Source organism: Enterobacter sp. BIDMC 29 (genome assembly GCF_019378755.1).
Lineage (GTDB): Bacteria > Pseudomonadota > Gammaproteobacteria > Enterobacterales > Enterobacteriaceae > Enterobacter > Enterobacter ludwigii.
The window spans coordinates 2,662,845-2,719,678 of record NZ_CP080000.1 but is presented as its reverse complement, the minus strand read 5'-3'; the positions used below and the strand labels follow the sequence as shown (position 1 = coordinate 2,719,678).

Below are 56,834 nucleotides of genomic sequence, written 5' to 3'. Positions count from 1 at the left end.
CTGCACTTCGTGCGTATCAAGCGAGGTTGCTCCCTCTTCGATAGCCTGCTGTAAAAGCCGATGAACATCGGCGGTGTTCGCCGTCAGGTTACCCGGTAAAGCCGGGGTTTCACGGAGCTGCTTCTGGTTGCGGCGATACTCCACCATATGCATAAACGCCGTAATCGTGCCTTCCGGAGTGCGGTAGGTGGGCAGACCGGCTTCACTGAACAGGCGTCGTGCCTCCTGGGAAGAGAACTCACCGCACCAGTTGGTCAGCAGAGTGACATATTTACCACGAGGATGGTTCCGGATGGCGTCAATCAGTGCGCGCGCGCTTTCACTCCCGGGAGCGACCGCGCTGGGGGAGTGAATAATCATCAGCGCGTCGAAATCCTGGCTATCCAGTAAAAGGGAGATCGCCCTGATGTAGTGATCGCTACTGGCGTCATCGCGCAAATCGAGGGGATTGCCTGGGCTAACGCTTGCCGGCAGCGCCTCTTTCAGGCGTTGAAGCGTCTCCTCACCCAGGGTGGCCAGCTTGCCATTGCGCAGCCACAGTTCATCCAGTGCAAGTGCGGCAGGAGCCGCGCCATTACTGACAATCATTAACTTCTCACCGCGTAATGGACGCATATGGCTTAACGTCTCGACGGCGGAAAAAAGCTCGTGTGTATCCTGAACCCGTAGCAAACCCGCGCGTTGAATCGCGGCATCCCAGGCGGGATCCATGCCGGAATGCGACTGCAGCAGACGCTGGGCGGCGGGGCTACGCCCGCTTTTGATCACCAGAATCGGCTTGTTACGGGACGCGCTACGGGAAGCCGACACAAAACGACGGGCGTCGCTCAGGTGCTCAAGATAAAGAAGAATGGCGCTGGTTTTGCTGTCGCGAGCCAGAAAATCGAGCAGTTCATCAACGTCGATGTCCAGGCTGTCACCCAGAGCAATGAAGTAGGAAAACCCCATCTCACGCTGTTGCGCCCAGTCGAGGATCGTGTTCGATACCGCAGCCGATTGCGAAATAAATGCGAGTTTGCCTTTGCGGATAGGGACCGGGGAGAAGCTGGCATTCAGCCCTTGCCACGGGGCGAGCAGGCCCAGACTGTTTGGCCCAAGAATGCGCATCTGGTAGCGACTGGCGCATGCCAGAAGCTCCGGCTGCTGTTCGGGCTGAGACGAGAGAATAATGCAGGTTTTACATCCTTTCCTGCCGAGCGACTCCAGCAGGGCTGGATTACGTTTCGCATTTGTACACAGGATGGCAAGGTCCGGTATGAAAGGCAGGCTCTGCACGTCCGGCCATGCCAGCACCCCCTGAACAGCCTTATAGGCAGGCGTAACGGGCATGACGGGGCCATTAAATCCGCCGGCCAGCAGGTTACGCATCATCAGATAGCCTGCGCGATCTGGTTTCATTGATGCGCCGATAACGGCAATGGATTTAGGACGAAGTAGCGCTTCTAACCCTCGCTGGCTCATGCAGGCCTCCTGTGAATGCAAGCGACCTGATGATTTTAAACGTTTTCTGTCTCAGTTGCTGTGACGCTGCCCTTATGAACGGTTTTTCCTGCCAGGTAACGTTCACGAAAGCGGGAGAAATGGCTCCCCAGCGCACCTGCCGCGACGGTATCTCCCGCTAAATCCAGAAGGGCAATCGCCACTTCAGCGGTACAGTATTGCCCGTCAGCATGCGCTTCTCGCAGGCGGTAGGCCGAGACGCGGGAAAGGTCGACCGAAATCACCGGCAATGAATCGAGATAAGGACTTTTACGGAACATTTTTCGCGCTTCGGTCCAGGTTCCGTCCAGCATAATAAACAGCGGCGGTTTACCAGATGGAGGTGCCGAAAGCACCTGGCGATCTTCGCCAGCATACGATGCCGGAAATACGACCATTGGCTGATAGTCCGGGTTTGCCACTAAGTCGAGCAGGGCCTGCGGAGGTTCCGTGCGTGACCACTGAAATGCCGCGGTATCCGGCAGAATGTCGGCAATAAGGCGTCCGGTATTGCTGGGTTTCATTGGTTCGGTATCGAACATGACCAGGCAAAAACGACTCTTCGCCGTGCTCGGCGCAAGGGTCTCGCACAGACAAACTTTTAGCGGCAGCAGACAACGCTGACAGCGGCGAATACGATTGCCGCGGGCAAGAAAAGGGCGAGTCGCGCGGGCCAGGCGTGCGGCGCGCAGTTGAAGAACAGCGTTATCAGTCATGGGCGAAGTGCAGGAAAAACCCTATTTTCGCAGAGGAAGGAACGGGGCACAAGATGCGCCCCGTTAATGTTACAGCGATTCGTTTAACCAGCTATCAAACGGTGCTTTAGGAACGGCACCGTTAAGCATGTCGATCACTTCACCATTTTTGAAAATCATGATGGTTGGGATGCTGCGAATGCGAAAGCGTGCGCTCAGCTCACGTTCTGCTTCGGTATTGACCTTAACAAAACGCATTTTGCCGCTGCGTTCTTCGGCAACATCTTCGAAGACTGGCGCGAAGCTACGGCACGGACCACACCACGGTGCCCAAAAATCGACAACCACCGGAAGATCGTCCTTGAGGAGTTTGTCCAGCGTAGCACCCGTAGCGTTGATAACATCGCCATCAAACAGTTCATGGCCACAACGCCCGCATTTCGCACCATCTTCAATCCGATCGTCCGGAATGCGATTAAGAGCCTGACAGTTGGCACATACGGTATTCATAACTAACCTCTGATAGAGCCGTGGGACAGCGGCAGAATGCCGATAATGTTTCTAATATGTTACATATTATCATTCAGCCTGTTTGAAACGACAATGCGTTTTATTCAATGAGAACAATAGTCACAGGCTTTTGTACGAATTTATGGCTATGAGCTTGCACATCGGGTAATCTGCGCGCTTCGCGCAGCGCTGGTGGAGAAAAGCATGAACGACGAAATGAAAAACAAAAGCGGCAAGGTCAAAGTGATGTATGTCCGCAGTGATGATGACTCTGATAAACGCACCCAAAATCCGCGTACCGGAAAAGGTGGCGGGCGTCCGGCGTCTTCTCGTGCAGACGGTGGCCGTCGCCCCGCCCGCGATGACAGAAATAACCGCGGTGATGACCGCAAGCGTGAYGAYCGCAAGCGTGACGATCGCAAACGCGATGATTTCTCGCGCGAGGGTTCATCCCCCTGGCGTACTGTTTCTCGCGCCCCTGGTGATGAGGCGCCTGAAAAAGCCGATCACGGCGGCATCAGCGGGAAAAGCTTTATTGACCCGGAAGTGCTGCGCCGTCAGCGTGCAGAAGAGACCCGAGTCTATGGCGAGAACGCCTGCCAGGCGCTGTTCCAGAGCCGTCCTGAGTGCATCGTTCGCGCATGGTTTATCCAGAGCGTAACCCCGCGCTTTAAAGAAGCGCTGCGCTGGATGGCGGCAAACCGTAAAGCCTACCATGTGGTGGATGATGCTGAGCTGACGAAAGCATCAGGCACTGAACACCACGGTGGCGTGTGCTTCCTGATCAAAAAACGTAACGGGACTACCGTACAGCAGTGGGTTAGCCAGGCGGAAGCCGATGACTGCGTGCTGGCACTTGAAGATGTGGGCAACCCGCATAATCTGGGTGCAATGATGCGTAGCTGCGCGCACTTTGGCGTGAAAGGCGTGCTGTTACAGGATGCCGCGCTGCTGGAATCGGGTGCCGCGATCCGTACCGCAGAGGGCGGGGCAGAGCATGTTCAGCCGATCACCGGCGACAGCGTTCTGGATGCCATTGAGCAGTTCCGTAATGCGGGATATGCCATCGTCACAACCTCCAGCCATGCCGCTACGCCGCTGTTTAAAGCGACACTGCCGCGTAAAATGGTGCTGGTGCTGGGTCAGGAGCGTGATGGCCTGTCGGATGCTGCGCTTTCCAGCGCGGATCTGAGCGTCTCTATCGACGGTACAGGCAATGTTGAAAGTCTGAACGTTTCCGTTGCGACTGGCGTACTGCTGGCGGAATGGTGGCGTCAGAATAAAGCATAAGACTGTGCGTCGGATGTGCCCGCTAAAACGGGCACATCCGATGCGTTACTCACTCTCAGCCGGTAACACTGGCATCCAGTCAATTGGCGTTTCGCCACGTTTTTCCAGCCACTCGTTCGCCAGAACAAAATGATTACAACCAAAGAAACCACGATGCGCTGACAGCGGTGACGGATGCGGTGCCTTCAGGACATGATGACGCTGCCTGTCGATAATCGCCCCTTTCTTCTGCGCGTGGGAACCCCACAGTAAAAACACCACCCCTTCACGATGCGCGTTGATAAGGCTAATGACTTTATCGGTAAAGGTTTCCCAGCCCAGGCTGGCGTGAGAATGTGCCTGACCGGCACGTACGGTGAGTACCGTATTCAGTAACAGCACGCCCTGGCGCGCCCAGCTTTCCAGATAACCATGAGTGGGCCGGGTAAACCCGGGCACGGTCTTTTCGAGTTCTTTGTACATGTTCAGAAGCGAAGGGGGGATAGCAACCCCAGGACGTACAGAGAAAGCAAGCCCGTGAGCCTGTCCCGGTCCGTGGTAAGGATCCTGGCCGAGGATAACAACTTTCACATCGCTGAGTTCGGTATAGCGAAACGCGTTGAAAACATCCTTTTGTGGCGGATAAATCGTCTGGCCAGACTGCCGCTCTGCCGCAACGGTGCTGAGGGTGTTAATAAAATAGGGCTGCTGTTTCTCTTCTGCCAGCACATCGTGCCAGGTCAACGGTGTCGTCATCTCGCTCTCCTGCGAATCACATTCTGCGCCTAGCTTAACCGCTAAAACCTGGGGTGCAAAATCCCAGGCATAAAATCACCGTAAGTCATTCAATTTATTTTGAATAGATGCGAAAGGAGTTGAGCTGGCAAAGCAATGAAATTGATCTGGAACAATAAAATCAAACCACACTCTTTGTGTGGTTGGTGTTTTTGTTGATTTAAATCAATAAATGACCGGGGTGCGAGTGATATATATACACACAAGAAACAATGGTTTTACCAATTGGCCGCGCGAGGCCGACACCAGTTAATGTAGCCTAAGGGAGGCAACACATGATTACAGGTATCCAGATTACTAAAGCTGCAAATGACGACCTGCTCAACTCTTTCTGGCTGCTGGACAGCGAGAAAAATGAAGCGCGCTGTGTAGTAGCGAAAGCGGGTTTTGCTGAAGATGAAATCGTTCCGGTGAACAAACTGGGCGAAATCGAATACCGTGAAATCCCAATGGAAGTAAAACCGGAAGTGCGTGTTGAAGGTGGTCAGCACCTGAACGTGAACGTGCTGCGTCGTGAAACGCTGGAAGATGCGGTTAAGCACCCGGAAAAATACCCACAGCTGACCATTCGTGTATCAGGTTATGCAGTACGTTTTAACTCTCTGACCCCGGAACAGCAGCGCGACGTTATTGCGCGTACCTTTACTGAAAGCCTGTAAGGTTTCAGTCTCGGGGGTGGAATAAAAAAGCCGGGGTTTTCCCCGGCTTTTTTTTACTCTTCAGTTTTCGTCTCTGGTGCGGCAGAGCTTGGTTTACGGCGCTTACCAATATTCTTGGTATCGCGGTGGCGCTGCTTCACGCGCGGCTTCTCTTTTTCTTTCTCTTTTTTCTCAGCACGTTTTGCGAGCGCTTTTTTAGACGGTTTGCCCGTCATTTTTTCACTCGGTGCACGTGTGGTCGGGCGAAGCTCATCAATAACGCGTGCTTTCAGTGGCTCATCGACGTAGCGGCCAATTTTCTGCAGCAGCAGGTAGTCATGCGCTTCGACCAGAGAGATCGCGATACCTTTGCGTCCGGCACGGCCGGTACGGCCAATGCGGTGCAGATAGGTGTCGCCGCTGCGTGGCATATCGAAGTTAATGACGTGACTGACGTCCGGAATGTCGATCCCGCGTGCAGCAACGTCTGTTGCGACCAGCACGTTCACGCGACCATCAGTCAGACGTTTAATCCCTTCGGTACGCTTAACCTGCGCCATCTCGCCTTCGAGATAGCAGTTATTGATCCCGGCATTACGCAGCATTTCAGCCAGTTCATGCACACGCTCGCGCTTACGCACAAAGACGATGGTACGGGTGGCATCGTCCTGCTTCAGCAGGTGCTTAAGTAACTCAACCTTATGTTCAAGGTTATCTGCACGGTAATACCACTGGTGGATCTTCTTGCGTTCGCGCGTGGACGGTGTCGCGGAAACTTCCACCGGATCTTCCAGCAGGCGCTCTGCGAAGTCTTTGATCGCGTCACCTTCAAGGGTGGCAGAGAACAGCATCGTCTGGTTACGCCAGCGTGTCTCACCCGCGATATGTTCGATATCCTGCGCGAAGCCCATGTCCAGCATGCGGTCAGCTTCATCCAGAATCAGTGTTTCTACCGCGCGGCAGTCGAAGTTCTCTTCTTTAATGTACTGCAGCAGGCGACCGGTCGTCGCAACGACGATGTCCTGATTTTCGCTGAACACTTCGGCGTGGTTCATATACGCAACGCCGCCAGTGATCGTGGCGATATCCAGATGGGTATTGGCCGCCAGCTCGCGGGCGTGATCGGCAACCTGCATCGCCAGCTCGCGCGTCGGCGTCAGGATCAAAATACGCGGCGGGCCTGATTTTTTACGTGGAAAATCGAGCAGATGCTGCAACACAGGCAGCAAGTAAGCTGCTGTCTTCCCCGTGCCGGTTGGCGCAGAACCGAGCACATCGCGGCCCTCAAGCGCAGGCGGAATGGCCGCTGCCTGAATGGCGGTCGGGCGTGTAAAGCCTTTGCTCTCAAGTGCATTGAGCAGGCTTTCATCGAGTTCAAGTTCGGAAAAAGTCGTTACAGTCATGTTCTACCTCTGTGTGGGGCGCTGATTATAGACGTTACGGCTGTAATCTTCATCTGTTTGTATGGATATCGCTTTGCGGCCACTTCGCTTTCCCCTATGCTACTCCAGTTTCACTTAGAAGGTTGCCCTGACATGTCTCAACTCAAAGCGCAGTTGCGCCGCGATGGTTTTACGTTTAAACAATTTTTTGTCGCTCACGATCGCTGTGCCATGAAAGTCGGTACAGACGGTATTTTACTGGGTGCCTGGGCACCTGTCGCAGGTGTAAAGCGTATTCTGGATATTGGGACGGGCAGCGGGCTGTTGGCGCTGATGCTGGCGCAACGTACCGAAGCGCATGTCACCATAGATGCGGTGGAGCTGGATGCGCAGGCGGCAGAGCAGGCGAGTGAAAATGCGGCTGAATCTCCGTGGGCCGCCCGGATTAACGTTGAATGTGCAGATGTGCTCGACTGGACGCCGGAGCAAACCGCGCGTTACGACCTGATTGTCAGCAATCCTCCCTACTACGCGCCCGGAGTTGAGTGCGGAACGCCTGAGCGTGAACAGGCCCGTTATACCGGCTCCCTCGACCATAAGGCGCTGCTGATCAGTGCCGCAGAACTTATTTCAGAAGAGGGTTTTTTCTGCGTGGTTCTGCCAGAAAGCACCGGCAATGCGTTTATTGGCATAGCGCAAGAGATTGGCTGGAAATTACGTTTACGCACCGATATTGCAGATACCGAAGGGCGATTGCCGCACCGTGTGCTGCTGGCGCTCTCACCCAAAGAAGGTGAATGCTTTAACGACCGAATGGTGATCCGTGGGCCAGACCAGCGTTATTCCGAAGATTACACCGCTCTGACCCAGGCGTTTTATCTGTTTATGTGAACCTGCGGGGAGAGGATCGACGGGCCGGACTCGGCCAGCTGCTCGGGGTAGTCGAGGGTATAGTGCAAACCGCGGCTCTCTTTGCGCATCATCGCGCAGCGAACAATCAATTCGGCAACCTGAACCAGATTGCGCAGCTCCAGCAGATTATTGGATACGCGGAAATTGGCATAATATTCATCGATTTCCTGCTGCAGCATCGTGATACGGCGTAATGCGCGTTCAAGACGTTTCGTGGTCCGCACAATCCCGACGTAGTCCCACATAAACAGCCGCAGTTCGTGCCAGTTATGCTGAATAACGACCAGCTCATCCGGGTTCTCCACGCGGCTTTCATCCCAGGCAGGCAGATTTTCTGTCTGACGGGCGTAAGGCATGCGCTTCGTGATATCTTCCGCGGCAGACCAGCCGTAAACCAGACACTCCAGCAGTGAGTTCGACGCCAACCGGTTCGCGCCATGAAGCCCGGTATAACTTACTTCACCGATAGCATACAGGCCATCCACGTCGGTGCGACCGTGATCGTCAACCATTACGCCCCCGCAGGTATAGTGGGCGGCAGGCACGATGGGCACCGAATCGCGGGTTAAATCAATCCCCAGACCCAGCAGCTTTTCGTAGATCATCGGGAAATGCTGGCGGATAAACTCTGCCGGCTTATGGCTGATGTCCAGATACATGCAGTCCACGCCAAGACGCTTCATTTCATGGTCGATGGCGCGGGCAACGATATCGCGCGGTGCCAGCTCGCCCCTGGGGTCAAAGTCCGGCATAAAGCGGGAGCCGTCAGGACGTTTCAGGTATGCGCCTTCACCGCGCAGGGCTTCCGTCAGCAGGAAATTACGCGCCTGAGGATGGAACAGGGCGGTCGGGTGAAACTGGTTGAATTCAAGGTTTGCCACGCGACAACCGGCGCGCCAGGCCATGGCGATGCCGTCTCCGGAGGCAATATCGGGGTTGGTGGTATACTGATACACTTTGGATGCACCGCCAGTCGCCAGCACCACGGCCTTCGCCTGACAGGTCTCAACCTTCTCTTTATTGCGATTCCAGACCCAGGCACCCACGACACGACGTGTACCCGGAAGGCCAATCTTGTCGGAAATAATCAGGTCAACGGCATTGCTGCGCTCAAGGACCCGAATGTTAGGATGGCTGAGGGCTTTGCTGACCAGCGTGGTTTCGACTTCTTTACCGGTAGCGTCTGCGGCATGCAGGATACGGCGGTGGCTATGCCCGCCTTCGCGGGTCAGGTGGTAGCTCTCTTCACCGTTTGGCTGCACCTGTGTATCAAATAATACGCCCTGATCGATCAACCACTGCACGCAATGACGGGCATTACTGGCCACAAACTCTGCGGCATGTGCATCCACGATCCCGGCCCCGGCAATCAGCGTATCGTCGACATGCGACGCAATGCTGTCTGTCTCATCAAACACGGCGGCAATACCGCCCTGGGCATAAAACGTAGAACCTTCACTTATCGGCCCTTTGCTCAGAACGATAACGCTCTGATGTTCGGCCAGACGCAGTGCCAGGGAGAGACCGGCAGCGCCGCTACCGATGATCAGTACATCACAATGCAGTTCAGGTGTTGTGTTCATGATTTTTGTTTAATTTACTAAACAGTGTTTGGTCAGAATAGCATCCGAATGCGAGATATCGCACGTTTTTTTTGATGTGAGTTGTAACCGCTAAACTCGAGGCGGAGGATTAAAACCACGTAAAAGAAAGAAAATATTTTGCGAAGCAGATCGTTAGCGTCAGATTTTGTGGTGAAATAAAGACTGGGTTGCGTTACTCTTCTGGCGGGAAAAGAGATGTTTCTTGTCATAAAGTGGTGCGTATCGTGAACAGACTTATAATGAGAGAAAATGAACAGTCTGCGGCGCGATGAACAAAAACAAAGGCGTTACGGAACTTATTGAAGATCAGACACTCTAATTCGGTGCTTGCTCAAAGTGCGGTTTTTTAAGAGTGGCGTTTCGATAACGCGTGGAATTTAGGTTTGGGGAGACATTACCTCGGATGAGCGAGCAGTTAACGGACCAGGTCCTGGTTGAACGGGTCCAGAAGGGAGATCAGAAAGCCTTTAACTTACTGGTGGTGCGCTACCAGCATAAGGTGGCGAGCCTGGTTTCCCGCTATGTACCGTCAGGCGATGTGCCTGATGTAGTACAAGAGTCTTTTATTAAGGCCTATCGCGCGCTGGATTCATTCCGGGGAGATAGTGCTTTTTATACCTGGCTGTACCGTATTGCGGTCAATACGGCAAAGAATTATCTGGTCGCTCAGGGCCGCCGTCCGCCTTCAAGTGATGTGGACGCAATCGACGCCGAAAACTTCGAAAGTGGCGGTGCGCTGAAAGAAATTTCGAACCCTGAGAACTTAATGTTGTCAGAAGAACTGAGACAAATCGTTTTTCGCACGATCGAGTCGCTCCCGGAAGATTTACGCATGGCAATTACGTTACGGGAGTTGGATGGTCTGAGCTATGAAGAGATAGCCGCCATCATGGATTGTCCGGTCGGCACGGTACGTTCACGTATTTTCCGTGCGCGAGAAGCAATTGATAATAAAGTTCAACCGCTTATCAGGCGTTGACGATAGCGGGATACTGGAAAAGGTATTAGGCATGCAGAAAGAAAAACTTTCCGCTTTAATGGATGGTGAAACGCTGGATAGTGAGCTGCTCAACGAGCTGTCTCATTCTCCCGAAATGCAAGAGACCTGGGAGAGTTACCATCTCATCCGTGACACCCTTCGCGGTGACACCGGCGAGGTTCTCCATTTCGATATCTCAGCTCGCGTGATGGCGGCCATTGAAAATGAGCCTGTCCGTCAGACCACTCCGCTGATTCCTGAAGCTCAACCTGCGCCTCACCAGTGGCAGAAAATGCCGTTCTGGCACAAGGTGCGTCCGTGGGCCAGCCAGCTCACCCAAATGGGTGTGGCTGCATGCGTATCGCTTGCAGTTATCGTTGGCGTCCAGCACTATAATACTCAGTCTGAAACTAATCAGCAGCCAGAAGCGCCAGTGTTCAACACACTGCCGATGATGGGCAAAGCCAGCCCGGTAAGTTTGGGTGTTCCGGCTGATGCATCCGCCAGCGGCGGCCAGCAACAGCAGGTTCAGGAGCAACGCCGTCGCATTAATGCGATGTTGCAGGATTACGAGTTGCAGCGTCGTCTGCACTCTGAACAGCTTCAGTTTGAGCAGGCACAAACCCAGCAAGCGGCTGTGCAGGTGCCCGGAAACCAAACTTTAGGAACGCAATCGCAGTAATGAAGCAACTTTGGTTCGCCATGTCTCTGATGGCGGGTAGCCTGTTCTTCTCTGCCAACGCCTCGGCTGATGTTTCATCCGGGGCGTTGTTGCAGCAAATGAATCTGGCCAGCCAGTCACTCAATTACGAGTTGGCATTTATCAGTATCAATAAGCAGGGCGTCGAGTCGTTACGATACCGCCATGCCCGTCTTGATAACCAGCCGCTCGCCCAGCTTTTACAGATGGATGGCCCGCGTCGGGAAGTTGTCCAGCGTGGTAACGAAATCAGTTATTTCGAACCCGGTCTGGAGCCTTTCACGCTGAATGGCGATTATATCGTCGATTCTCTGCCATCGCTTATCTACACCGACTTCAAACGTCTTGCGCCTTACTATGATTTCATTTCGGTAGGGCGTACGCGCATTGCGGACAGACTGTGTGAGGTGATCCGCGTTGTTGCCCGTGACGGAACGCGCTACAGCTATATCGTCTGGATTGACGCCGAAACCAAGCTGCCAATGCGTGTAGACCTGCTTGACCGTGATGGTGAAACGCTGGAACAGTTCCGCGTTATCTCCTTTAGCGTGAACAATCAGGTGGGTAATAGCATGCAGAATCTGGCGAAAACCAGCCTGCCGCCGCTGCTTTCGGTACCGGCGGGTGATTCCGTCAACTTCAACTGGGTTCCTTCCTGGATCCCGCAAGGGTTTAGCGAAGTCTCCAGCAGCCGTCGACAACTGCCAACCATTGAAACACCGGTTGAATCGCGTCTTTATTCCGATGGTTTGTTCAGTTTCTCGGTGAACATTAACCGCGCATCGGCAAACAGTTCTGAACAAATGCTTCGTACCGGACGCAGGACGGTCAGCACCACGGTTCGCGATAACGCAGAGATCACCATTGTGGGTGAATTACCGCCACAAACGGCGAAGCGTATTTCCGACAGCATTAAATTCAGGGCAGCACAATGATTAAAGAGTGGGCTACGGTCGTATCGTGGCAGAATGGCATTGCGCTGGTGAGCTGTGATGTTAAGGCCTCATGCAATAGCTGTGCTTCCAGAGCCGGTTGCGGTAGCCGCGTGCTGAACAAGCTCGGGCCGCAAACCTCGCATACCATTTCCGTGCCAAGCGATCGGCCGCTGATGGTGGGGCAAAAGGTGGAGCTGGGAATTGCAGAAGGTAGCCTGCTCACGTCCGCCATGCTGGTTTATCTCTCTCCACTGGTGGGGCTGTTTGTTATGGGCGGCGTATTCCAGATGCTGTTTGGTACCGATGTGGCCGCCATGTGTGGTGCGGCATTGGGCGGCGTAGGGGGATTCTGGCTGGCCAAAGCTCTCTCCCCGAAGCTTGCCGCACGCGAAGAGTGGCAGCCTGTTATTCTCAGCGTTGGGCTGGCACCCGACCAGCTTCGTGTTGAGACGCTCTCTTCTGAGGCCCGGTGATCCATCGGGCTTTGTCCTTTTTTACGTCCTAAAACAGAAAACGTCATTTCTTCACGCTATACCTGGCGCTAAGTACATTTCCAGGTAACGGGGATGTAGTGTAGAATGCGGCGTTTTCGCACTGAAAAACGTCAGGCTAAGAACAGCGGCCTCCAGGAATTCGTAAGGCATAATTATTTAACTATATGAAGAACATACGTAACTTTTCGATCATTGCTCACATTGACCACGGTAAGTCGACGCTGTCTGACCGTATTATCCAGATTTGCGGTGGCCTGTCTGATCGTGAAATGGAAGCCCAGGTTCTGGACTCCATGGACCTGGAACGCGAACGCGGTATCACCATCAAAGCGCAGAGCGTTACGCTTGATTACAAAGCGGCTGATGGCGAAATCTACCAGCTGAACTTTATCGACACCCCAGGCCACGTTGACTTCTCCTATGAAGTTTCACGCTCGCTGGCGGCCTGTGAAGGCGCGCTGCTGGTTGTGGATGCCGGGCAGGGCGTTGAAGCCCAGACCCTGGCAAACTGCTACACCGCGATGGAAATGGATCTCGAGGTTGTGCCGGTTCTGAACAAAATTGACCTGCCAGCTGCCGACCCTGAGCGCGTAGCGGAAGAGATTGAAGATATTGTCGGCATCGACGCGACCGATGCGGTGCGCTGCTCCGCTAAAACGGGCGTGGGCGTGACCGACGTGCTGGAACGCCTGGTGCGTGATATCCCGGCACCAGAAGGTGACCCGGATGCCCCGCTGCAGGCGCTGATCATCGACTCCTGGTTTGATAACTACCTGGGCGTTGTCTCGCTGGTGCGTATTAAAAACGGCACCATGCGTAAAGGCGACAAAATCAAGGTAATGAGTACTGGCCAGGTTTACAACGCTGACCGTCTGGGTATCTTCACGCCAAAACAGGTTGACCGTACCGAGCTGAAATGTGGCGAAGTAGGCTGGCTGGTCTGCGCCATTAAAGACATCCTCGGCGCGCCAGTGGGCGATACCCTGACCGGTGCACGTAACCCGGCAGACAAAGCGCTGCCAGGCTTTAAAAAGGTTAAACCGCAGGTTTACGCGGGTCTGTTCCCGGTCAGCTCTGACGACTATGAAAACTTCCGTGATGCGCTCGGCAAGCTGAGCCTCAACGATGCTTCCCTGTTCTATGAACCAGAAAGCTCCACGGCGCTGGGCTTCGGCTTCCGCTGCGGCTTCCTTGGTCTGCTGCACATGGAGATCATCCAGGAGCGTCTGGAGCGTGAATACGATCTGGATCTGATCACCACGGCACCGACCGTTGTGTACGAAGTGCAGACCACCAACAAAGAGATCGTCTACGTCGATAGCCCGTCCAAGCTGCCGCCGCTGAACAATATCGAAGAACTGCGCGAGCCCATTGCAGAGTGTCATATGCTGCTGCCGCAGGAGTTCCTGGGTAACGTTATTACGCTGTGTATTGAGAAGCGTGGCGTACAGACCAACATGGTTTACCACGGTAATCAGGTTGCGCTGACGTACGAAATCCCTATGGCGGAAGTGGTCCTCGACTTCTTCGATCGTCTGAAGTCTACCTCTCGTGGCTATGCGTCACTGGATTACAACTTCAAACGCTTCCAGGCGTCTAATATGGTGCGTGTGGACGTGCTGATCAACGGCGAGCGTGTGGATGCGCTGGCACTCATCACTCACAACGACAATGCGCCATACCGTGGCCGTGAGCTGGTTGAGAAGATGAAAGAGCTGATCCCGCGTCAGCAGTTTGATATCGCGATTCAGGCCGCCATCGGTAACCACATTATTGCCCGTTCTACTGTGAAACAGCTGCGTAAAAACGTTCTGGCTAAATGCTACGGCGGTGACGTCAGCCGTAAGAAAAAGCTGCTGCAGAAACAGAAAGAAGGTAAGAAGCGTATGAAGCAGGTCGGTAACGTCGAACTGCCGCAGGAAGCATTCCTTGCCATCCTTCATGTTGGCAAAGACGGCAAATAACCCTAAGGAGTTGGCATGGCGAACATGTTTGCCCTGATTCTGGTCATTGCTACCCTGGTGACAGGTTTGTTGTGGTGTCTGGATAAGTTTATTTTCGCCCCAAAACGCCATGAACGTCAGGCTGCCGCACAGGCAGCCACTGGCGATGGGCTGGACGCGAAAACCCTGAAGAAAGTCGGCCCAAAACCGGGCTGGCTGGAAACCGGGGCATCGGTATTTCCGGTGCTGGCGATTGTGCTGGTTGTCCGCTCGTTTATTTACGAGCCGTTCCAGATCCCGTCTGGTTCAATGATGCCAACACTGCTGATTGGCGATTTTATTCTGGTTGAGAAGTTTGCCTACGGGATTAAAGATCCGATCTACCAGAAAACGCTGATCGAAACCGGTCATCCAAAACGTGGCGACATCGTGGTGTTTAAATACCCGGAAGATCCGCGTCTGGATTACATCAAGCGTGCAGTGGGTCTGCCGGGTGACAAAGTCACCTACGATCCGGTGGCGAAAGAAGTTACCGTTCAGCCTGGCTGCAGCTCCGGTACCGCGTGTGAAAACGCGCTGCCAATCACTTACTCAAACGTTGAGCCAAGTGATTTTGTGCAGACCTTTGCTCGCCGTAACGGCGGTGAAGCGACCAGCGGTTTCTTCCAGGTGCCCAAAGGCGAGACCAAAGAGGACGGTATTCGCCTGGTAGAACGTAAAGAGACGCTGGGTGATGTGACCCACCGTATCCTCACCGTGCCAATCGCGCAGGATCAAGTGGGGATGTACTACCGGCAGCCAGGCCAACAGCTGGCCAGCTGGATCGTACCACCGGGACACTACTTCATGATGGGTGATAACCGCGATAATTCCGCGGACAGCCGTTACTGGGGCTTTGTGCCGGAAGCGAATCTGGTAGGTAAAGCGACCGCTATCTGGATGAGTTTTGAGAAGCAGGAAGGCGAATGGCCGACCGGCGTTCGCCTGAATCGTATCGGCGGGATCCATTAATTCTCATTAAATGAACGCGTAGCCGCGTTAATTAGCGGCTACGTGAATTATTTCAGCGATAAATCTCTTTGGACTAACGACATCCCCTGTCGTTGTGTATAGAATATTCCCCCGAAGTTTAAGGTTGGCCCTGCAAGGGTGCCACGGCACACGAAACCGCGTTGGTCTTCTCAGGTCGGTTTCGTGTGCTGCATTTTTGACGCATTCATTTACTGGTATCGCATGAACCCCATCGTAATTAATCGGCTTCAACGGAAGCTGGGCTACACTTTTCATCATCAGGAGTTGTTGCAACAGGCATTAACCCACCGCAGTGCCAGCAGCAAGCATAATGAGCGCCTCGAGTTCCTGGGTGACTCTATTTTAAGTTTCGTGATCGCGAATGCGCTTTATCATCGTTTCCCACGTGTGGACGAAGGTGATATGAGCCGCATGCGCGCGACGCTGGTTCGGGGTAATACCCTGGCGGAAATCGCTCGTGAATTTGAACTGGGCGAATGTCTGCGACTTGGGCCGGGTGAACTGAAAAGCGGCGGCTTCCGTCGTGAATCTATTCTTGCCGACACGGTCGAAGCATTAATTGGTGGTGTGTTCCTGGACAGCGATATTCAGACCGTAGAAAAGCTGATCCTTAACTGGTATCAAACCCGTCTGGACGAAATCAGTCCGGGCGATAAACAAAAAGATCCGAAAACGCGTCTGCAGGAATATTTGCAGGGTCGCCACCTCCCGCTGCCATCCTATCTGGTGGTACAGGTGCGGGGCGAAGCGCACGATCAGGAATTTACCATCCATTGCCAGGTCAGTGGCCTGAGTGAACCGGTGGTCGGCACAGGTTCTAGCCGTCGTAAGGCTGAACAGGCTGCCGCCGAACAGGCGTTAAAAATGCTGGAGCTGGAATGAGCGAAGAAAAAACGTATTGCGGGTTTATTGCCATCGTCGGACGTCCGAACGTTGGCAAATCTACCCTGTTGAATAATCTGCTTGGGCAGAAAATTTCCATTACTTCCCGTAAGGCGCAGACCACGCGTCACCGCATCGTCGGTATCCACACGGAAGGCGCCTATCAGGCGATCTACGTTGATACCCCGGGCCTGCACATGGAAGAGAAGCGCGCCATCAACCGCCTGATGAACAAGGCGGCGAGCAGCTCTATTGGCGACGTAGAGCTGGTGATTTTCGTGGTGGAAGGCACCCGCTGGACGCCTGACGACGAAATGGTGCTCAACAAACTGCGCGACGGTAAAACGCCGGTGATCCTTGCGGTCAACAAAGTGGACAACGTGCAGGAAAAAGCCGATCTGCTGCCGCACCTGCAGTGGCTGGGAAGCCAGATGAACTTCCTTGATATCGTCCCGCTGTCTGCCGAGACCGGTCTGAACGTCGATACCATCGCAGGCATCGTGCGCAAACATCTGCCGGAAGCGATTCATCACTTCCCGGAAGATTACATCACCGATCGTTCTCAGCGCTTTATGGCCTCTGAGATCATCCGTGAAAAACTGATGCGTTTCCTTGGCGCGGAACTGCCGTACTCCGTAACGGTTGAGATTGAACGTTTTCAGACCAACGAACGCGGCGGCTATGACATCAACGGCCTGATCCTCGTTGAGCGTGAAGGGCAGAAGAAGATGGTGATCGGCAACAAAGGTGCCAAGATCAAAACCATCGGCATTGAAGCGCGCAGAGACATGCAGGACATGTTTGAAGCCCCGGTTCACCTTGAACTGTGGGTGAAGGTGAAATCAGGCTGGGCCGATGATGAGCGTGCATTGCGCAGCCTCGGTTACGGCGACGACGTCTAAGACTGAACATCGTGGATGGATGGCAGCGTGCCTTTGTCCTCCATAGCCGTCCGTGGAGCGAGACCAGCCTTATGCTGGACGTTTTCACGGAAGAGTCGGGCCGTGTGCGCCTTGTTGCTAAAGGCGCACGTTCCAAACGCTCCGGCCTGAAGGGCGCCTTACAGCCTTTCACTCCGCTGCTGGTACGCTTCGGCGGGCGTGGGGAAGTCAAAACCCTGCGCAGTGCCGAAGCCGTCTCTCTGGCGCTCCCCCTTTCGGGTATCACGCTGTACAGCGGTCTCTATGTCAACGAACTCATCTCACGTGTTCTGGAGCATGAGACTCGCTTCTCTGAACTTTTCTTTGATTACCTGCACTGTATCCAGGCGCTGGCCGGCGCTACCGGTACGCCCGAACCTGCCCTGCGTCGTTTTGAACTGGCGCTGCTTGGACACCTGGGCTACGGGGTCGATTTTTTGCATTGTGCAGGGAGCGGAGACGAGGTAGAGGATGCGATGACCTATCGCTACCGTGAAGAAAAAGGCTTTATCGCCAGCGTCGTGATAGATAACAGCACCTTTACCGGGCGACAGCTTAGAGCGCTGTATGCGCGTGAGTTTCCCGATCAGGATACCCTTCGCGCAGCAAAACGCTTTACCCGGATTGCGCTCAAGCCGTATCTTGGCGGCAAGCCCTTAAAGAGCCGCGAATTGTTCAGGCAGTTTATGCCGAAACGTTAACGTATCAGACCCTCGCTCCAGCCCTCTCACTGAGGGAGAGGGAGGCAGGGACACGAACTAAAATACCGAGGATTGTCATGGCTGAATTACTGTTAGGCGTCAACATTGATCACATCGCCACGCTGCGTAATGCACGCGGCACGGCTTATCCCGATCCGGTTCAGGCGGCGTTCATCGCTGAGCAGGCTGGCGCCGATGGCATTACCGTTCACCTGCGTGAAGACCGCCGTCATATTACCGACCGCGATGTGCGCATTCTGCGTCAGACGCTGGACACCCGCATGAACCTGGAGATGGCGGTCACGGAAGAGATGCTGACGATTGCCTGCGAGACGAAGCCGCATTTCTGCTGCCTGGTACCGGAAAAACGTCAGGAAGTGACCACCGAAGGGGGCCTGGACGTGGCGGGTCAACGCGACAAAATGCGTGATGCCTGCAAGCGTCTGGCTGAGGCAGGTATCCTGGTCTCTCTGTTCATCGACGCCGATGTAGCACAGATCAAAGCGGCTGCCGAAGTGGGTGCGCCCTATATTGAAATTCATACCGGCTGTTACGCTGATGCGAAAGACGAAACTACGCAGGCCAAAGAGCTGGAGCGTATCGCCAATGCGGCCACCTATGCCGCGAGCCTGGGGCTGAAAGTTAACGCCGGGCATGGCCTGACCTACCATAACGTCAAGGCCATTGCAGCCCTGCCAGAAATGCATGAGCTGAATATCGGCCACGCTATTATTGGCCGTGCGGTAATGAGTGGCCTGAAAGAGGCGGTCTCAGAAATGAAACGCCTGATGCTGGAAGCGCGTCAGTAATGGCTATTCTGGGCTTAGGCACCGATATCGTTGAAATAGCCCGCATTGAAGCGGTGATCGCCCGTAGCGGCGATCGCCTGGCACGACGCGTGTTGAGCGATAACGAATGGGCCATCTGGGAGACGCATCAGCAGCCGGTACGTTTTCTGGCCAAGCGCTTTGCCGTCAAAGAGGCGGCAGCCAAAGCCTTCGGCACCGGTATTCGTAACGGTCTGGCGTTTAATCAGTTTGAAGTGTTTAACGATGAGCTGGGTAAACCGCGCCTGCGTTTATGGGGTGAGGCGCAAACGCTGGCAGAGAAACTCGGCGTAAATCACATGCATGTGACGCTCGCCGATGAACGCCACTACGCCTGCGCGACGGTGATTATCGAAAGTTAAAGTTTGTCCGCGTGATGCAGCAGGACAAACTTATCCCAAAGCTGCTCTTCGCTCTCGACGTGTGCCGGATCCTTCAGGATGGTATTGGGGATTGGGCACACTTTCTGACAGGTCGGCGTTTCGTAGTGGCCGATGCATTCGGTGCAGCGGTCGCTGTTAATCTCATAAATGCTCTCGCCCATCGAAATCGCCTGGTTCGGGCATTCCGGTTCGCACATATCGCAATTGATGCATTTTTTGGTGATTAACAGCGCCATCAGGAAATTCTCAGAAACAACACAAACAGGGCGGGCATTATACGCTCATTACCTGTTCAAACCAGTTTTTTTACCAGCTCTTCACTGTGCCGGATACGCTCTGGCGCGTGCTCCAGATCCTGTTGCACCAGGGCCATAAACAGCAGGTCGGTCAACATCATTTGCGCACTTGTCGAGGAGATCGCCGCGCTGCGCGTAGCCTGCTCTTCCGCGATAGTATATAAACAGCGCGTAGCCCGCTGCTGCAGCGCGTTGGGAGTAAACCCGGTGATGGCCAGAACCTTACCGCCTACGCGTAAGGCTTCATCGGTAGCCATATTGATCTCGCGGCGTTCGCCGGAATAGGAGATCGCCAGCAGCAGATCGTTAGCATCCATCGCCTGCACGGTCGCCAGCAGGGCGTGCATATCCTGCTCGACAATGGCGTTGTAACCTATTTTTGTCAGCTTCCAGCCAAAGTTACGTGCCACCAGTCCGGACGCGCCTATCCCGGTCAAAATAATACGTCGCGCTGCACGCAGCATCGCCACGCTTTCCAGTAATTTTTCTTCGGTATTCACATCAAGGGTGGCATGCATGGCCGCGACATTCTCTTTGATGAGCTTCTCTCCCACCAGACGCATCGGGTCATCGCCACGAATCTGATTATGCACCGGCATCGACTGCGGATTGGGGTTACTCACCAGCGCTTCGCTAATTGCCAGCTTGAGAGCCGGGAAGCCTTTAAAGCCAATCTTCTGGGCAAATTTCACCACGCTCGACTGACTCACTCCGGCCTCACTCGCCAGCTGCTGCGAGCTGAGATGGCGGGCATGGTCGGGCTGAGAGAGCAGAAAATCCGCCAGCTTTTTGTCGCTTTGAGCAAAGCCTGCATAACGCTGACGAATGCGAATTAAACAGTTCATAGGTTCTCCTGGCGAAATTGTGATTGTCTGCGCAAATACGAATTTTGCTCGCCTGAATGAATTTTATATTCCATTATAGTGAGATTATTATGAATTAAAAATTCTTGAGGTACAAAAGATGAATCTTGGCTCACTTGTTTCTGAAACGCGTAACCCACAAACCATGGATCTGGATGCGCTCAGCACCCTGGAGCTGGTTAACCGTTTTAATCAACAGGATACGCTGGTCGCGCAGGCAGTGAAAGAGACATTACCGGAGGTGGCGAAAGCCGTCGATGCGGCGGCGGAAGCACTGAAGGCCGGTGGTCGCATTATCTACATGGGCGCCGGAACCAGCGGGCGTCTTGGTGTGCTGGATGCCTCTGAATGCCCGCCAACGTTTGGTGTGCCGCACGGTCTGGTGGTCGGGTTGATTGCTGGCGGCCCTGGCGCGCTGCTGAAAGCCGTGGAAGGAGCGGAAGACAACAAACAGCTCGGCGAGGATGACCTGAAGGGGATAAATCTGACCGCTCAGGATCTGGTTGTTGGGCTGGCGGCTTCCGGGCGTACACCGTACGTTATCGGCGGTCTGGAGTATGCCAACAAGACGGGCTGCACCACGGTGGCGATTTCCTGTAATCCTGGCTCGCCGATTGCGCAGGTCGCTGCTATCGCTATCTCTCCGGTTGTCGGCCCGGAAGCGTTAACCGGCTCTACGCGCCTGAAATCCGGCACCGCGCAAAAGCTGGTGCTCAACATGATCTCCACTGGCGCGATGGTGAAGTTTGGCAAGGTTTATCAGAACCTGATGGTGGATATGCAAGCGACCAACGTCAAGCTGGTGGACAGAGCCTGCCGTATGGTTATGGAGGCGACGGGAGCAAGCCGCGAAGAGGCGGAAGCGGTACTGAAACAAACCGATCACGATGTTAAACCGGCCATTCTGATGATCCTGAGCGGACTGGACGCTGCGGCCGCCAGAGCAAGGCTCAATGCCCATAACGGGTTCTTACGGGCGGCATTAGAAAACTAACAGAGGCGTGTATGGACAAAACAGCAGCGCTCGCCAGCGATATCCTGCAGGGGATCGGTGGGGAAAAAAATATTCAGCGTCTGGAAAATTGCATGACGCGCGTGCGCGTCGAGGTGCATAACGACGAGCAGCTTGATGTGCCGCGTCTGAAGCAGCTTTCCGGCGTGAGTGGTTACGTTAAACAGGGGCAACAGCACCAGCTGATTGTCGGGCCGGGAAAGGCGGCGCAGGTTGTGGATGCCATGCGTGCGCTGATGGTCGGCGGCGAAAGCGTGGCGATCAATGACGTCGAACGTACGAAGGCGCAGGCAAAGGCCCGATACAAAGCCCCCATGAGCGATGCGCTGCGACAACTGGCCAACGTCTTTATTCCGCTGATCCCGGCGTTTATTGCCTCTGGCTTAATCACCGGGATCATCAATATTCTTAAGCGTCCGGATATCGTAGGGGACTTCGCGACCCAGTATCCTAATTTATTAGGCATTCTCGGTATTTTCGGCAGCGCCGTGTTTGCCATCATGAACATTCTGGTGGGGGTCAACACCGCGAAGGTCTTTGGCGGCTCGCTGGCCATGGGCGGGGTGATGGCAGGTATTCTGTCCAGCCCACAACTGGCGCAGATAACCCTGTTTGGTGAGGCGCTCCAGCCTGGCCGCGGCGGGGTGATTGCCGTGCTGCTGGTGGTCATTCTGATGTGCTGGATCGAGAAGAAACTGCGCACCCTCCTGCCTGGATCAATTGAGCTGATCCTCAATCCACTGTTAACGACGTTAATCACCGGCAGCGTGGCTATTGTGGCGTTGCAACCGCTGGGGGGCTGGATCTCTGAGGCCATCGCCCATGGCGCATCGCTGGCTATCGATCGCGGCGGTCTGTTAGTGGGTGCCGTGCTGTCAGGCACCTTCTTGCCGCTGGTACTGACCGGTCTGCATCAGGGGCTGGTGCCGATCCACGTCGAGCTGGTACAGGCGCACGGTTACAACGCGCTGCTGCCCATCCTGTCGATGGCTGGCGTGGGGCAGGTCGGGGCGGCGATTGCCGTACTGATGAAAACCCGCAACGCGCGGCTGAAAAAAGTGATCAAAGGTGCGCTGCCGGTCGGATTACTCGGAATTGGCGAGCCGCTGATTTTCGGCGTCACGCTGCCGCTGGGGAAACCGTTCCTCGGTGCCTGCCTGGGAGGGGCGGTAGGCGGAGCGCTGATCAGCTACTGGAAAGTGGCAACGGTGATCACCTTCGGGATCTCCGGGCTGCCGCTGGCGCTCACCATCGTGACCGGAAAAGTTATGCTCTATCTGTTAGGCTATCTGGTAGCGGTGATCGCCGGGTTCCTGTTTACCTGGCTGTTAGGATTCAACGATCCAGAGGAGTAAGGTTTGGCAAATCACGAGCGTCGCGTTGTTTTTTTCGACCTGGACGGTACGCTGCATCAGCAGGATATGTTTGGTACGTTTATGCGCTACCTGCTGCGGCGTCAGCCTTTGAATGCGCTGCTCGTATTACCTCTCTTACCCGTAATTGGCATTGCGCTGCTGCTAAAAGGTCGGGCAGCGCGCTGGCCAATGAGCCTGTTGCTCTGGGGCTGTACCTTTGGACGCAGCGAAGCGCGGCTTAAACAGCTTCAGCAGGACTTTGTGCACTGGTTTCGCGGGCATGTGACCGCGTTTCCGGTTGTTCAGGCAAGGCTCACCAGCTATCTCGACGCGAACGATGCCGACATCTGGTTGATTACCGGATCCCCGCAAGCGCTGGTGGAACAGGTCTATTATGATACCCCGTGGCTGCCGCGGGTGAATCTTATCGCCACGCAAATTACCCGCGGGTACGGCGGATGGGTACTGACCATGCGCTGCCTGGGGCATGAAAAGGTGGTGCAACTGGAGAAGCGAATCGGTACGCCACTGCGTCTTTACAGCGGCTACAGCGACAGCAAGCAGGACAACCCGCTGCTCTATTTTTGCCAGCATCGCTGGCGCGTCACGCCCGCAGGCGAACTTCAGCAACTCGAATAGTCTTATCTATAGCGGGTGTGTATAATGCCGCCCGCTTTTAGACTGGAGTATCAACCGTTGTGCAACCCTGAACGCGATCATGAATACTGGATGCGCCATGCGCTTACGCTTGCCCAGCGCGCCTGGGACGAGGGGGAAGTGCCCGTGGGTGCTGTGCTTGTCCACAATAACCAGGTGATAGGGGAAGGGTGGAACCGCCCGATTGGCCGTCACGATCCGACTGCGCACGCTGAAATCATGGCCCTTCGTCAGGGCGGAATGGTGCTGCAAAACTATCGTCTGCTTGATACCACACTGTATGTCACGCTTGAGCCGTGCGTTATGTGTTCCGGCGCGATGGTGCATAGCCGTATCGGCACGCTGGTCTTTGGCGCGCGGGATGAAAAAACCGGAGCGGCCGGTTCGCTGATGGACGTACTGGGACACCCGGGAATGAACCACCAGGTGCAGACTATCGGTGGGGTACTTGCACCAGAGTGTGCGGGGCTATTAAGTGATTTCTTTCGAATGCGCCGTCAGCAGAAAAAGCAACAAAAGGCAGAATTGAAGTTGTCGGGCGAGTAAGTTCGTCCGGTGCCACCACCGGATAACTCTGGGCCAGCTGATTTGCTTCTGCCGCCTCTTTTTCCTTCTCCAGCAGATAACCCACCAGGCTAATCTGATATTTACGGATATTTTCCACGTAGGCGTAGGCTTCATGCCCGCGCGCGTAACCGTAGGTCAGCTTGTTGTACCACGGCTTCTGGCTCAGCAACGGCAGGCGCTGTTTTACGTCTGACCAGCTGTCCGGGTTACCTTTCGTTTTCGCCGTCAGCGCGCGCGCGTCAAGCATGTGCGCGTAACCCATGTTGTAGGCTGCCAGCGCAAACCAGATCCGTTCCTCTTCAGGCACCGTCTCCGGCACTTTGCCCATCATGTCCTGCAGATACCGTGCGCCGCCGCTGATGCTCTGTTCTGCATCGGTGCGGTCGGTCAGCCCAAGGCTCTGAGCGGTATTTTTAGTGAGCATCATTAAGCCGCGAACGCCAGTGGGCGAGGTGGCCTGAGTATCCCAGTGGGATTCCTGATAAGAGATCGCTGCCAGTAATCGCCAGTCGATCTCCTGGGCATACTTCTCAAATAACGGCTGCAGGTCTGGCAGCACGCTATCGACCGCGCGCAAGAAGCTTCGGGTGTCGACGTAATCAAAATCGTCACCGTGGCCGAGGTATTTCTCTTCCAGACGCGCCAGCGTACCGTCTTCATTGATGGTGTTGAAGAAATCGAGCATCGCCGCAGAGAGGGTCTGATCGTCATCAAGCTGGCTAAACCAGGTCACCGGCTGTTCGTCTGTCACGTCCAGCGCCACCGCGATTTCGGGGTGCACGCGCTGGAAAAGGCTGATCGCGACCGAATCAGCGATGGTGTAGGGCAGTTTTTTATCTTTTACCTGGTCCAGCAGCTCTGTCGTGCCGAGCTTAGGATCAACCGTCCAGCTCAGGTCCGGGAATTTCTTCTCCTTGAGCTCACGCAGATCGTCAATCACGACGTGACCCGGGGCGATGGTCAACTGTTGTGCATTAATCGCCGCCAGCGTTCGCGGGCGCAGGCTCCCGACCCGGTAGACCAGCTGTTGCGAAACGGAGTAGTAGGTTGGGCCTGGCTGATAATTCTTGCTGCGCTCGCTGTTGTACACCAGCCCGGCCGCAAGGATATCGGCATCGTTGTTATCCAGGTCATCAAACAGCTGGCTGATATTCTGACGGACGGTAATTTTGAGCTTCACGCCAAGATAGTCGGCAAACTGCTGCGCCAGTTCATAATCCAGGCCAATCGTTTTGCCGTTAATGTCGCTGTAAATCAGCGGCGAGTTGAGGGTACTGACGCGCAATTCCCCCCGCTCCTGTATGGCGGCGATACGGTTTTCGGCTTTACCGAACCAGGGGATGGAAGGCCAGAGGGCCACTGCCAGCAGCAACGTTACAATGCCGATGAGCAGATAATTAATCTTTAATTTTTTCAATTAGTTAATTCTCTGCGACGCCGGATGCCTCAGTATGCTGTAGCCATGTTAAGAATAAGGTTTGCCATTGAATGAGCGGCATTTTGCGTAAAGTTACGCCACTTGGCAACAAATTAGAGAGAGAGGTCACATCTATTGTTAAACGTAAACGTTGATTTTATTTCGACGCAAACGGTTTCGTCGACGCTCAGGATTCTCTATAATGACGCCCGTTTTCCCCCCTTGCGCACACTGTAAGCGCCCCGGCGCTTCGAAGACGAGAGACTTATGATGGAAATTCTGCGTGGTTCGCCTGCACTGTCTGCCTTCCGTATCAATAAACTGCTGGCACGTTTTCAGGCAGCCGACCTTCCGGTAAGCAATATTTACGCTGAGTATGTCCATTTTGCTGACCTGAATGCACCCCTGAATGCAGAGGAGCGAGTACAGCTGGAACGCCTGCTCAAATATGGTCCAAGCCTGAGCAGCCATACGCCAACCGGCAAACTGATCCTTGCGACGCCTCGTCCAGGCACCATCTCCCCCTGGTCTTCCAAAGCCACCGACATCGCCCACAACTGTGGTCTGAACCAGATTAACCGTCTGGAGCGCGGCGTGGCGTACTACGTTGAAGCGTCTACCCTGACCGATGCGCAGTGGCAAACCGTTGCCGCTGAGCTGCACGACCGCATGATGGAGAGTGTCTTTGCCTCTCTGGACGATGCGCAGAAACTCTTCTCCCACCATCAGCCTGCGCCGGTACAGAGCGTCGATTTGCTGGGGCAGGGCCGTCAGGCGCTGATTGACGCCAACCTGCGTCTCGGTCTGGCACTGGCAGAAGACGAAATTGACTACCTGCAGGATGCGTTTGTTAAGCTGAACCGCAACCCGAACGACATCGAACTTTACATGTTCGCTCAGGCAAACTCTGAGCACTGCCGTCACAAGATTTTCAACGCCGACTGGATTATCGACGGTGAAGAGCAGCCGAAGTCGCTGTTCAAAATGATCAAAAACACCATGGAAAAAACGCCTGACCACGTGCTGTCTGCCTACAAAGACAACGCCGCGGTGATGGAAGGTTCTGACGTGGGCCGCTTCTTCGCCGATCGCGAAGCAGGGCGCTATGATTTCCATCAGGAGCCGGCGCATATCCTGATGAAAGTCGAAACGCATAACCACCCGACGGCGATCTCGCCGTGGCCGGGTGCGGCGACCGGGTCTGGCGGGGAAATCCGCGACGAAGGCGCAACCGGACGGGGTGCTAAACCAAAAGCCGGTCTGGTCGGTTTCTCCGTCTCCAACCTGCGCATCCCGGGCTTTGAACAGCCGTGGGAAGAAGATTTCGGCAAGCCGGAACGTATTGTGACCGCGCTGGATATCATGACCGAAGGCCCACTGGGCGGGGCGGCGTTCAACAATGAATTTGGACGTCCTGCGCTGAACGGTTACTTCCGTACCTACGAAGAGAAAGTAGAGAGCCACAACGGCGAAGAGCTGCGCGGCTATCACAAACCGATCATGCTGGCTGGGGGGATCGGTAACATTCGCGCCGATCACGTGCAAAAAGGCGAGATCGTAGTTGGTGCGAAGCTGATCGTTCTGGGTGGCCCGGCAATGAACATCGGCCTGGGCGGCGGGGCTGCCTCCTCTATGACCTCCGGTCAGTCTGATGCGGATCTCGATTTTGCATCCGTACAGCGTGATAACCCGGAGATGGAACGCCGTTGCCAGGAGGTCATTGACCGCTGCTGGCAGCTGGGTGATGCCAACCCCATCCTCTTTATTCACGACGTAGGCGCGGGCGGTCTGTCCAACGCCATGCCGGAGCTGGTCAGTGACGGTGGTCGTGGCGGTCGTTTCAACCTGCGCGACATCCTGAGTGATGAGCCAGGCATGAGCCCGCTGGAAATCTGGTGTAACGAATCCCAGGAACGTTATGTTCTGGCCGTCGCTGCCGATCAGCTGCCGCTGTTTGACGAGCTGTGCCGCCGCGAGCGTGCCCCGTATGCCGTCATCGGTGAAGCGACCGAAGCGCTGCACCTGTCCCTGAGCGACACCCATTTCGACAACCAGCCGATCGATCTGCCGCTGGACGTGCTGCTCGGTAAAACGCCGAAGATGACCCGCGACGTTGAGACCCGTAAAGCAGCTGGCAAAGCGCTGGATCGTCAGGGCATTACCGTGGCTGAGGCGGTCAATCGCGTTCTGCACCTGCCGGCCGTGGCGGAGAAAACCTTCCTGGTCACCATCGGCGACCGTACCGTGACCGGTATGGTGTCGCGCGATCAGATGGTTGGCCCGTGGCAGATCCCGGTGGCTAACTGTGCCGTCACCACCGCGAGTCTCGACAGCTTCTACGGTGAAGCGATGGCGCTGGGCGAACGTACCCCGGTCGCTCTGCTGGACTTCGCCGCGTCTGCTCGTCTGGCCGTTGGTGAAGCACTGACCAACATTGCCGCAACGCAGATTGGCGACATTAAACGTATCAAACTTTCCGCGAACTGGATGGCCGCAGCGGGCCACCCGGGCGAAGATGCGGGCCTGTATGAAGCCGTGAAGGCGGTGGGTGAAGAGCTCTGCCCGGCACTTGGCCTGACCATTCCGGTGGGTAAAGACTCCATGTCGATGAAGACCCGCTGGCAGGAGGGTAACGAGCAGCGCGAGATGACCTCTCCGCTGTCGCTGATCATCTCCGCGTTTGCCCGCGTAGAAGACGTGCGCCATACCGTGACGCCACAGCTGGTGACTGAAGATAACGCCCTGCTGCTGATTGACCTGGGTAAAGGCCATAACGCGCTGGGAGCGACCGCGCTGGCGCAGGTTTATCGTCAGCTGGGTGATAAGCCGGCAGATGTGCGTGATGTGGCGCAGTTAAAAGGTTTCTACGACGCCATCCAGGCCCTGGTGGCACAGCGTAAACTGCTGGCCTACCACGACCGTTCCGACGGTGGCCTGCTGGTTACTCTGGCTGAGATGGCCTTCACCGGCCACTGCGGCGTCGAAGCGAACATCGCGACGCTGGGTGAGGATCGTCTGGCGGCGCTGTTTAACGAAGAACTGGGCGCGGTGATTCAGGTGCGTGCCGCAGATCGTGACGCGGTTGAAAGCGTACTGGCTCAACACGGCCTGGCAGATTGCGTGCATTATCTGGGTAAAGCCGTGCAGGGCGACCGCTTTGTCATTGAAGCGGATGGCCACGCGGTGTTCAGCGAGAGCCGTTCTACCCTGCGTATGTGGTGGGCTGAAACCACCTGGCAGATGCAGCGCCTGCGTGACAACCCGGAGTGTGCCGATCAGGAACACAACGCGAAGGCTAACGACAACGATCCTGGCCTGAACGTGAAGCTCTCCTTCGACATCAACGAAGATATCGCCGCGCCGTACATTGCGACCGGCGCGCGTCCGAAAGTGGCCGTACTGCGTGAGCAGGGCGTCAACTCCCACGTTGAGATGGCTGCTGCCTTCTACCGTGCGGGCTTTGATGCCATCGACGTTCACATGAGCGACCTGCTGGCCGGGCGTACCGGTCTGGAAGATTTCCAGGCGCTGGTCGCCTGCGGTGGTTTCTCTTACGGTGACGTGCTGGGTGCAGGTGAGGGTTGGGCGAAGTCCATCCTCTTCAACAGCCGTGTCCGCGACGAGTTTGAAACCTTCTTCCACCGTCCGCAAACGCTGGCGCTGGGCGTATGTAATGGCTGTCAGATGATGTCCAACCTGCGCGAGCTGATCCCCGGTAGCGAAGCCTGGCCGCGCTTTGTGCGTAACCAGTCCGACCGCTTTGAAGCGCGTTTCAGCCTCGTGGAAGTGACCCAAAGCCCGTCTCTGCTGCTGCAGGGCATGGTAGGGTCGCAGATGCCAATCGCCGTTTCCCATGGCGAAGGCCAGGTTGAAGTGCGCGATGCAGCTCATCTGGCTCAGCTTGAAAGCAAAGGTCTGGTGGCGCTGCGCTTTGTCGATAACTTCGGCAAGGTGACAGAATCCTACCCGGCTAACCCGAACGGTTCGGTGAACGGTATCACTGCGGTGACCAGCGAAAGCGGTCGTGCGACCATTATGATGCCGCACCCGGAACGAGTGTTCCGTACCGTGAGCAACTCCTGGCACCCGGAAAACTGGGGCGAGGACAGCCCGTGGATGCGTATCTTCCGTAATGCGCGTAAACAGCTAGGTTAAGCGTACCGCTACTCCCACAGCAGGCCCGGTAAGCGAAAACGCCACCGGGCTTTTTTGTGCCTGTCGCAAAACCGCGACAATCCGCTATTCGTGGTGTCTCCAAAAGGAGACATTTAACTCATTGAATTCTATAGGGTGTGGTGGGTTGTCGTTAAGGTGTTGCTTTTTAGCGACACTTAGCCTGGAAATCATTCAGCGGGCAATTAACGGCCTAATTGCATAAAATACATAAATATCAACAAGATAATTTATTGTTTTGCATTATGGCACGAGTGTTGCATAATATTAATCAGTGGCTCATTCACCTTCTTATGTCAGCCCCTTCGGGACGTGCTACATAAACTTCGAATGACGCACAAAAAGGTGCCTGCCGTCCAACTACTGATCATAGCGTTGCTTTATCAGGCCAGGGCGAAACGTCGAGTTAGGCACCGCCTCATTCCATGACAAAGCCGGGTTTTTACCCGGCTTTGTTGTATCTGAAGGGCAGACTCAGTTACGCTCTCCTTAAACCCCGATAAAGAGAGTAATGCGTTGAAACGCTGGCCCGTTTTTCCTCGTTCCCTGCGACAGCTTGTCATGATGGCCTTTCTGCTGATCCTGCTGCCTTTGCTGATCCTGGCATGGCAGGCGTGGCAGAGTCTCAACGCGTTGAGTGCGCAGGCGGCACTGACTAACCGCACGACGCTGATCGACGCCCGACGCAGTGAAGCGATGACTAACGCCGCGCTGGAGATGGAACGCAGCTATCGCCAGTACTGCGTGCTTGACGATCCTACTCTGGAAAAGGTCTATCAGAATCAACGTAAACGCTACAGTGAAATGCTGGACGCCCATGCAGGGGTGCTGCCGGACGATAAGCTTTATCAGGCGTTACGTCAGGATTTGAACGATCTGGCGCAACTGCAGTGTAAGAACAGTGGCCCGGATGCTGCAGCGGCTGCCCGTCTGGAAGCCTTTGCGAATGCCAATACCGAGATGGTGCAGTCTACCCGCACGGTTATCTTCTCGCGCGGGCAACAGCTGCAGCAGGAGATTGCGGAACGTGGCCAGTTCTTTGGCTGGCAGGCGCTGGTGCTGTTCCTCGTCAGCCTCGGTCTGGTTCTGCTCTTTACCCGCATGATCATCGGCCCGGTGAAGGGTATCCAGCGCATGATTAACCGCCTGGGCGAGGGGAAGTCTCTCGGGGATACGGTCGCCTTTAAAGGTCCGCGCGAGTTGCGCTCCGTTGGCCAGCGCATTATCTGGCTTTCTGAACGTCTGGCATGGCTGGAATCCCAGCGCCATCAGTTCTTGCGCCATATTTCCCATGAGCTTAAAACGCCGCTTGCCAGCATGCGCGAAGGAACGGAACTGCTGGCAGATGAAGTGGCGGGGCCGCTTACGCCCGAACAGAAAGAGATTGTCGACATCCTGGATGCCAGCAGCCGCAATCTGCAAAAGCTGATTGAGCAACTGCTCGACTACAACCGCAAACTGGCGGATGGCGCGGTGGTGCTGGAAAACGTCGATATTGCGCCGCTGGTGGATATGGTGATCTCCGCCCATAGCTTGCCAGCAAGAGCTAAAATGATGCATACCGGGGTGGAGCTCAGTGAGCCAACCTGCCTCGCGGAACCGATGCTGTTGATGAGCGTTCTGGATAATCTTTACTCCAATGCGGTGCACTATGGTACTGAATCCGGTAACATTTATATCCGAAGTTATACGAATGGTTCACGGGTGTTTATTGACGTCGCTAACACCGGCATTCCAATCCCTGATGACGAAAAAACCATGATCTTTGAACCCTTTTTCCAGGGAAGTCATCAGCGGAAAGGGGCGGTAAAAGGAAGTGGGCTGGGCCTGAGTATTGCCCGGGACTGCATACGACGCATGCAGGGTGAGCTGAAAATTGCCACGGACGAACGGTCAGATGTTTGCTTCCGTATTGAACTGCCCCTGAGCCGGAAAAATCAATGAAATGAATCTATGCCTGGTGAGTATGTCACACGTCTTTTCCCGCGCCGTGCGCGCGGTGTTTTCCAGCAATATGTTTCGCCTGAGCCTGCCCTGTTTATTTCTGGCGGGCTGTGTTTCCCATGTGCCGCAAAGTGCGATTAGCGATAAACAAAAAGATAAATGGCCAGATAATCAGCTGGCAGATTTTCTGTCGACCCGCTGTGACGACATCTGGAACCTGTCGGGGCATGACGTCGAGAGCAATCCGCTGTTCTGGCTACGTGGAATAGATTGCGCCCAGCGTCTGGCGCCGGTTGAGGCGCGCTCGCAAGCGGCGATGCTCAGTGACGATACCTGGCAGGACGCGTTCAAGCGTGGAATTTTACTCGCGGATGCGAAAATCACCCCCGTTGAGCGTCGCACCAACGTCACGCGGCTGGACACGTTTGTCGGAAATCTTCCGGCGCAGGTGCGCCCGGTGTATCAGCTCTGGCGTGATGGTCAGGCGTTACAACTGCAGTTGTCTGAAGAGCGTTTTCGCTACAGCAAATTACAGCAATCCACCGACAGCGAGCTTGATACGCTGCGCCAGCAGGAGCAGCACTTGCGTGCTCAACTGGATACCACGACGCGCAAGCTTGAAAACCTGACCGACATCGAAAGGCAGCTCTCGACGCGTAAACCGGCAGGAAATTATCTGCCTGACGCGCCAAAAGGGTCAGCCGCGACGCCAGACGGTGATGCGCAGAAACAAGAGGATGTGAAGCCATGACAAGCCGAAAACCTGCCCATCTCTTACTGGTGGATGACGATCCGGGGCTGTTAAAGCTGCTGGGGATGCGTCTGGTCAGTGAAGGCTACAGTGTGGTGACGGCGGAAAGCGGGCAGGAGGGGCTGAAAGTCCTGAGCCGCGAGAAGGTTGATCTGGTGATTAGCGACCTGCGAATGGATGAAATGGATGGCCTGCAGCTGTTCGCGGAGATCCAGAAGCAGCAGCCTGGCATGCCGGTGATCATCCTGACGGCGCACGGATCGATTCCGGATGCCGTTGCCGCGACGCAGCAGGGGGTATTCAGCTTCCTCACCAAGCCGGTAGATAAAGATGCCCTCTATAAGGCTATCGACAGCGCGCTTGAGCACGCGGCTCCGTCGAATGATGAAGCGTGGCGGGAGTCTATCGTCACCCGCAGCCCGATTATGCTGCGTCTGCTCGAACAGGCCCGGATGGTGGCGCAGTCAGACGTTAGCGTGCTGATTAATGGCCAGAGCGGTACCGGGAAAGAGATCCTTGCCCAGGCTATCCATAACGCCAGCCCGCGCAGCAAAAACGCCTTTATCGCGATTAACTGTGGTGCGCTTCCTGAACAACTGCTTGAGTCTGAACTGTTTGGTCATGCCCGCGGGGCGTTCACCGGGGCGGTGAGCAGCCGGGAAGGGCTTTTCCAGGCGGCAGAAGGCGGCACACTTTTTCTGGACGAGATTGGCGATATGCCGGCACCGTTGCAGGTCAAATTGCTGCGTGTTTTGCAGGAGCGAAAAGTGCGCCCCCTCGGCAGTAACCGCGATATCGATATTAACGTGCGTATCATTTCGGCCACGCACCGCGATTTACCAAAAGTCATGGCGCGCAACGAGTTTCGTGAAGATCTCTACTACCGTCTGAACGTGGTGAACCTGAAAATTCCGGCATTGGCCGAGCGGGCGGAAGATATTCCGCTGCTGGCAAACCATCTTTTGCGCCAGGCGGCCGATCGGCATAAGCCTTTTGTCCGGGCGTTTTCCACCGATGCGATGAAACGGCTGATGGCTGCAAGCTGGCCGGGCAACGTGCGCCAGTTGGTGAACGTTATTGAACAGTGCGTGGCGCTGACCTCGTCACCCGTCATTAGCGACGCGCTGGTGGAGCAGGCGCTGGAAGGGGAAAACACCGCGCTGCCGACGTTTGCAGAAGCGCGTAATCAGTTCGAACTGAACTATCTGCGCAAGCTCCTGCAGATAACCAAAGGCAATGTAACCCATGCGGCGCGTATGGCCGGGCGCAACCGTACCGAGTTCTACAAGCTGCTCTCCCGCCATGAGCTGGAAGCAAACGATTTTAAAGAGTAGTACCGCAAAATCTGAATGAGTATGATACTGTGAGCAACCGATTACGAAGCAGCTTACAGGCAAGAGTTTAAGGACCCACCATGAAAAAGATTGATGCGATTATTAAACCTTTCAAACTGGATGATGTGCGTGAAGCGCTGGCGGAAGTGGGCATCACCGGGATGACAGTGACGGAAGTGAAAGGTTTTGGTCGCCAGAAGGGCCACACCGAACTTTACCGTGGCGCAGAGTACATGGTGGACTTTCTGCCAAAAGTGAAAATTGAAATCGTGGTGAGCGACGATATCGTGGATACCTGTGTGGATACCATTATCCGTACGGCGCAGACCGGCAAAATTGGTGACGGTAAAATCTTCGTCTTTGATGTGGCACGCGTGATCCGTATCCGTACCGGTGAAGAAGACGACGCCGCGATTTAATCGTCAGTACCTGATTCCTGATTCAGCCGGGTGGCGCTATGCTTACCCGGTCTGCAAAACTCACCGGCCGGGAAAGTGTAGCGCCATCGGGCGATTACAGTACTTTATGCGGCCCGAAACATTCGTAATGAATGTTGTCTTTATTCACACCCAACTCCACCAGCTGCTTCGCGGCATACTGCATAAACGCGACCGGTCCGCAGACGTAAAACTGCATCTCCGGCGCGCTGAATGCCCCCTCGTGCTGACTCAAATTCATCAGACCTTCGCTGTCAAAGCGTGCGGCTGCACGGTCGGCATCCGTCGGCAGACGATACCAGGTATGGGCGGTAAAGCGTGGCAGACCGGAAGCCAGCGTATTCACTTCATCGGCAAACGCGTGCACTTCACCGTTCTCGGCGGCGTGGAACCAGTTTATCTGCGCGCTGTGGTTTGATTTAGCGAGGGTGTCGAGCATCGCCAGCATTGGCGTCTGGCCCACCCCGGCTGAGATCAGGGTGACCGGCGTATTCGCCTCAACCGCCATAAAGAAATCGCCCGCAGGCGCGGCCAGATGAACCACATCACCCACGTTAGCCTCGTTATGCAGCCAGTTTGATACCTGGCCGCCATCTTCGCGTTTTACGGCAATGCGATAACGTTTTCCGTCTGGTTTGCGGGTCAGGGAGTACTGGCGAATCTCCTGGTGCGGGAAACCTTCAGGCTTCAGCCACACGCCCAGATACTGCCCCGGCTGATAATCAGCGACCGGCTTGCCATCCACCGGCTCGAACTCAAAACTGGTGATGAGCTGGCTGCGCGGCGTTTTCTCGACGATGCGGAAAGCGCGGGTACCTTCCCAGCCGCCTGTCTTACTGGCGTTTTCGCTGTAGATCTGTGCTTCACGATTAATGAACACATTTGCCAGCACGCCGTAGGCTTTCCCCCACGCATCCAGCACCTCCTGGCCCGGGCTAAACATCTCATCCAGTGTGGCCAGCAGATGGCCGCCGACGATATTGTACTGCTCCGGTTTGATCTGGAAGCTGGTGTGCTTCTGCGCAATTTTTTCCACGGCAGGCAGCAACGCCGCCAGGTTTTCGATATTACTGGCGTAGGCTGCGATGGCGTTGAACAGGGCTTCGCGCTGATCGCCGTTACGCTGGTTGCTCATGTTGAAAATCTCTTTCAACTCCGGGTTATGCGTAAACATACGATCGTAGAAATGGGCGGTGAGTTTCGGGCCGGTTTCGACCAGCAGGGGAATAGTGGCTTTAACTGTGGCGATGGTTTGAGCGTCGAGCATAGCAGCGTCCTTCAGTGGTGTTTTTAATGATGCATTTTAAATGCATCTTATAAAAAATACCCCTGCGTTGTAAATGGTTCTTTGCAACGTGAAAAATATGCATCACAAACCTGAAAAGAAATCCGTTGAAAATGATGAGGGCTTTATTCCTCAAACCCTTGCGTGGCGGGTAGGAAAACGTTTGCGTAAAATCGTTTGTCAAGACCTGTTATCACAGAACTAATCAGTTATACTGTTGCCCGTCGTCCAACAGGACTGCCTTTTCAGGCCAAAATTTTATTGTTAGCTGAGTCAGGAGATGCGGATGTTAAAGCGTGAAATGAACATTGCCGATTATGATGCCGAACTGTGGCAGGCTATGGAGCAGGAAAAAGTACGTCAGGAAGAGCACATCGAACTGATCGCCTCCGAAAACTACACCAGCCCGCGCGTAATGCAGGCGCAGGGTTCTCAGCTGACCAACAAATACGCTGAAGGTTACCCGGGCAAACGCTACTACGGCGGTTGCGAGTACGTTGATATCGTTGAGCAACTGGCCATCGATCGCGCTAAAGAACTGTTTGGCGCCGACTACGCTAACGTACAGCCGCACTCTGGCTCTCAGGCTAACTTCGCGGTCTACACCGCGCTGCTGCAACCGGGCGATACCGTTCTGGGTATGAACCTGGCGCAAGGCGGCCACCTGACTCACGGCTCTCCGGTTAACTTCTCAGGCAAACTGTACAACATCATTCCTTACGGCATTGATGAGTCCGGTAAAATTGACTACGAAGACATGGCGAAGCAGGCGCAGACCCACAAACCGAAGATGATTATCGGCGGTTTCTCTGCTTACTCCGGTATCGTTGACTGGGCAAAAATGCGTGAAATCGCAGACAGCATCGGTGCTTACCTGTTCGTTGACATGGCGCACGTTGCCGGCCTGATTGCTGCAGGCGTTTATCCGAACCCGGTTCCGCATGCTCACGTTGTGACCACCACCACGCACAAAACCCTGGCGGGCCCACGCGGTGGCTTGATCCTGGCGAAAGGTGGCGACGAAGAGCTGTACAAAAAGCTGAACTCTGCCGTATTCCCAAGCGCGCAGGGCGGCCCACTGATGCACGTTATCGCGGCGAAAGCGGTGGCGCTGAAAGAAGCGATGGAGCCAGAGTTTAAAGTTTACCAGCAGCAGGTTGCTAAAAACGCCAAAGCGATGGTGGACGTCTTCCTGAACCGCGGTTACAAAGTGGTTTCCGGTGGTACTGAGAACCACCTGTTCCTGCTGGACCTGGTTGATAAAAACCTGACCGGTAAAGAAGCTGACGCTGCCCTTGGCCGTGCCAACATCACCGTGAACAAAAACAGCGTGCCAAACGATCCGAAGAGCCCGTTCGTGACCTCCGGTATCCGTATCGGTTCTCCGGCTGTTACTCGCCGCGGCTTTAAAGAAGCGGAAGTGAAAGAGCTGGCAGGCTGGATGTGTGATGTTCTGGACAATATCAATGACGAAGCGGTTATCGAGCGCGTTAAAGGTAAAGTTCTGGAAATCTGCGCACGTTTCCCGGTATACGCTTAATCTTTCTGTTTGCAGAAATAAAAAAGGCCGCGATTGCGGCCTTTTTTTATGGGTTAACGCCGGTCAAGGGAGAGGGCTCCCGGTCCCACTATCGCCAGTAAAATAAACGCTCCGGCAATACTGATATTCTTGTAGAAGTTAATCATATTCGGCATGACGGCATCACCGGTCATATCCCAGTAGTGGTGGCCGATAATCGCGGTACCCAGCGTGTAAAATACAAAGAGTACGGCAACAGGGCGGGTGAAAAAGCCCAGCACGATCAGGATGGCGGCAGGCACCTCCATTACCACCGCAATAATGGCCGCCAGCATGGGCATGGGTGTACCCAGCGACGTCATATATTGTACGGTCCCGCTAAACCCCGTCAGTTTTGGATAGCCGAAGATGATAAACAGTACGACAAGCGCGATACGACCTATTAACAGCAACAGGTGACGTGCCTGGCCGAAATCTAAATAGCGAAGTGAGTTCATGGCAGAAATACCTCTGCAAGTGGAGTAATTTAAACGTAATACACATTTTCATTCCCTGCCATAAGTCAGATGACTGCACAATATGTTAAATTTTCGTTAATTTATAGCAGGCTATCGACTTGCTTAATTTTTGTATTCTCGCCAGACTATGGCCTCCATTTCGGGAGGGATTCATGGTCTTGCATTCCACGCGCTGGCTGGCGCTCAGTTATTTCACCTATTTCTTTAGCTACGGTATTTTTCTGCCTTTCTGGAGCGTCTGGCTCAAGGGGATCGGCCTGACGCCCGAGACCATAGGTATCCTGCTTGGCGCTGGTCTGGTGGCACGTTTCCTGGGAAGCCTGCTGATCGCACCGCGCGTCAGCGATCCCTCCTTGCTGATTAAGGCGGTACGCATTCTGGCGCTGTTGACGCTGGTCTTTGTCGCCTGTTTCTGGGTGAGCCACCAGTTTGCATGGCTGATGGTGGTGATGGTCGGTTTTAACCTCTTTTTCTCGCCACTGGTTCCGCTGACGGATGCCCTGGCAAACACCTGGCAAAAACAGATAACGATGGATTATGGCCGCGTGCGGCTGTGGGGCTCAATTGCCTTTGTCATCGGCTCTGCACTGGTGGGTAAACTGGTTAGCCTTTACGATTACCGTGCGATCCTTGCGCTGCTGAGTATCGGCATTGCCTCCATGCTGCTAGGGATGCTGTTGCGTCCATCGGTAATGCCGCAAGGTGAGAGCCGTCATCAGGAAAGCGCCGGCTGGCCGGCCTGGCGAAGCCTGGTGGCAAAAAGCTGGCGTTTCCTGGCCTGCGTCTGTCTGCTGCAGGGCGCGCACGCGGCGTACTATGGTTTCAGCGCCATCTACTGGCAGGGGGCAGGATACTCCGCATCTGCAGTGGGTTACCTGTGGTCGCTTGGTGTGGTCGCTGAGGTGATTATCTTCGCGCTGAGCAAAAAGCTGTTCCGGCGCTTCGGCGCGCGCGATCTGCTCCTGCTTTCTGCAGTCTGTGGTGTTATACGGTGGGGCATTATGGGCTGGACGACGGAGCTGCCGTGGCTGATCGTGGCGCAAATTCTGCACTGCGGCACCTTCACGGTATGTCACCTGGCGGCTATGCGCTATATCGCCGCGCGTGAAGGCGGGGATGTCATTCGGTTGCAGTCGGTTTATTCGGCAGTGGCGATGGGCGGCAGCATTGCGGTGATGACGGTCTTTGCGGGCTTCCTTTACCAGCATCTGGGACACGGGGTCTTCTGGGTTATGGCGCTTGTCGCCCTACCGGCGATGTTCGTTCGTCCTAAAGTCGCCGCGCGCGCGTAGCTACGATTCCAGCATGGCGCGAATATGTTCTTGCTGCTGCGTGTTCAGCGTCTCAACGGCGTGGATCAGCGGTGGTGAGAACAGGGGCAGAGCGGTCGGGTAAGGGGTGATGACCAGCGCCGCTTCGCGCGGTGCCCCCTCTTTCTGATAGGCCTGCAGCGTCTGATATCGAATGTTGAGCGGCAGCAACGTCAATTCGCGCAGTTGCTGCTCAATCACGTCCTCACAGGATTTATCCTCTCCCGTCAATAACACCACCTGCTTCTCATGCAGATCGGTCTCCTGCATCAGCCAGGCGCCGAAAATGACCGCCACCAGGCTCATCTCTTCATCAGAAAAACGCAGCCCGAATTCCGCTTCCAGCTCAAACAACGCCTCTTTGGTGGTGCGTAACAGGCGGGGGTAGAGACGATGGATCTCTTCCGGCAGGCTATTGTCGATGCCTATCTCAAACAGCGAGCGGTCCAGCGCCTGGGCCAGATGAATATAAAGCTGGTCGGTCAGCCCCTGTTCATCGCTAAAGTTCATCCCGGTTTGCGCCCGAAAACGGGCGACCATGCGCACAATTGCCCGGCGCAGACGCTGATCCTGCTGATGCTTATCAAGCACAGGGTCAGGGGTGCGCAGCATCATAAACAGCAGCGCGAGAAAAAGTTGTTCATCGCTGTGGGTCCCTTGTGGCACACGGCGTTTCCAGTGACGAACAATCTCCTGAGCGGTGAAATATTCCCCTCTTGATTGCGTCCAGTTACGCTGCACCGATGAAAACTGCGGGGTATTCCCCAGATGATGCTGCATCAGGCAATACTGCAGATAGAGCTGCAAAAACTGTACGTCCCGGCAATCAAACGGGCGCTGAAGCTTGCGCGAGCAGAAGCTGATCAACGCCCGCAGGTTGGTATCATCATAGAGAGGCCGGGCAATGCCCTGCTGTTTAAGCGCGGTTTTCAGCGCGGGGGTAAACTGATGCGAAACGAATTGCGGACACAGCCGCATAGCCCTGCGCAGCCAGTGCAGCAGGCATAAACGTTGATTCAGGGCTGAGCCTTCAATCCGGTAGCTGCCGTCATGGTACGTGACGATGTCGAGCCGGTGATAGCGCTGGATTTCATCGCGCGTCTCGGCTATATCTTGCCGTGCCATAGCGTCGTCCACGCCATTGGCAGCGATAATGCTCTGTGCGGTAACGGCAGCATCGGGCAGGTAAAGCATTAAAAGCACCTGGCAGCGGCGCTGCGAACTGGAAAGCACAGATGGAATTTCAAGCGTCGTCATCATCTGTCGGGTATCCAGTGGGAATGTTTGATAAGAATAGCTAAAGGATGGGCGCTGAAAAGCGCGCCGGCAGGCCTTTCACTCAGGATTGCTGGCGAACATCACAGAATTTATGACGTGAGGAATTGATGCAAACAGTTAAACAAAGCGCAATGGCGTTATTTTTGACGGTGATCCCCTTTGCTGTCGTCGCGCATCCTCACAGTTTTATCAGCCTGAAAACCGAGCTGGTAACGGACGGAACGCAACTCAGTGGCCTGAAAATGCGCTGGACGATGGATGAAATCACCTCGGCTGACCTGCTGTACGATGCCGGGAATGCAAAACCCGGGGATGAAATCTGGAAAAAGCTGGCGGCGGAAGTGATGGCCAACGTGCTTGGTCAGCACTATTTCACCGAGTTCTGGCACAACGGACAAAAAGTGAAATTTATGAATCGGCCGACGGAATATGGCATGACCCGCGACGGACATCAGGCGGTACTGACGTTTGTCCTGCCGCTGGCGCATCCGCAGCCGCTGGCTGGGCAGACCTATACGTTTTCCACCTTTGATCCCACTTACTATGTCGATATGCATTACGCAGAGGAGAGTGATGTGACGTTACCGGCAGCCCTGCAAAAAACCTGCACGATGGCAATGCACACGCCAAAACCGAGCGAAGAGACGCTCAATTTTGCGGTCTCTCTCGATAAAGAAGATGCACCACCCGAAGACATGGAGCTGGGTAAACAGTTCGCACAGCAGGTGACGTTGCAATGTCAGTGATCGCGTCTCCGGCACGAAAATCACGCCGCTGGCTTCATCTCTGGCCGCTGGCGCTCTTTTTGCTGCTGGCCGTGTGCGGCGCGTTGTGGCTATGGCACGCCTGGCCGCAGGTGATGATGAAAAGCATTGTCTGGCAGCGCGAGGTCAACCAGCAGATGAGCGGCTTACTGAAGGCGGTGGCGGAGAACCCGACGAAGGCAGGCGGTTCTCTTCTGGCCTTCAGCTTTCTCTACGGTGTCCTGCATGCGCTGGGGCCGGGACACGGCAAAATCGTGATCGCGACCTGGCTTGCGACCCATCCGTCCAGGCTCAAATCAAGCATCGGGTTGACCCTCGCATCTTCGCTGCTTCAGGGCGGCGTGGCGATTGCACTGGTGGTGGTCGTCCTGTCGTTATTACGCCTTCCTGCTCGTCAGTTGCATATCAGCAGTTTCTGGCTGGAGAAGGGGAGTTATGCGCTGGTCGGTGTGCTGGGTCTGCTCCTGTGCTGGCGGGCACTGAAAAAACTGCGGGCTTTGCTGCACAAACCCCAGTTCAGGGCTTTTACGCCGCACCATGAACACACTGCGAACTGCGGCTGTGGGCATCAGCATCTGCCGACGCAGGCGCAGCTGCAGAACGGTGATGACTGGCGAGCGCGGCTGATGGTTGTGTTCTCAATGGGTATGCGTCCGTGTTCAGGGGCAATCATGGTGCTGTTGTTCAGTAAGGTGATGGGTGTATTTGGCTGGGGAATGCTCTCGGCATTGGCCATGGCGGCCGGGACGTCACTCACGATTTCGTCACTGGCACTGCTGGTGCACAGTTTCCGTCAACTGGCGGTCAAACTCAGCGGCAATAAAACGCCGGTGCTGTGGCAGCAGGTCGGATGGACAACGCTCGCGCTGGCGGGCGGGATGATTCTGCTGGTGGCTGCGGTAACGATGTGGATGAGCGCGGTGCCGGTGGGAAGGGGATTAAGGCCGTTTTAGTCAGGTACAGCATGGTGCCCTTTCCCGGCGGGAGAGGGCACCGCAGGCTGGATTAACGCTTCAGCGCGTCGCTCAGCTCATCACGCATGTTTGCCAGCATGGCTTTAACAACACGTGGGTTACCTGCAACGATGTTGCCAGTCGTCAGATGGTTGTGGCCGCCGGTGAAATCGCAAACGATGGCGCCTGATTCACGCGCGATCAGCTCGCCCGCTGCAAAATCCCACGGCTTCAGTGACAGCTCAAAGTAACCGTCAACGCGACCGGTAGCCACATAGGCCAGGTCCAGCGCGGCAGAACCGGTGCGACGGAAGTCCGCGCATTCGGTGAACAGTTTGCCCAGGATATTCATGTAAGTGGTTGCGTGCTGCTTCGCCTTGAACGGGAAGCCAGTTGCCAGAATGGTACCGTCGAGGTCGCGTGCATTGCTGCAGCGCAGACGGTAGCCGTTCAGCTGCGCGCCCTGACCGCGGGTCGCGGTGAACAGTTCGTTACGCATTGGATCGTAAACCACGGCGACTTCTGTACGGCCTTTAATGCGTACTGCGATAGACACGGAGAAGTGTGGCAGACGTTTGACGAAGTTGGTGGTGCCATCCAGTGGATCGATAACCCATTGAACATCCTGATCGGTACCTTCAAGTTCACCGCTTTCTTCGGTGATGATGGTGTGCTGCGGGTAAGATTTGCGGATGGTATCGATAATAATCGCTTCAGCGGCTTTATCGACGTTGGTTACGAAATCATTGCTGCCTTTCTGGCTGGTTTCAACAGAATCTGGCGTTTCGTAGTGTTTGGCAATTACATTACCCGCCTTGCGCGCTGCGCGCACGGCGATGGTCAGCATCGGATGCATCGGTCTCTCTCACTGGATGTTAAAGAACGGGAAAATCGGCGCAGAGTATAGCAGCGAGATCGGAATATGTCTCTCGTTTATGATAATATGGCCGAATATTCTTCAGACACAGAATCCAGACATTAAAACTATGCTGCAAAACATTCGAATCGTGCTGGTCGAAACATCGCACACTGGCAATATGGGCTCCGTAGCCCGCGCTATGAAAACCATGGGCTTAACGAACCTGTGGCTGGTTAACCCACTGGTGAAACCCGACTCACAGGCTATCGCTCTGGCTGCGGGTGCCAGCGATGTCATTGGTAACGCACAGATCGTGGATACTCTGGACGAAGCCCTGGCAGGGTGCAGTCTGGTGGTCGGGACCAGCGCCCGCTCCCGTACACTGCCGTGGCCGATGCTGGATCCGCGTGAATGCGGTCTGAAAAGCGTCTCTGAAGCCGAACAGGCTCCTGTAGCGCTGGTATTTGGCCGTGAACGCGTGGGCCTGACCAACGATGAACTGCAGAAGTGCCATTACCACGTGGCCATTGCCGCTAACCCGGAATACAGCTCCCTGAACCTGGCAATGGCCGTTCAGGTGATTGCCTATGAAGTGCGTATGGCGTGGCTGGCGACGCAGGAAAAAGCAACGGCAGAGCCGCAGGAAGAGGCCGTCTACCCGCTGGTGGACGATCTGGAGCGCTTCTATGGTCACCTGGAGCAGACCCTGCTCTCTACCGGTTTCATCCGTGAAGGTCACCCGGGGCAGGTAATGAACAAGCTGCGCCGCCTGTTTACCCGTGCACGTCCGGAAAGCCAGGAACTGAACATTCTGCGCGGGATTCTGGCGTCGATTGAGCAAAAGAATAAAGAGTAGTGCCCATCCTGGTGATACGGCACGGAAGGTTAAATACCTGACTAAAACAGTCAAGTAAATAGTTGACCATTTTAGTCAGGAATGTCAGACTTGGCCCTGCTATGCAATACCCCCATTTTACTATAAAAAACCCCGGGCAGGGGCGAGTTTGAGGTTAAGTAAGACATGAGACTGACATCTAAAGGGCGTTATGCCGTGACCGCGATGCTGGACGTTGCGCTCAACTCCGAAGCGGGCCCGGTTCCGTTGGCTGATATTTCTGAACGACAAGGGATCTCCCTCTCCTATCTGGAGCAGCTGTTCTCCCGACTGCGTAAAAATGGACTGGTTTCCAGCGTTCGTGGCCCAGGTGGCGGTTATCTGCTGGGTAAAGACGCGGGCAGTATTGCAGTTGGCGAAGTGATCAGTGCCGTTGACGAATCCGTTGATGCGACCCGTTGCCAGGGTAAAGGCGGCTGCCAGGGCGGCGATAAGTGCCTTACCCACGCGCTGTGGCGCGACCTGAGCGATCGTCTGACCGGCTTCCTGAACAATATCACCTTAGGTGAACTGGTAAATAACCAGGAAGTTCTGGATGTCTCTGGCCGTCAGCACAGCCAGGACTCCCAACGCAGCACCCGCGGGCAGGACGCGATCGACGTCAAATTACGCGCGTAATAAAAAGATAAGTATTTCAGAATCAGGCCGGAGCGTTCGCTCGCTCCGTGTACTCGGTCGTACATCCAGCCGGTTGCCTGATTCCTTGCATTGAAGCGATGTACGGAGTTTATAGAGCAATGAAATTACCGATTTATCTCGACTACTCCGCAACCACGCCGGTGGACCCGCGTGTTGCCGAGAAAATGATGCAGTGTCTGACCCTGGACGGAAACTTTGGTAACCCAGCTTCCCGTTCACACCGTTTTGGCTGGCATGCTGAAGAGGCGGTAGATATCGCCCGTAATCAGATTGCTGACCTGGTAGGTGCCGACCCGCGTGAGATTGTATTCACCTCCGGTGCGACCGAATCCGATAACCTGGCGATCAAAGGTGCGGCCAACTTTTATCAGAAAAAAGGCAAGCACATCATCACCAGCAAAACCGAACACAAAGCCGTGCTGGACACCTGCCGTCAGCTCGAGCGTGAAGGTTTCGACGTGACTTACCTGGCACCACAGAGCAACGGTATCATCGACCTGAAAGAGCTCGAAGCGGCCATGCGTGATGACACCATTCTGGTCTCCATCATGCACGTAAACAACGAAATTGGCGTTGTGCAAGATATCGCGACCATCGGCGAAATGTGCCGTGCGCGCGGCATCATCTACCACGTAGACGCCACCCAGAGCGTGGGCAAACTGCCTATCGATCTGAGCCAGCTGAAAGTGGACCTGATGTCCTTCTCCGGCCACAAAATCTATGGCCCGAAAGGTATTGGTGCACTGTACGTTCGTCGTAAACCGCGTATCCGCATCGAAGCACAGATGCACGGTGGCGGTCACGAGCGCGGTATGCGTTCCGGTACGCTGCCTGTTCACCAGATCGTGGGTATGGGCGAAGCTTACCGTATTGCGAAAGAAGAGATGGAAACCGAGATGGCGCGCCTGCGCACGCTGCGTAACCGTCTGTGGGATGGCGTGAAAGATATGGAAGAAGTGTATCTGAACGGCGATCTCGAACAGGGCGCACCAAACATTCTCAACGTCAGCTTCAACTATGTTGAAGGTGAATCGCTGATTATGGCGCTGAAAGACCTGGCGGTTTCTTCCGGTTCTGCCTGTACGTCTGCAAGCCTGGAGCCATCCTATGTGCTGCGCGCACTGGGCATGACTGACGAGCTGGCACACAGCTCTATCCGTTTCTCTTTAGGTCGTTTCACTACCGAAGAAGAGATTGACTACACCATCAAGCTGGTTCGCAACTCCATCGGTCGTCTGCGTGACCTTTCTCCACTGTGGGAAATGTTCAAGCAGGGCGTGGATCTGAACAGCATTGAATGGTCACATCACTAATCGGTACATAAGGAGAATTCAACATGGCATACAGCGAAAAAGTTATTGATCATTACGAGAACCCGCGCAACGTTGGCTCTTTTGACAACAGCGACGAAAGCGTAGGTAGCGGTATGGTCGGTGCGCCAGCGTGTGGCGACGTGATGAAGCTGCAGATTAAAGTCAACAATGAAGGTATCATTGAAGACGCGCGCTTCAAGACCTACGGCTGCGGTTCTGCTATCGCCTCCAGCTCCCTGGTCACCGAATGGGTGAAGGGCAAGTCCCTGGACGAAGCACAGGCAATCAAGAACACGGATATTGCTGAAGAACTCGAACTGCCACCCGTGAAAATTCACTGTTCTATCCTGGCAGAAGACGCGATCAAAGCCGCCATTGCGGATTACAAAAGCAAACGTGAAGCAAAATAATTGAGGTTTGAGTATGTCGATTACCCTTAGCGACAGCGCTGCCGCGCGAGTAAGCTCTTTTCTGGCGAACCGTGGTAAAGGCTTTGGCCTGCGACTGGGCGTACGTACCTCCGGCTGTTCTGGTATGGCTTACGTACTGGAGTTTGTTGACGAACCGGCGTCTGATGACACCGTATTTGAAGACAAGGGCGTGAAGGTGGTGGTCGATGGCAAAAGCCTGCAATTCCTCAATGGCACTCAGCTGGACTTTGTAAAAGAAGGCCTGAACGAAGGGTTCAAATTCACGAACCCGAACGTCAAAGACGAGTGTGGTTGCGGCGAAAGCTTCCACGTTTAACCGCGCATCATCCGAAACCCCACCGCAGGACTCCTGTGCGTGGGGTTTGTTCTAACAGGCTACCCCTGAGATTGTTATGGATTACTTCACTCTCTTCGGACTACCCGCTCAATACCCGATTGATCTGCAGGCGCTCACGATCCGCTTCCAGGATCTGCAGCGTCAGTATCATCCGGATAAATTCGCCAGTGGTACTCAGTCAGAGCAATTGGCTGCGGTATCGCAATCTGCGACCATCAATCAGGCCTGGCAGACGCTGCGCCATCCACTGTCTCGCGCTGAGTATCTGCTCTCGCTTCATGGCTTTGATCTGGCGAGTGAACAGCACACCGTGCGTGATACGGCGTTTTTGATGGAACAGCTGGAACTGCGTGAAGAGCTGGATGAGATTGAACAGGCCAAAGATGAAGCGCGTCTGGAAAGCTTCATCAAGCGCGTAAAAGGCATGTTCGATACCCGCCATCAACTGATGGTGGAGCAACTGAACAACGAGACCTGGGATGTGGCGGCAGACACTGTGCGCAAACTCCGTTTTCTCGATAAACTGCGAAGCAGTGCTGAACAACTCGAAGAAAAGCTGCTCGATTTTTAATTTCGGAAGCAATTATGGCCTTATTACAAATTAGTGAGCCTGGCTTAAGTGCCGCACCGCACCAGCGTCGTCTGGCGGTAGGTATTGATCTGGGCACCACCAATTCTCTCGTGGCGACCGTGCGAAGCGGCCAGGCGGAAACACTGGCTGACGAGCAGGGCCGTCATCTGCTGCCTTCCGTGGTCCACTACCAACAGCAGGGCCACGCGGTTGGCTACGACGCACGCGCGAACGCCGCGCGCGATCCGGCAAACACCATCAGTTCCGTAAAACGCATGATGGGCCGCTCCCTCGCCGATATTCAGACCCGTTATCCGCATCTGCCGTATCAGCTGCAGGCCAGTGAAAACGGCCTGCCAATGATTGCCACGACAGCGGGGCTGCTGAACCCGATCCGCGTTTCTGCTGATATCCTCAAAGCGCTGGCGGCGCGTGCTACGGCAACGCTCGGCGGCGATCTCGATGGCGTGGTCATTACCGTTCCGGCCTACTTTGATGATGCACAGCGTCAGGGCACCAAAGACGCGGCGCGTCTGGCGGGACTGCACGTTCTGCGCCTGCTGAACGAACCGACGGCGGCCGCCATTGCCTACGGCCTGGACTCCGGTCAGGAAGGGGTGATCGCGGTTTACGATCTGGGGGGCGGGACCTTTGATATCTCTATCCTGCGCTTAAGCCGTGGGGTGTTTGAAGTGCTGGCTACCGGCGGTGATTCTGCGCTGGGTGGCGATGACTTCGACCATCTGCTGGCCGATTTCATTCGTGAGCAGGCGGGTATTCCCGATCGCAGCGATGCACGCGTGCAGCGTGAACTGCTGGACGTGGCCATCGACGCGAAAATCGCGCTGAGCGATGCGCAGTCTGTCACCGTCAACGTGGCGGGCTGGCAGGGGGAAATCACCCGGGAACAGTTTAACGACCTGATCGCGCCTTTGGTGAAACGCACTCTGCTGGCCTGCCGTCGCGCACTGAAAGATGCGGGCGTTGAGGCTGACGAGGTGCTGGAAGTGGTCATGGTTGGCGGCTCCACGCGCGTACCGCTGGTGCGTGAACGGGTGGGTGAATTCTTTGGCCGCACGCCGCTGACGTCCATCGACCCGGATAAAGTGGTTGCCGTGGGCGCGGCTATCCAGGCGGATATTCTGGTCGGCAACAAGCCGGACAGCGAGATGTTGCTGCTGGATGTTATTCCGCTCTCCCTGGGTTTAGAAACCATGGGGGGACTGGTGGAGAAAGTCATTCCGCGTAACACCACCATTCCGGTGGCGCGCGCGCAGGAATTCACCACCTTCAAAGACGGCCAGACCGCGATGTCCATCCATGTGATGCAGGGCGAGCGCGAACTGGTGCAGGACTGTCGTTCACTGGCGCGCTTTGCGCTGCGCGGTATTCCTGCGCTGCCTGCGGGCGGTGCGCATATTCGCGTTACCTTCCAGGTGGATGCGGACGGCCTGCTGAGCGTCACGGCGATGGAGAAATCCACCGGCGTTGAGTCGTCTATCCAGGTGAAGCCGTCCTACGGCCTGACCGATGGTGAGATCGCCTCCATGATTCAGGATTCAATGAGCTACGCCGAACAGGATGTGAAGGCGCGTATGCTGGCAGAACAGAAAGTTGAAGCCGCACGCGTGCTGGAAAGTCTGAACGGTGCGCTCGCTGCCGACGCCGCGCTGTTAAGCGCCGCTGAGCGTCAGGTGATTGACGAGGCTGCCGCGCGCTTAAGCGCAGTGGCCGAAGGCAATGATGCTGATGCAATAGAAGAAGCCATTAAAAACGTTGATAAACAAACCCAGGACTTTGCTGCTCGCCGCATGGACAAATCTGTCCGCGTCGCGCTGAAAGGCCAGTCCGTGGACGAGGTTTAATATGCCAAAGATTGTTATTTTGCCTCATGCGGACCTCTGTCCGGATGGTGCTGTTCTGGAAGCGAAGACCGGTGAGACCATTCTCGATGTTGCCCTGCGTAACGGTATCGAAGTGGAACACGCCTGTGAAAAATCCTGTGCCTGCACAACCTGCCACTGCATCGTGCGTGAAGGTTTTGACTCTCTGGCCGAGAGCACCGAAGATGAAGACGACATGCTGGATAAAGCATGGGGTCTGGAGCCAGACAGCCGTTTGAGCTGCCAGGCTCTGGTGACCGATGAAGATCTGGTCGTGGAATTCCCACGCTACACCATCAACCACGCACGCGAGCACTGATATGGGACTGAAGTGGACTGACAGCCGTGAAATCGGCGAAGCGCTCTACGACGCTAACCCGGATCTCGATCCTAAAACCGTACGCTTCACCGATATGCATCAGTGGATCTGCGATTTAGACGATTTTGACGACGATCCAAACGCATCCAATGAAAAAATTCTGGAGGCGATTCTGTTAGTCTGGTTAGATGAAGCAGAATAAATCACCTTACGGGCTGCCTTCAGGCGGCCCGTTTGCTAATAAGGATAAATAAAATGACCGAAGCGATGAAGATTACGATCTCGAATCAGCCTGCTGACGCGCGCTGGGGCGAGAAAGCCACCTACAGTATCAACAACGACGGTATTACCCTGCACCTGACTGGCAACGATGATTTGGGTCTGATTCAGCGCGCGGCGCGCAAAATTGATGGTCTGGGCATTAAACATGTCACCCTGGACGGCGAAGGCTGGGATATCGACCGCAGCTGGGCATTCTGGGCGGGTTACAAAGGACCGAAAGGCAGCCGTAAAATCGAGTGGGCGACGCTCGACGAAGCGGGTCAGAAAGAGCTGGAAAGCCGTCTGACCATTATCGACTGGGTGCGCGATACCATTAACGCCCCGGCAGAAGAGCTGGGTCCTGAACAACTTGCGCAGCGCGCCGTTGATCTGCTGTGCGGCGTGGCGGGCGACAAAATGTCTTACCGCATCACCAAAGGTGAAGACCTGCGCGAGCAGAACTATATGGGGATCCACACCGTGGGTCGCGGTTCCGAGCGTCCTCCGGTATTGCTGGCGCTGGATTACAACCCAACCGGTGATAAAGCAGCACCGGTATTTGCCTGCCTGGTCGGGAAAGGCATCACGTTCGATACCGGCGGTTACAGCCTGAAGCAGAGCGCGTTCATGGACTCCATGAAGTCCGATATGGGCGGTGCGGCAACCATCACCGGCGCGCTGGCGTTTGCCATTACGCGCGGTCTGAACAAGCGCGTGAAGCTTTACCTGTGCTGTGCGGACAACATGGTGAGCGGTAATGCCTTTAAGCTCGGCGACATCATTCGCTACCGTAACGGTAAAAACGTGGAAGTGATGAACACCGATGCGGAAGGTCGTCTGGTGCTGGCCGATGGTCTCATCGACGCGTCTGCGCAGAAGCCAGAGCTGATTATCGACATGGCGACCCTGACCGGTGCGGCGAAAACCGCGCTGGGCAACGACTACCATGCGCTGTTCAGCTTTGACGACAAACTGGCAGCCCGTCTGCTGGCAAGCGCGGCCGCGGAGAACGAACCGTTCTGGCGTCTGCCGCTGGCCGAATTCCACCGCAGCCAGCTGCCGTCTAACTTCGCCGAACTGAACAACACCGCGAGCGCAGCCTATCCGGCGGGTGCGAGCACGGCGGCCGGCTTCCTGTCTCACTTCGTTGAGAACTATCACGAAGGCTGGCTGCACATCGACTGCTCCGCAACCTACCGTAAAGCGGCCGTTGAGCAGTGGTCTGCAGGGGCAACGGGACTGGGCGTGCGTACTATCGCGAACCTGTTGACTGCCGAGTAATTGTCTTTGTCCGGCGGCGCTGTGCTTGTCCGGGCCTACGGTTTTGTAGGCCTGTTAGCCTTGCGCCAGCCGACATTATGTTGAAGTAGCCAAACTATGTCTGAAACGAAAAACGAATTAGAAACTCTGCTGGAACAGGCGGCGACCGAGCCCGCCCACCGTCCGGCATTTTTCCGCACGTTGCTGGAGTCCACCGTCTGGGTTCCGGGAACCGCAGCAGAAGGCGAACAGGTTGTTGAAGACAGCGCGCTGGACCTGCTCCACTGGGAGAAAGACGACGGCACGTCGGTGATCCCGTTCTTCACCTCGCTGGAAGCGCTGCAGCAGGCTGTTGAAGACGAGCAGGCGTTCGTGGTGATGCCGGTGCGCACTCTCTTCGAAATGACGCTGGGCCAGACCTTGTTCCTCAACGCCAAACTGCCAACCGGGAAAGAGTTCACCCCGCGTGAAATCAACCATCTGATTGGCGAGGAGGGCAACCCGCTCAGTACGCAGGAAGTGCTGGAAGGGGGCGAAACGCTGCTGTTGTCTGAAGTAGCCGACCCCCCTGCGCAGATGATTGATTCGCTGACCACGCTGTTCAAAACCCTCAAACCCGTGAGGCGCGCGTTCCTCTGCTCTGTTAAAGAGAGCACGGATGAACAGCCGGTACTGCTGATTGGCATTGAAGCAGACGGCGATATCGAGGAGATTATTCAGGCTGCGGGCAGTGTTGCCACCGATACGCTGCCGGGTGATGAGCCGATCGATATCTGTCAGGTGAAGAAGGATGAGAAGGGCATCAGCCACTTTATTACCGAGCACATCACGCCGTTTTACGAGCGTCGCTGGGGCGGATTCCTGCGCGATCTCAAAACCACCCGCATTATCTGATTACGCGGGGTGATTTTTCACCCCGTCGCTTCCAGCAGCAGTAAATCCATCAGCAGGACCAGATTCGACTCAAACGACGTCACGCCAGCGGCTTCTGCGGCGTAATGTACCGCCTCGTCATATAAGGCAAAGTGCAAATCTGCCATTCCCGCCAGCGTATTGGCCGAAGCGCGCGTAAAAGCCACGACCGTCATCCCCACGTTTTTAGCGATTCGCGCTTTATCCAGCACCTGTTCGGTTTCACCGCTGCGTGAGACGGCGATAAACACCTGATACCGCGCAGCGTTGCTGAGGAAAATGTTTCGGCTATCGCCCGGCCCGGAAATAAACGCCGTTTTGCCCAGCACCTGCAATTTCTTGGTGAGGTACTCGGCGAAGAGATAAGAGAAGCCGGCGCCATAAAGAAAGAAGCTCTCTTTCTGGTGCAGTAACGTCGAAAATTGCGCGCGCTTCTCCTGCGTTACCCACTGAAAGGTGTGTTGATAGTTCGCGATAAATTGACTGAAAAGCGCCGGCAGTTCGGGGCGCTGTTGTGCCTGCGCGGCGATATACGGCGTCTCGGTTAACAGCTGTTTGCAGTGCCAGATAAATTCGCTGAAACCGCTGAAGCCTAATTTCTGACACAGACGCATAATGGTGGCGGTTGAGACGAACGTCGCCTGCGCCAGTTCGCGCACCGTAATATTGCCCACCAGCAGAGGATGATCTGTCAGGTGGGCCAGCACGCGATATTCCGCGCGGGTCAGTGACGCCCCGCGCGTTAACAGCGTGGCCAGGCGGTTATCCATTATTTGGCCGGTTCAACGGGCAAATCGTCTCGTGCACCCCATTCACTCCAGGCGCCATCATAGAGCGTCACGTCGTTTACACCGAGTGTGGCGAGCGCCAGAATCACCACGCAGGCCGTGACGCCGGACCCGCAACTGGCAATAATGGGACGATGCAAATCCACGCCCTGACGATCAAAAATGGCGCGCAGCTCATCGGTCGTTTTTAATTCACCTTCAAACACCAGATCGCCCCACGGCACATTCAACGCGCCGGGAATATGGCCGCGCTTCAGCCCCGGACGCGGTTCATCCGCCTGGGCGTTAAAGCGCGCTGCAGGGCGGGCATCGACAATTTGCGCCGTTTTTTCATGGCTGACCACCAGCACGTCGGTCAGACGTTTTACCTGATGCGCATCAAACGTCGCGTCGAACTCGCCTTCCGGCAGCGTCACGTCGCCTTGCTGCAATGGCAGTTCATCACGCTTCCAGCCCGCGAGGCCGCCTGCAAGAATTGAGACTTTCTCCACGCCAAAGTTTTTCAGCATCCACCAGGCGCGCGGTGCGGAGAAGAGGTTACCTTCATCGTAAACCACGAGGTGTTTGTCACGATTAACGCCAAGTTCGCGCATCGCCACGGAGAACGCTTCCGGGCGCGGCAGCATGTGCGGGAGAGGGGAGTTATGGTCGGACAGGGCTTCAATATCAAAAAATACCGCGCCCGGCAAATGCCCTGCGCGGTATTCTGCGACCATATCGCGAAGGTGTTCCTGCCCGGCAGGTGCCATACGCGCGTCAATAATCTGTACTTCCGGATCGTCACCGTGCTCAATCAGCCAGTCGGCGGCGACAAAATATGAGGTGGACATGGGTTGCCTCCATTCTTTTCCGTAAAAAAGGATTGTCGGTGTTTTTTCTGACACCGACAAGCAAACCACGTTCAACTCGCGAGCACGACCCTATTTTTTCACCGCTTCACCGTTCTGCCAGGCTTTTTGCAGCGCAGGCCAGTAGTCACGGTTGGCGTCAATCATGTCATCGAGAATCGCTTTCGCGTGCTCCATGGTGGGCACGGTACGGTTAAGGGTGAACGCCTGTAGCGCTTTTTCGTAGCTGCCTTCAATGGTCGCTTCCACCAGCAGCTGTTCAGAGGCGAGCTGCTGTTGTAGCAGCGTCTGATGGAACAGCGGGACCCGACCCACGCGGATAGGCTCTGGCCCTTCAGAGGTGATGTAGGCCGGGACTTCCACCACCGCGTCGTACGGCAGATTGGTTATCGCCCCGCGGTTTTCCACCATTACCAGATGGCGCTGACGCAGGTTAAATGCCAGCGAGCAGGCGACATCGACAATAAACTCGCCGTGGACGCCCACGTGGAAGGCATCCGGTAAAATCCCGGTACGCTTATACTCTTCTGCGGCGGCAAACAGCTTTTTCTCACGCCCGTTCATCACTTCGTTCGCGCGGGTATAGTCCGGGTTCTGATGCTCCACAATCTGGTTTGGCATCAGGTAGTACTGCAGATAGGGGTTTGGCAGATATTCCGGGAAGTTATCCATGATGGGCTTGATGTTGCGCCAGGTTTTCACCCACGACGGATCCGAGTGCTGCGGATCCGTTTTGGCCGCATCTTCCGTCAGCAGGCCGAACCTCGCGATATGCCGACGCAGTTCCGGCAGCTTGTCCTCGCCGTCCACCCGCACGCGGGTAAACCAGCCGAAGTGGTTCAGACCAAAGTAGTCCACCTCCAGCTTGTGGCGGTCCACACCCAAAATGGCCCCCATGTTACGCATCGCCGCCACTGGCATATCGCAGATATTAAGCACGCGGGCGTCCGGTCGCAGGCGGCGCACCCCTTCCGCAACGATCGCTGCCGGGTTGGAATAGTTCACGATCCAGGCTTTTTCATGCGCGTAGCGATCCACCAGATCGATCAGCTCGACCATCGGCAGGATCGTGCGCAGGCCGTATGCCAGCCCGCCAGGACCGCAGGTTTCCTGGCCCACCACGCCGTGGCGCAGCGGGATCTTCTCATCCTGCTCACGCATTCTGTACTGGCCGACACGCATCTGGGCGAAGACAAAGTGCGCCCCGCTGAACGCGACTTCCGGGTCTGTGGTCACGGTGAAGGTAATGCTCTGGCTATGGTCGCGAATGACCTTCTCCACCACCGGTGCAATGGTGTTCTGGCGTGCTTCGTCGATATCGTAGAGGCGAATCTCGGCCAGCGGGAAGTCCTGCAGGCGTACCATCAGGCTTTTCACGATACCTGGCGTATAGGTGCTGCCGCCACCGGCAATCGACAGAATAAAAGGGGGTGTAAACATCTTTAGCTCCTCTCAGAGAAACGTCTCAACGGCTTCTCGCATTTTTTTGACATGCAGCCCGTAGACCACCTGAACGTTGTTACCTTGTTTGATAATCCCTTTCGCGCCGGTCGCTTTCAGGCGCGGCTCGTCGATGATGGAGACATCCTTCACCGTGACGCGTAAGCGGGTGTAGCAGTTATCCACTACCTCAATGTTTTCCCGGCCTCCCAGTCCCACCACGATGGATTCACCCAGCCCGTCATTGTTCCCCTTCGCCTGATACTCCTGTTTGCTGTACAGGCGCGTCTCCTGATCGTCATCCTCGCGTCCCGGCGTCTTCATGTTGAAGCGCAGGATCAGGAAGCGGAACACCACAAAATAGAGCGCGAACATGATGAGCCCGACCACGATGTACATCGGCCAGTTGGACTTCTCCGTGCCGAGCGGCAGGTTATAAAGAATAAAATCGATAATTCCGTTAGCGCCGATGGCATGAACACCGAACAGGGAGAAAAGCATCATGCCGATGCCGGTCAGCACCGCATGTACCACAAACAGCAGTGGAGCGACGAACAGGAACGAAAACTCAATCGGCTCGGTAACGCCCACCAGCAAAGAGGTTAATGCTGCCGGGATCAGGATGGCTTTGGCTGCCGCTTTGCGCTCCGGCCTGGCGGTCATGTACATCGCCAGCGCCGCCGCGGGCAGGCCAAACATTTTGCTGATGCCGCGCGCGTCCCACACTACCGTGCTGCTCAACTGCTTCACTTCCGGACAAGCCATTTCGGCGAAATAGATATTGCGTGCGCCCTGATAAACCGTGCCGCATACCTCTTGCGTCCCCCCAAGTTCGGTATACAGGAAGGGGGTATAGACCAGATGATGCAGGCCGGTCGGCACCAGAATACGTTCCAGGAAGCCGTAAATGGCCACCCCAACAGGCCCGGAACCTTTGATCGCCAGCGCCAGTGCGCTGATGCCATGCTGGGCAAATGGCCACAGTTCGCTCATCACGACGCCGAGCAGCATTGAGACAGGAAGCATGACGATGGCGACGAAACAGTGGCCGGAATAGATGGCCATCGCGCCGTTAAACTGTACGCCGGAGTATTTGTTGTACAGGTATCCGGACAGCGCCCCGGTCAGGATCCCGGCGAAAACGCCCATCTCCAGCACCTGCACGCCCAGCACCATACTTTGCCCGGCGGCTTTCATCTGGTCAGCGGGGGCCAGTTTGCCCTGGAGCTGCAGCGTAACGTTCATCGCGTTAATGAAAACAACAAAGGTCACCAGGCCGATCAGGGCCGCATAGCCTTTATCACGCGTGGCCAGGCCAATCGGTATCCCGACGGCAAACACCAGTGCCAGGTTAACCAGTACTGACACGGCCGATTTCGCGATAAGCTGACCAACATGCTGAATCAGCGGATGGCCGAGAAACGGCACATACTCTGCGAGGTTACCGTTCCCCAGGACGTTACCGAATGCGATAAACAGACCGACGATCGGTAAGATAAGTACCGGTCCGTACAACGATTTTCCGAAATTTTGTAGGGCGTTCACGGCTCGTTTCATGACTGTCTCTCTTAGTGAACCGCGCACTCGGGGTGCGTCTTGAGCTTAAAGCTAGCAGGCTAAAGGCGAGGTAATCCAGCTATCTTCTTGTTTTAAAAACAAATGACGTAAAAGGTAACATGTGACGTTTGCGACTGTGATCGGCATAGCAGTGCCTGAGTAAAGGCGTCGTCGCTCTGCGAGGTGCTTTCCAGATTCTAAAATTAGACTTTTTGTATTAATGAAACTTGCGGATAATACTTATCCGGAAGACGACCAACAGGCTCCATGGGCCAGGGACAAAGGATGACACCGTTTCGCTTAGCCGCGATTTCTCTCGCGCTGCTTACCACATTTTCGCTTGTCGGCTGTGATAACAGCGACGATAACTCTCAGGCTGCGGCTCCCGCAGCATCCACAGCAACGACACCGAAAGCACCGGAAAAGCCGGACGCTGAAAAGCTGGCAACGCTGGCGGCACAGAGTCAGGGCAAAGCGCTCACCCTGCTGGATACCTCAGAGGTGCAGCTTGATGGCGCGGCCACGCTGGTCCTGACCTTCTCTGTTCCGCTTAATCCCGATCAGGATTTCGCCAAAACAGTGCATGTGGTGGATAAAAAAAGCGGCAAGGTTGACGGGGCGTGGGAACTCGCACCTAACCTGAAAGAGCTACGCCTGCGCCATCTGGAGCCCAACCGCAATCTGGTTGTCACCGTTGAACGTGATCTGCAGGCGCTGAACAAAGCGACATTTGGTATCGATTACGAAAAAGCCCTGACCACCCGGGATGTTGAACCGACGGTCGGTTTTGCCAGCCGTGGCTCGCTGCTGCCGGGCAAGGTGGTGGAAGGTCTGCCGGTAATGGCGCTCAACGTCAACAATGTTGACGTGAATTTCTACCGCGTGAAGCCTGAATCCCTGGCCTCCTTTGTCAGCCAGTGGGAGTACCGTAACTCCCTGACCAATTGGGAGTCCGATAATCTGCTCAAAATGGCGGACCTGGTGTATACCGGCCGGTTTGACCTCAAT

Annotated in this window: 56 protein-coding genes (2 of these 56 cut by a window edge); 39 read left to right on the top strand and 17 right to left on the bottom strand. The window is 55.4% G+C overall.

Annotated elements, in window-relative coordinates; genetic code table 11:
• The 3 genes from pat to trxC all read right to left on the bottom strand — a co-directional run.
• Positions 1-1,461, bottom strand: partial view of a protein lysine acetyltransferase gene (gene pat / locus JTA15_RS12090; RefSeq protein ID WP_219372339.1) — the 5' portion only. It extends 1,203 nt beyond the left edge of the window; the window shows 1,461 of its 2,664 coding nt (coding positions 1-1,461); it begins with the start codon at positions 1,459-1,461; the stop codon falls past the left edge of the window.
• Between the two features lie 35 nt (positions 1,462-1,496).
• Positions 1,497-2,195: a tRNA-uridine aminocarboxypropyltransferase gene (gene tapT, locus JTA15_RS12085; RefSeq protein ID WP_032680476.1), complete on the bottom strand. Its 699-nt coding sequence runs from the start codon at positions 2,193-2,195 to the stop codon at positions 1,497-1,499.
• 69 nt (positions 2,196-2,264) lie between these two features.
• Complete coding sequence (gene trxC / locus JTA15_RS12080) at positions 2,265-2,684, bottom strand: thioredoxin TrxC (protein ID WP_014171226.1); 420 nt, start codon at positions 2,682-2,684, stop codon at positions 2,265-2,267.
• Between the two features lie 204 nt (positions 2,685-2,888).
• On the opposite strand from trxC, the gene JTA15_RS12075 reads away from it, so the two are divergent.
• Positions 2,889-3,974 (top strand): tRNA/rRNA methyltransferase, encoded by a 1,086-nt coding sequence (locus JTA15_RS12075; RefSeq protein WP_025203443.1) that lies wholly within the window; start codon positions 2,889-2,891, stop codon positions 3,972-3,974.
• 45 nt (positions 3,975-4,019) lie between these two features.
• On the opposite strand, the gene ung is transcribed toward JTA15_RS12075, so the two are convergent.
• Complete coding sequence (ung, locus tag JTA15_RS12070) at positions 4,020-4,709, bottom strand: uracil-DNA glycosylase (protein ID WP_219372338.1); 690 nt, start codon at positions 4,707-4,709, stop codon at positions 4,020-4,022.
• Positions 4,710-5,023: 314 nt separating this feature from the next.
• Here ung and grcA point away from each other — a divergent pair, with 314 nt between their 5' ends.
• Positions 5,024-5,407 (top strand): autonomous glycyl radical cofactor GrcA, encoded by a 384-nt coding sequence (grcA, locus tag JTA15_RS12065; RefSeq protein WP_013098327.1) that lies wholly within the window; start codon positions 5,024-5,026, stop codon positions 5,405-5,407.
• A gap of 53 nt (positions 5,408-5,460) precedes the next feature.
• On the opposite strand, the gene srmB is transcribed toward grcA, so the two are convergent.
• Positions 5,461-6,789 (bottom strand): ATP-dependent RNA helicase SrmB, encoded by a 1,329-nt coding sequence (gene srmB / locus JTA15_RS12060; RefSeq protein ID WP_020882998.1) that lies wholly within the window; start codon positions 6,787-6,789, stop codon positions 5,461-5,463.
• Positions 6,790-6,921: 132 nt separating this feature from the next.
• Here srmB and JTA15_RS12055 point away from each other — a divergent pair, with 132 nt between their 5' ends.
• Positions 6,922-7,659, top strand: a complete 738-nt coding sequence (locus JTA15_RS12055; protein ID WP_032680478.1) for a tRNA1(Val) (adenine(37)-N6)-methyltransferase — start codon at positions 6,922-6,924, stop codon at positions 7,657-7,659.
• Here the strand turns inward: JTA15_RS12055 and nadB are convergent.
• The gene (nadB, locus tag JTA15_RS12050) at positions 7,644-9,263 is read right to left on the bottom strand and encodes an L-aspartate oxidase (RefSeq protein WP_219372337.1); all 1,620 of its coding nucleotides are present in this window, start codon (positions 9,261-9,263) and stop codon (positions 7,644-7,646) included. The genes JTA15_RS12055 and nadB overlap by 16 nt on opposite strands.
• Positions 9,264-9,687: 424 nt before the next feature.
• Between nadB and rpoE the strand changes: the two genes are divergently transcribed.
• The 11 genes from rpoE (at position 9,688) to acpS (ending at position 19,059) form a co-directional block, all read left to right on the top strand.
• Positions 9,688-10,263 carry an RNA polymerase sigma factor RpoE gene (rpoE, locus tag JTA15_RS12040; protein WP_006176728.1) on the top strand — a complete coding sequence of 192 codons (576 nt, stop codon included), beginning with the start codon at positions 9,688-9,690 and terminating at the stop codon, positions 10,261-10,263.
• Positions 10,264-10,294: 31 nt separating this feature from the next.
• Entirely contained in the window at positions 10,295-10,945 is a 651-nt protein-coding gene (gene rseA / locus JTA15_RS12035; protein WP_025203448.1) for an anti-sigma-E factor RseA, read from the top strand.
• Entirely contained in the window at positions 10,945-11,898 is a 954-nt protein-coding gene (gene rseB, locus JTA15_RS12030) for a sigma-E factor regulatory protein RseB (protein WP_219372336.1), read from the top strand. The genes rseA and rseB overlap by 1 nt, the downstream gene beginning before the upstream one ends.
• Positions 11,895-12,371: a SoxR-reducing system protein RseC gene (gene rseC, locus JTA15_RS12025; RefSeq protein WP_014171217.1), complete on the top strand. Its 477-nt coding sequence runs from the start codon at positions 11,895-11,897 to the stop codon at positions 12,369-12,371. Before rseB ends, rseC begins: the two co-directional genes overlap by 4 nt.
• A gap of 185 nt (positions 12,372-12,556) precedes the next feature.
• The gene (lepA, locus tag JTA15_RS12020) at positions 12,557-14,356 is read left to right on the top strand and encodes a translation elongation factor 4 (RefSeq protein WP_014171216.1); all 1,800 of its coding nucleotides are present in this window, start codon (positions 12,557-12,559) and stop codon (positions 14,354-14,356) included.
• A gap of 15 nt (positions 14,357-14,371) precedes the next feature.
• Positions 14,372-15,346, top strand: coding sequence for a signal peptidase I (gene lepB / locus JTA15_RS12015; RefSeq protein ID WP_014171215.1), 975 nt, complete (start codon positions 14,372-14,374; stop codon positions 15,344-15,346).
• A 222-nt stretch (positions 15,347-15,568) separates the two neighbouring features.
• Positions 15,569-16,249, top strand: a complete 681-nt coding sequence (rnc, locus tag JTA15_RS12010; RefSeq protein ID WP_003860711.1) for a ribonuclease III — start codon at positions 15,569-15,571, stop codon at positions 16,247-16,249.
• Complete coding sequence (era, locus tag JTA15_RS12005; RefSeq protein ID WP_014171212.1) at positions 16,246-17,151, top strand: GTPase Era; 906 nt, start codon at positions 16,246-16,248, stop codon at positions 17,149-17,151. The genes rnc and era overlap by 4 nt, the downstream gene beginning before the upstream one ends.
• Before the next feature lie 11 nt (positions 17,152-17,162).
• Positions 17,163-17,870, top strand: a complete 708-nt coding sequence (gene recO / locus JTA15_RS12000; protein ID WP_014171211.1) for a DNA repair protein RecO — start codon at positions 17,163-17,165, stop codon at positions 17,868-17,870.
• A gap of 77 nt (positions 17,871-17,947) precedes the next feature.
• Entirely contained in the window at positions 17,948-18,679 is a 732-nt protein-coding gene (gene pdxJ / locus JTA15_RS11995) for a pyridoxine 5'-phosphate synthase (protein WP_014171210.1), read from the top strand.
• On the top strand, positions 18,679-19,059 hold the full coding sequence (gene acpS, locus JTA15_RS11990) for a holo-ACP synthase (RefSeq protein ID WP_014171209.1): 381 nt from the start codon (positions 18,679-18,681) through the stop codon (positions 19,057-19,059). The genes pdxJ and acpS overlap by 1 nt, the downstream gene beginning before the upstream one ends.
• On the opposite strand, the gene JTA15_RS11985 is transcribed toward acpS, so the two are convergent.
• Positions 19,056-19,316: a YfhL family 4Fe-4S dicluster ferredoxin gene (locus JTA15_RS11985; protein WP_020883006.1), complete on the bottom strand. Its 261-nt coding sequence runs from the start codon at positions 19,314-19,316 to the stop codon at positions 19,056-19,058. The genes acpS and JTA15_RS11985 overlap by 4 nt on opposite strands.
• A 56-nt stretch (positions 19,317-19,372) precedes the next feature.
• Positions 19,373-20,221, bottom strand: a complete 849-nt coding sequence (locus JTA15_RS11980) for a MurR/RpiR family transcriptional regulator (RefSeq protein WP_219372335.1) — start codon at positions 20,219-20,221, stop codon at positions 19,373-19,375.
• A 118-nt stretch (positions 20,222-20,339) separates the two neighbouring features.
• Here JTA15_RS11980 and murQ point away from each other — a divergent pair, with 118 nt between their 5' ends.
• The 4 genes from murQ to tadA are packed head-to-tail and all read left to right on the top strand — an operon-like array spanning position 20,340 to position 23,809.
• Positions 20,340-21,233: an N-acetylmuramic acid 6-phosphate etherase gene (murQ, locus tag JTA15_RS11975; RefSeq protein ID WP_047356626.1), complete on the top strand. Its 894-nt coding sequence runs from the start codon at positions 20,340-20,342 to the stop codon at positions 21,231-21,233.
• An 11-nt stretch (positions 21,234-21,244) separates the two neighbouring features.
• Positions 21,245-22,606 (top strand): PTS transporter subunit EIIC, encoded by a 1,362-nt coding sequence (locus JTA15_RS11970; RefSeq protein ID WP_047356625.1) that lies wholly within the window; start codon positions 21,245-21,247, stop codon positions 22,604-22,606.
• 3 nt (positions 22,607-22,609) lie between these two features.
• Complete coding sequence (gene yfhb, locus JTA15_RS11965) at positions 22,610-23,245, top strand: phosphatidylglycerophosphatase C (RefSeq protein WP_020883009.1); 636 nt, start codon at positions 22,610-22,612, stop codon at positions 23,243-23,245.
• Between the two features lie 24 nt (positions 23,246-23,269).
• Entirely contained in the window at positions 23,270-23,809 is a 540-nt protein-coding gene (tadA, locus tag JTA15_RS11960; protein WP_020883010.1) for a tRNA adenosine(34) deaminase TadA, read from the top strand.
• Here the strand turns inward: tadA and mltF are convergent.
• Positions 23,697-25,247, bottom strand: coding sequence for a membrane-bound lytic murein transglycosylase MltF (mltF, locus tag JTA15_RS11955; RefSeq protein WP_014171200.1), 1,551 nt, complete (start codon positions 25,245-25,247; stop codon positions 23,697-23,699). The genes tadA and mltF overlap by 113 nt on opposite strands.
• Before the next feature lie 267 nt (positions 25,248-25,514).
• Between mltF and purL the strand changes: the two genes are divergently transcribed.
• The 5 genes from purL (at position 25,515) to glnB (ending at position 33,868) form a co-directional block, all read left to right on the top strand.
• Positions 25,515-29,402 carry a phosphoribosylformylglycinamidine synthase gene (gene purL, locus JTA15_RS11950; protein ID WP_219372334.1) on the top strand — a complete coding sequence of 1,296 codons (3,888 nt, stop codon included), beginning with the start codon at positions 25,515-25,517 and terminating at the stop codon, positions 29,400-29,402.
• A gap of 534 nt (positions 29,403-29,936) precedes the next feature.
• A complete protein-coding gene (qseE, locus tag JTA15_RS11945) occupies positions 29,937-31,364 on the top strand; it encodes a two component system sensor histidine kinase QseE/GlrK (RefSeq protein WP_047955966.1) in 1,428 nt (475 codons plus the stop codon).
• 1 nt (position 31,365) lies between these two features.
• Positions 31,366-32,115, top strand: coding sequence for a two-component system QseEF-associated lipoprotein QseG (gene qseG / locus JTA15_RS11940; protein WP_219372333.1), 750 nt, complete (start codon positions 31,366-31,368; stop codon positions 32,113-32,115).
• Positions 32,112-33,449, top strand: a complete 1,338-nt coding sequence (gene glrR / locus JTA15_RS11935; RefSeq protein WP_014171196.1) for a two-component system response regulator GlrR — start codon at positions 32,112-32,114, stop codon at positions 33,447-33,449. The genes qseG and glrR overlap by 4 nt, the downstream gene beginning before the upstream one ends.
• Positions 33,450-33,529: 80 nt before the next feature.
• Positions 33,530-33,868: a nitrogen regulatory protein P-II gene (glnB, locus tag JTA15_RS11930; RefSeq protein ID WP_003860685.1), complete on the top strand. Its 339-nt coding sequence runs from the start codon at positions 33,530-33,532 to the stop codon at positions 33,866-33,868.
• 94 nt (positions 33,869-33,962) lie between these two features.
• Here the strand turns inward: glnB and hmpA are convergent, their stop codons facing one another.
• Complete coding sequence (gene hmpA, locus JTA15_RS11925; protein WP_219372332.1) at positions 33,963-35,153, bottom strand: NO-inducible flavohemoprotein; 1,191 nt, start codon at positions 35,151-35,153, stop codon at positions 33,963-33,965.
• 304 nt (positions 35,154-35,457) lie between these two features.
• Here hmpA and glyA point away from each other — a divergent pair, with 304 nt between their 5' ends.
• Positions 35,458-36,711, top strand: a complete 1,254-nt coding sequence (glyA, locus tag JTA15_RS11920; RefSeq protein WP_040018155.1) for a serine hydroxymethyltransferase — start codon at positions 35,458-35,460, stop codon at positions 36,709-36,711.
• 53 nt (positions 36,712-36,764) lie between these two features.
• On the opposite strand, the gene JTA15_RS11915 is transcribed toward glyA, so the two are convergent.
• Complete coding sequence (locus JTA15_RS11915; protein ID WP_014171191.1) at positions 36,765-37,187, bottom strand: DoxX family protein; 423 nt, start codon at positions 37,185-37,187, stop codon at positions 36,765-36,767.
• Positions 37,188-37,360: 173 nt separating this feature from the next.
• Here JTA15_RS11915 and JTA15_RS11910 point away from each other — a divergent pair, with 173 nt between their 5' ends.
• Entirely contained in the window at positions 37,361-38,500 is a 1,140-nt protein-coding gene (locus JTA15_RS11910; RefSeq protein ID WP_219372331.1) for a 3-phenylpropionate MFS transporter, read from the top strand.
• Here the strand turns inward: JTA15_RS11910 and csiE are convergent, their stop codons facing one another.
• Positions 38,501-39,778: a stationary phase inducible protein CsiE gene (csiE, locus tag JTA15_RS11905; RefSeq protein WP_014171189.1), complete on the bottom strand. Its 1,278-nt coding sequence runs from the start codon at positions 39,776-39,778 to the stop codon at positions 38,501-38,503.
• A gap of 125 nt (positions 39,779-39,903) precedes the next feature.
• Between csiE and JTA15_RS11900 the strand changes: the two genes are divergently transcribed.
• Positions 39,904-40,542 (top strand): DUF1007 family protein, encoded by a 639-nt coding sequence (locus JTA15_RS11900; protein WP_020883017.1) that lies wholly within the window; start codon positions 39,904-39,906, stop codon positions 40,540-40,542.
• Positions 40,533-41,513 (top strand): nickel/cobalt transporter, encoded by a 981-nt coding sequence (locus tag JTA15_RS11895; protein WP_219372330.1) that lies wholly within the window; start codon positions 40,533-40,535, stop codon positions 41,511-41,513. Before JTA15_RS11900 ends, JTA15_RS11895 begins: the two co-directional genes overlap by 10 nt.
• A 52-nt stretch (positions 41,514-41,565) precedes the next feature.
• Here JTA15_RS11895 and suhB read toward each other — a convergent pair whose 3' ends face one another.
• On the bottom strand, positions 41,566-42,369 hold the full coding sequence (suhB, locus tag JTA15_RS11890; RefSeq protein WP_020883019.1) for an inositol-1-monophosphatase: 804 nt from the start codon (positions 42,367-42,369) through the stop codon (positions 41,566-41,568).
• Positions 42,370-42,499: 130 nt separating this feature from the next.
• Here suhB and trmJ point away from each other — a divergent pair, with 130 nt between their 5' ends.
• From trmJ to sseB, 11 genes are all read left to right on the top strand, one after another.
• Entirely contained in the window at positions 42,500-43,228 is a 729-nt protein-coding gene (trmJ, locus tag JTA15_RS11885; RefSeq protein WP_032669904.1) for a tRNA (cytosine(32)/uridine(32)-2'-O)-methyltransferase TrmJ, read from the top strand.
• 165 nt (positions 43,229-43,393) lie between these two features.
• The gene (iscR, locus tag JTA15_RS11880; RefSeq protein WP_020883021.1) at positions 43,394-43,885 is read left to right on the top strand and encodes a Fe-S cluster assembly transcriptional regulator IscR; all 492 of its coding nucleotides are present in this window, start codon (positions 43,394-43,396) and stop codon (positions 43,883-43,885) included.
• 119 nt (positions 43,886-44,004) lie between these two features.
• The gene (iscS, locus tag JTA15_RS11875) at positions 44,005-45,219 is read left to right on the top strand and encodes a cysteine desulfurase (protein ID WP_020883022.1); all 1,215 of its coding nucleotides are present in this window, start codon (positions 44,005-44,007) and stop codon (positions 45,217-45,219) included.
• Between the two features lie 23 nt (positions 45,220-45,242).
• The gene (iscU, locus tag JTA15_RS11870) at positions 45,243-45,629 is read left to right on the top strand and encodes a Fe-S cluster assembly scaffold IscU (RefSeq protein WP_003860661.1); all 387 of its coding nucleotides are present in this window, start codon (positions 45,243-45,245) and stop codon (positions 45,627-45,629) included.
• A 13-nt stretch (positions 45,630-45,642) separates the two neighbouring features.
• On the top strand, positions 45,643-45,966 hold the full coding sequence (iscA, locus tag JTA15_RS11865; protein ID WP_003860659.1) for an iron-sulfur cluster assembly protein IscA: 324 nt from the start codon (positions 45,643-45,645) through the stop codon (positions 45,964-45,966).
• Between the two features lie 76 nt (positions 45,967-46,042).
• A complete protein-coding gene (gene hscB, locus JTA15_RS11860; protein WP_014171181.1) occupies positions 46,043-46,558 on the top strand; it encodes a co-chaperone HscB in 516 nt (171 codons plus the stop codon).
• A gap of 14 nt (positions 46,559-46,572) precedes the next feature.
• Positions 46,573-48,423, top strand: coding sequence for a Fe-S protein assembly chaperone HscA (gene hscA, locus JTA15_RS11855; RefSeq protein WP_025203461.1), 1,851 nt, complete (start codon positions 46,573-46,575; stop codon positions 48,421-48,423).
• A 1-nt stretch (position 48,424) separates the two neighbouring features.
• Positions 48,425-48,760 (top strand): ISC system 2Fe-2S type ferredoxin, encoded by a 336-nt coding sequence (gene fdx, locus JTA15_RS11850; RefSeq protein ID WP_014171179.1) that lies wholly within the window; start codon positions 48,425-48,427, stop codon positions 48,758-48,760.
• Position 48,761: 1 nt separating this feature from the next.
• Entirely contained in the window at positions 48,762-48,962 is a 201-nt protein-coding gene (gene iscX / locus JTA15_RS11845) for a Fe-S cluster assembly protein IscX (protein ID WP_014171178.1), read from the top strand.
• 53 nt (positions 48,963-49,015) lie between these two features.
• Positions 49,016-50,302: an aminopeptidase PepB gene (pepB, locus tag JTA15_RS11840; protein WP_020883024.1), complete on the top strand. Its 1,287-nt coding sequence runs from the start codon at positions 49,016-49,018 to the stop codon at positions 50,300-50,302.
• A gap of 96 nt (positions 50,303-50,398) precedes the next feature.
• Complete coding sequence (sseB, locus tag JTA15_RS11835) at positions 50,399-51,175, top strand: enhanced serine sensitivity protein SseB (RefSeq protein ID WP_025203462.1); 777 nt, start codon at positions 50,399-50,401, stop codon at positions 51,173-51,175.
• Positions 51,176-51,192: 17 nt separating this feature from the next.
• Here the strand turns inward: sseB and JTA15_RS11830 are convergent, their stop codons facing one another.
• From JTA15_RS11830 to JTA15_RS11815, 4 genes are all read right to left on the bottom strand, one after another.
• The gene (locus JTA15_RS11830) at positions 51,193-51,963 is read right to left on the bottom strand and encodes a MurR/RpiR family transcriptional regulator (RefSeq protein WP_219372329.1); all 771 of its coding nucleotides are present in this window, start codon (positions 51,961-51,963) and stop codon (positions 51,193-51,195) included.
• Positions 51,963-52,811: a 3-mercaptopyruvate sulfurtransferase gene (gene sseA / locus JTA15_RS11825; RefSeq protein ID WP_025203463.1), complete on the bottom strand. Its 849-nt coding sequence runs from the start codon at positions 52,809-52,811 to the stop codon at positions 51,963-51,965. The genes JTA15_RS11830 and sseA overlap by 1 nt, the downstream gene beginning before the upstream one ends.
• A gap of 90 nt (positions 52,812-52,901) precedes the next feature.
• Complete coding sequence (locus JTA15_RS11820) at positions 52,902-54,269, bottom strand: 6-phospho-alpha-glucosidase (protein WP_014171173.1); 1,368 nt, start codon at positions 54,267-54,269, stop codon at positions 52,902-52,904.
• 12 nt (positions 54,270-54,281) lie between these two features.
• Positions 54,282-55,826 (bottom strand): PTS transporter subunit EIIC, encoded by a 1,545-nt coding sequence (locus JTA15_RS11815; RefSeq protein ID WP_219372328.1) that lies wholly within the window; start codon positions 55,824-55,826, stop codon positions 54,282-54,284.
• A gap of 285 nt (positions 55,827-56,111) precedes the next feature.
• Between JTA15_RS11815 and JTA15_RS11810 the strand changes: the two genes are divergently transcribed.
• A protein-coding gene (locus JTA15_RS11810) for an alpha-2-macroglobulin (protein ID WP_219372327.1) crosses the window boundary here: on the top strand, positions 56,112-56,834 show its 5' portion. It continues 4,230 nt past the right edge of the window; only the first 723 of its 4,953 coding nucleotides appear in the window; it begins with the start codon at positions 56,112-56,114; its stop codon lies off the right edge, out of view.

Coding starts and splice junctions, on each gene's coding strand:
- csiE (WP_014171189.1), bottom strand. CDS start 39,778: ATGATGACGACGCTTGAAATTCCATCTGTGCTTTCCAGTTCGCAGCGC.
- trmJ (WP_032669904.1), top strand. CDS start 42,500: ATGCTGCAAAACATTCGAATCGTGCTGGTCGAAACATCGCACACTGGC.
- JTA15_RS11830 (WP_219372329.1), bottom strand. CDS start 51,963: ATGGATAACCGCCTGGCCACGCTGTTAACGCGCGGGGCGTCACTGACC.
- tapT (WP_032680476.1), bottom strand. CDS start 2,195: ATGACTGATAACGCTGTTCTTCAACTGCGCGCCGCACGCCTGGCCCGC.
- glnB (WP_003860685.1), top strand. CDS start 33,530: ATGAAAAAGATTGATGCGATTATTAAACCTTTCAAACTGGATGATGTG.
- iscX (WP_014171178.1), top strand. CDS start 48,762: ATGGGACTGAAGTGGACTGACAGCCGTGAAATCGGCGAAGCGCTCTAC.
- rseA (WP_025203448.1), top strand. CDS start 10,295: ATGCAGAAAGAAAAACTTTCCGCTTTAATGGATGGTGAAACGCTGGAT.
- JTA15_RS11815 (WP_219372328.1), bottom strand. CDS start 55,826: ATGAAACGAGCCGTGAACGCCCTACAAAATTTCGGAAAATCGTTGTAC.
- qseG (WP_219372333.1), top strand. CDS start 31,366: ATGAATCTATGCCTGGTGAGTATGTCACACGTCTTTTCCCGCGCCGTG.
- iscR (WP_020883021.1), top strand. CDS start 43,394: ATGAGACTGACATCTAAAGGGCGTTATGCCGTGACCGCGATGCTGGAC.
- lepB (WP_014171215.1), top strand. CDS start 14,372: ATGGCGAACATGTTTGCCCTGATTCTGGTCATTGCTACCCTGGTGACA.
- hscA (WP_025203461.1), top strand. CDS start 46,573: ATGGCCTTATTACAAATTAGTGAGCCTGGCTTAAGTGCCGCACCGCAC.
- rpoE (WP_006176728.1), top strand. CDS start 9,688: ATGAGCGAGCAGTTAACGGACCAGGTCCTGGTTGAACGGGTCCAGAAG.
- acpS (WP_014171209.1), top strand. CDS start 18,679: ATGGCTATTCTGGGCTTAGGCACCGATATCGTTGAAATAGCCCGCATT.
- JTA15_RS11895 (WP_219372330.1), top strand. CDS start 40,533: ATGTCAGTGATCGCGTCTCCGGCACGAAAATCACGCCGCTGGCTTCAT.
- glyA (WP_040018155.1), top strand. CDS start 35,458: ATGTTAAAGCGTGAAATGAACATTGCCGATTATGATGCCGAACTGTGG.
- pepB (WP_020883024.1), top strand. CDS start 49,016: ATGACCGAAGCGATGAAGATTACGATCTCGAATCAGCCTGCTGACGCG.
- nadB (WP_219372337.1), bottom strand. CDS start 9,263: ATGAACACAACACCTGAACTGCATTGTGATGTACTGATCATCGGTAGC.
- era (WP_014171212.1), top strand. CDS start 16,246: ATGAGCGAAGAAAAAACGTATTGCGGGTTTATTGCCATCGTCGGACGT.
- JTA15_RS11985 (WP_020883006.1), bottom strand. CDS start 19,316: ATGGCGCTGTTAATCACCAAAAAATGCATCAATTGCGATATGTGCGAA.
- glrR (WP_014171196.1), top strand. CDS start 32,112: ATGACAAGCCGAAAACCTGCCCATCTCTTACTGGTGGATGACGATCCG.
- hmpA (WP_219372332.1), bottom strand. CDS start 35,153: ATGCTCGACGCTCAAACCATCGCCACAGTTAAAGCCACTATTCCCCTG.
- fdx (WP_014171179.1), top strand. CDS start 48,425: ATGCCAAAGATTGTTATTTTGCCTCATGCGGACCTCTGTCCGGATGGT.
- ung (WP_219372338.1), bottom strand. CDS start 4,709: ATGACGACACCGTTGACCTGGCACGATGTGCTGGCAGAAGAGAAACAG.
- trxC (WP_014171226.1), bottom strand. CDS start 2,684: ATGAATACCGTATGTGCCAACTGTCAGGCTCTTAATCGCATTCCGGAC.
- JTA15_RS11910 (WP_219372331.1), top strand. CDS start 37,361: ATGGTCTTGCATTCCACGCGCTGGCTGGCGCTCAGTTATTTCACCTAT.
- sseB (WP_025203462.1), top strand. CDS start 50,399: ATGTCTGAAACGAAAAACGAATTAGAAACTCTGCTGGAACAGGCGGCG.
- rseC (WP_014171217.1), top strand. CDS start 11,895: ATGATTAAAGAGTGGGCTACGGTCGTATCGTGGCAGAATGGCATTGCG.
- iscA (WP_003860659.1), top strand. CDS start 45,643: ATGTCGATTACCCTTAGCGACAGCGCTGCCGCGCGAGTAAGCTCTTTT.
- tadA (WP_020883010.1), top strand. CDS start 23,270: ATGCCGCCCGCTTTTAGACTGGAGTATCAACCGTTGTGCAACCCTGAA.
- rnc (WP_003860711.1), top strand. CDS start 15,569: ATGAACCCCATCGTAATTAATCGGCTTCAACGGAAGCTGGGCTACACT.
- srmB (WP_020882998.1), bottom strand. CDS start 6,789: ATGACTGTAACGACTTTTTCCGAACTTGAACTCGATGAAAGCCTGCTC.
- rseB (WP_219372336.1), top strand. CDS start 10,945: ATGAAGCAACTTTGGTTCGCCATGTCTCTGATGGCGGGTAGCCTGTTC.
- grcA (WP_013098327.1), top strand. CDS start 5,024: ATGATTACAGGTATCCAGATTACTAAAGCTGCAAATGACGACCTGCTC.
- JTA15_RS11970 (WP_047356625.1), top strand. CDS start 21,245: ATGGACAAAACAGCAGCGCTCGCCAGCGATATCCTGCAGGGGATCGGT.
- JTA15_RS11915 (WP_014171191.1), bottom strand. CDS start 37,187: ATGAACTCACTTCGCTATTTAGATTTCGGCCAGGCACGTCACCTGTTG.
- hscB (WP_014171181.1), top strand. CDS start 46,043: ATGGATTACTTCACTCTCTTCGGACTACCCGCTCAATACCCGATTGAT.
- purL (WP_219372334.1), top strand. CDS start 25,515: ATGATGGAAATTCTGCGTGGTTCGCCTGCACTGTCTGCCTTCCGTATC.
- sseA (WP_025203463.1), bottom strand. CDS start 52,811: ATGTCCACCTCATATTTTGTCGCCGCCGACTGGCTGATTGAGCACGGT.
- iscU (WP_003860661.1), top strand. CDS start 45,243: ATGGCATACAGCGAAAAAGTTATTGATCATTACGAGAACCCGCGCAAC.
- JTA15_RS11900 (WP_020883017.1), top strand. CDS start 39,904: ATGCAAACAGTTAAACAAAGCGCAATGGCGTTATTTTTGACGGTGATC.
- JTA15_RS11820 (WP_014171173.1), bottom strand. CDS start 54,269: ATGTTTACACCCCCTTTTATTCTGTCGATTGCCGGTGGCGGCAGCACC.
- JTA15_RS12055 (WP_032680478.1), top strand. CDS start 6,922: ATGTCTCAACTCAAAGCGCAGTTGCGCCGCGATGGTTTTACGTTTAAA.
- suhB (WP_020883019.1), bottom strand. CDS start 42,369: ATGCATCCGATGCTGACCATCGCCGTGCGCGCAGCGCGCAAGGCGGGT.
- pdxJ (WP_014171210.1), top strand. CDS start 17,948: ATGGCTGAATTACTGTTAGGCGTCAACATTGATCACATCGCCACGCTG.
- iscS (WP_020883022.1), top strand. CDS start 44,005: ATGAAATTACCGATTTATCTCGACTACTCCGCAACCACGCCGGTGGAC.
- JTA15_RS11980 (WP_219372335.1), bottom strand. CDS start 20,221: ATGAACTGTTTAATTCGCATTCGTCAGCGTTATGCAGGCTTTGCTCAA.
- lepA (WP_014171216.1), top strand. CDS start 12,557: ATGAAGAACATACGTAACTTTTCGATCATTGCTCACATTGACCACGGT.
- murQ (WP_047356626.1), top strand. CDS start 20,340: ATGAATCTTGGCTCACTTGTTTCTGAAACGCGTAACCCACAAACCATG.